Source organism: Streptomyces sp. AM25, assembly GCF_058146165.1.
Window position 1 is genome coordinate 111,353 of record NZ_JBKIWN010000138.1, and the last position, 57,414, is coordinate 168,766.

Genomic DNA, 57,414 nt, shown 5'->3' on the forward strand with positions numbered 1-57,414 from the left:
GCAGCCCGGCGCGCATCGCCGACCTGGGCTGCGGCCCGGGGAACGCGACGGCGCTGCTGGCGGAGCGCTGGCCCGACGCGCACATCACGGGCTACGACAACTCGGCCGCGATGCTGGAGGAGGCGCAGGCGTACGCCGGGAAGACGCTGCGGGGCGGTCGCATCGACTTCGCGTACGGCGACCTGACGCACTGGTCCGCGCCGGGGGCGCGGCACGACCTGATCGTCTCGAACGCGGCGTTCCAGTGGGTGCCGGGCCATGCGGAGGCGTTCCCGGCGCTGCTGGAGGACGTGGTGCCGGGCGGCACGTTCGCCTTCCAGGTCCCGGGGAACGGGGATGCGCCGAGCCACGCGCTGCTGCGCGAGCTGTGCGGTGCGCCGCGGTGGCGGGACCGGCTGGGGGAGACGGGGCGGCGTACGGTCGATGTCCGTACGCCTGAGGAGTACGTGGAGCGGCTGGCCGCCCTCGGCTGCGAGGTGGACGCGTGGGAGACCACGTACCTCCACCTCCTGGAGGGCGAGGACCCGGTCCTGGAGTGGCTCAAGGGGACGGGCCTGCGGCCCGTGCTGACGGCGCTCGCGGACACCCCCGAGGAACGCGAGGCGTTCCTTTCCGAGTACCGGGGTCTGCTGCGCAAGGCGTATCCGGCGGGGCCGGCCGGAACCGTCTTCCCCTTCCGGCGGATCTTCGTGGTGGCCCGGAAGGCGGGCTGAGGCGGGGCGGGGGGGGCAAGGGTCCGGCGGTGCCGAACCGGCCCCGCCCCCGACGCGCCGTCAGGCGCGCCGGTGCCCCACCAGCCGCGGCTTCGGCTCAAGGCCGTCCAGCCCGTGCCACGCCAGGTTCACCAAGTGGGCCGCCACTTCCGCCTTCTTCGGCTTGCGGACGTCCAGCCACCACTGGCCCGTGAGCGCCACCATGCCGACCAGCGCCTGCGCGTACAGCGGCGCCAGCTTCGGGTCGAAGCCGCGGGCCTTGAACTCCAGGCCCAGGATGTCCTCGACCTGTGTCGCGATGTCGCTGATGAGCGAGGCGAACGTGCCCGTCGACTGCGCCACCGGCGAATCCCGCACCAGGATGCGGAAGCCGTCCGTGTACGTCTCGATGTAGTCGAGAAGGGCGAACGCCGCCTGCTCCAGCAGCTCCCGCGGGTGGCCCGCGGTCAGCGCGCCCGTCACCATGTCGAGCAGCTGCCGCATCTCCCGGTCGACGACGACCGCGTACAGCCCCTCCTTGCCGCCGAAGTGCTCGTACACCACCGGCTTGGAGACCCCGGCCTTGGCGGCGATCTCCTCCACCGAGGTGCCCTCGAAGCCCCGCTCGGCGAACAGGGCGCGACCGATGTCCAGCAGCTGTTCCCGGCGCTCCGCGCCGGTCATCCGCACCCGGCGGGGCCGGGCGCGCCGGGGGGCCGGGGCCTTGGGGGAAGAGCTGGAAGAAGAGTCATTGCTGTCGATCGTCGCCACGCCGTCCATCATGCCGGGTGAGCGGCATCCTCTTCGCCCCGGTTTCCCGTGGGCGCCCGACGCGAGTCGATCCGGCTCGCGCTCGGCCAGCGCACGTCGTACGCCCAGCCGGCCTTCTCGAACCAGCGGATGAGGCGGGCGCTGGAGTCGAGCTGACCGCGCAGCACGCCGTGCCGGGCGGACGTCGGGTCGGCGTGGTGCAGGTTGTGCCAGGACTCGCCGCAGGACAGGACCGCCAGCCACCACACGTTGCCCGAGCGGTCGCGCGACTTGAACGGGCGCTTGCCGACGGCGTGGCAGATCGAGTTGATCGACCACGTCACGTGGTGCAGCAGCGCCACCCGCACCAGCGAGCCCCAGAAGAAGGCCGTCAGCGCGCCCTGCCACGACCAGGTGACCAGGCCGCCCACCAGCGGCGGGAACAGCAGGGAGACGACCGTCCAGAGGACGAACTGGCGGGAGACGGCGCGGACCGCCGGGTCCTTGATCAGATCCGGCGCGTATTTGTGCTGCGGCGTCTGCTCCTCGTCGAACATCCACCCGACGTGCGCCCACCACAGGCCCTTGAGGAGGGCCGGCACCGTCTCGCCGTACCGCCAGGGGGAGTGCGGGTCGCCCTCGGCGTCGGAGAACTTGTGGTGCTTGCGGTGGTCGGCGACCCAGCGCACCAGCGGCCCCTCGACCGCGAGCGAGCCCATGACCGCAAGGGCGATCCGCAGCGGGCGCTTCGCCTTGAAGGCGCCGTGGGTGAAGTAGCGGTGGAAGCCGATCGTGATGCCGTGGCAGCCGATGTAGTACATGGCCACCAGCAGGCCCAGATCCAGCCAGCTCACTCCCCACCCCCAGGCCAGCGGGACGGCGGCGAGCAGCGCGACGAACGGCACGGTGATGAACAGCAGAAGGGTGATCTGCTCGATCGAGCGCTTGCTGTCGCTGCCGAGAGTGGCGGACGGAATCGGGGTGTCCTGGGCCTTCGGCGCGTCTTCGAGCACGTCGGGGCTTGCAGTCATGGGTTCCCTCGAGGGAGTCGGGCATGGCTACGGTTCCGTAACCTACGGCATCGTAAGTATGGCAGGGCGGCAGCAGGGGGCAAGAGGGCTGCGGGTGACCGCGCGTCGGGCGGGGGCCGGGCGGAGACCTATGCTGGGGGCGTCGGACAGCGCGGTCCGCCACCCCTCCAGATGCTCAGAACTTCGCAAGGAGCCGCACCTGTGAGCAGTGCCGACCACACCAATGCCGCCCTGCGGGCCGATATCCGCCGTCTCGGCGATCTCCTCGGCGAGACGCTGGTCCGCCAGGAGGGTGACGAACTTCTCGACCTGGTCGAGCGGGTGCGGGCCCTGACCCGTACGGACGGGGAGGCCGCCGCCGAGCTGCTGGGCGCCACCGACCTGGAGACCGCCGCCCGGCTGGTGCGGGCCTTCTCCACGTACTTCCATCTGGCGAATGTCACCGAGCAGGTGCACCGCGGCCGCGAGCTGCGGGCCAAGCGCGATGCCGAGGGCTCGATCCTGGCCCGTACCGCGGACCAGCTGAAGGAGGCCGACCCCGAACACCTGGCGCAGACCGTGCAGCACCTGCAGGTGCGGCCGGTGTTCACGGCCCACCCCACCGAGGCCGCCCGCCGCAGCGTGCTCAACAAGCTGCGGCGCATCGCCGAGCTGCTGGACGCGACCGCCACGGGCGTCGGCGACAAGCGCCGCACGGACCTGCGGCTGGCCGAGACCATCGACCTGCTCTGGCAGACCGACGAGCTGCGCGTGGCCCGCCCGGAGCCCACCGACGAGGCCCGCAACGCGATCTACTACCTGGACGAGCTGCACACCAACGCGGTCGGCGACGTCCTGGAGGACCTGGCCGCCGAGCTCGACCGCGTGGGCGTGCAGCTGCCCGCCGGCACCCGCCCGCTGACCTTCGGCACCTGGATCGGCGGCGACCGCGACGGCAACCCCAACGTCACCCCCGAGGTGACCTGGGACGTCCTGATACTGCAGCACGAGCACGGCATCACCGACGCCCTGGAGCTGGTGGACGTGCTGCGCGCCGCGCTGTCGAACTCCATCCGCAACAGCGGCGCCACGGAGGAGCTGCTCACCTCGCTGCAGCGGGACCTGGAGCTGCTGCCCGAGATCAGCCCCCGCTACAAGCGGCTCAACGCCGAGGAGCCCTACCGGCTCAAGGCCACCTGCATCCGCCAGAAGCTCGTCAACACCCGCGAGCGGCTGGCCCGCAACATCCCGCACGAGGAGGGCCGCGACTACCTGGGCACCGGCGAGCTCCTCGCCGACCTCCTGCTCATCCAGGACTCGCTGCGCGCGCACCGCGGCCGGCTGATCGCCGACGGCCGGCTGGAGCGGGCCGTCCGCACCCTGGCCGCGTTCGGGCTGCACCTGGCCACCATGGACGTCCGCGAGCACGCGGACGCCCACCACCACGCGCTCGGCCAGCTCTTCGACCGCCTCGGCGAGGAGTCCTGGCGCTACGCCGACATGCCGCGCGACTACCGGCGCCGCCTGCTGGCCAAGGAGCTGCGCTCACGGCGCCCGCTGGCGCCGATCCCGGCGCCGCTGGACGCGGACGGGCAGAAGACGCTGGGCGTCTTCCACACCATCGGCGAGGCGCTGGAGCGGTTCGGCCCCGAGGTCGTCGAGTCGTACATCATCTCGATGTGCCAGGGCGCCGACGACGTCTTCGCGGCGGCCGTCCTGGCCCGCGAGGCCGGGCTGGTCGACCTGCACGCCGGCTGGGCGAAGATCGGCATCGTGCCGCTGCTGGAGACCACCGACGAGCTCAAGGAGGCCGACCGGCTGCTGGACGAGATGCTGGCCGACCCCTCCTACCGGCGGCTCGTCTCGCTGCGCGGCGACGTCCAGGAGGTCATGCTCGGCTACTCCGACTCGTCCAAGTTCGGCGGCATCACGACCTCGCAGTGGGAGATCCACCGCGCCCAGCGTCGGCTCCGCGACGTCGCCCATCGCTACGGCGTGCGGCTGCGGCTCTTCCACGGCCGCGGCGGCACGGTCGGCCGCGGCGGCGGCCCCACCCACGACGCGATCCTGGCGCAGCCGTGGGGCACGCTGGAGGGCGAGATCAAGGTGACCGAGCAGGGCGAGGTCATCTCGGACAAGTACCTCATCCCGTCCCTGGCCCGGGAGAACCTCGAACTCACCGTCGCCGCCACGCTGCAGGCCTCCGCCCTGCACACGGCGCCGCGCCAGTCGGACGAGGCGCTGGCGCGCTGGGACGCGGCCATGGACACGGTCTCGGACGCGGCGCACGCCGCGTACCGGCGCCTGGTCGAGGACCCGGACCTGCCCGCGTACTTCTTCGCCTCGACCCCGGTCGACCAGCTCGCGGAACTGCACCTGGGATCCCGCCCGTCCCGCCGCCCCGACTCCGGCGCGGGCCTCGACGGCCTGCGGGCCATCCCGTGGGTCTTCGGCTGGACGCAGTCGCGCCAGATCGTCCCCGGCTGGTTCGGCGTCGGCTCGGGCCTCAAGGCGGCCCGCGAGGCCGGCCTGGACACGGTGCTGGAGGAGATGCACGAGCACTGGCACTTCTTCCGCAACTTCCTCTCCAACGTGGAGATGACGCTGGCGAAGACGGACCTGCGCATCGCGCAGCACTACGTGGACACGCTGGTGCCGGACGAGCTGCGGCACGTGTTCGATGCGATCAAGGCGGAGCACGAGCTGACGGTCAAGGAAGTGCTGCGGGTCACGAGTGAGGGTGAACTGCTCGACGCGAGCCCGGTGTTGAGGCAGACGTTCCACATCCGGGATGCGTATCTGGACCCGATCTCGTATCTGCAGGTGAGCCTGCTGCACCGGCAGCGGGAGGCCGCTGCGCGGGGCGAGGGGGCGGATCCCTTGCTGGCGCGGGCGCTGCTGCTCACGGTGAACGGTGTGGCCGCGGGGCTCCGTAACACGGGCTGACGCCGGGCCGGTTCTTCGGCTGCGGGCCGGCTGTGGCTGATCGCGCCCACGCGGCGGAGCCGCTGGGGGCACCTCCCAGCGGTAGCTGGGGGAGTAACAGCCCCGCGCCCCTTACGGGGCGCGGGACCGGGGCGCGGGGAACGGGGGCGTACCCCCTACGAGTTGTACGTCCCCTGCGCCCGCTCCAGGCCGTCCACGATGAGTGACTCGACCGCGTCCGCGGCGCGGTCCACCTCGTAGGCCAGGTCCTTGCGCTCCGCCGACGAGAAGTCCTTCAGGACGAAGTCCGCCACCTGCATCCGGCCCGGCGGCCGGCCGATCCCGAACCGCACGCGGCAGTAGTCCGGACCCAGCGCCTTCGTGATCGACTTGAGGCCGTTGTGGCCGTTGTCGCCGCCGCCCAGCTTCAGGCGCAGCGTGCCGTAGTCGATGTCCAGTTCGTCGTGCACGGCGATCACGTGCTCCGCCGGCACCTTGTAGAAGTCGCGCAGCGCGGCCGTCGGGCCGCCCGACAGATTCATGAACGACATCGGCTTGGCGACCACCACGCGGCGGCTGGACACGCCGGGGGTGCCGAGCCGGCCCTCCACCACCTGGGCGCGCGTCTTGTGGGCCTTGAATTTGCCGCCCATCCGCTCCGCGAGCAGGTCCGCGACCATGAAGCCCACGTTGTGGCGGTTGCCCGCGTACTCGGGGCCGGGGTTGCCGAGGCCCACGATCAGCCAGGGGGCGCTGGAGTCGTCCGTCATCTGCATGTCTCCTTCATAGCGAACCGCCGCCCCGCTCCAGCGGAGCGGGGCGGCGGCAGCGGTGTGCTCGGGGCGAGGCTCAGGCCTCGGCGCCCTCGGCCTCGGCGGCCGGGGCGTCACCGGCGACGACGTGCAGCACGACGGCGTCGGCCTCGACGGCCAGCTCGACACCGGCCGGCAGGACGATGTCCTTGGCCAGGACGGAGGCGCCGGCGTCCAGGCCCGCGACGGAGGCGGTGACGGCCTCGGGGATGTGGGTGGCCTCGGCCTCGACCGGCAGGGCGGTCAGGGTGTGCTCGAGCAGGTTGCCGCCGGGGGCCAGCTCGCCCTCGGTGTGGACCGGAACCTCGACGGTGACCTTCTCGCCGCGCTTGACGACCAGCAGGTCGACGTGGACCAGGAAGCCCTTGAGCGCGTCACGCTGGACCTGCTTGGGGATGACCAGCTCGTTGCGGCCCTCGATGTCCAGGGAGAGCAGGACGTTCGGGGTCTTCAGGGCCATCATCAGGTCGTGGCCGGGCAGGTTCACGTGAACCGGCTCGGAGCCGTGGCCGTAGATGACGGCGGGGACCAGGTCGGCGCGGCGGTCGCGGCGGGCGGCGCCCTTGCCGAACTCGGAACGGACGGCAGCGGCGAGCGTGATCTCGGCCATGGTGCACTCCTCGGAGGCTTGATCTGTGCGGGGCGGTCACCCGGCCCACGACAGGCCTGCTACGAAGAGCGCGTCGATAACGGACCGCCGCACACCCAGAAATGGGGGCGGCCTCCCTCGCCGAGCAACTCGATGAGTCTACCCGGCGGGGAGGCCGTTCAGAAATCGATCAGCACACAGGTGCTACTGAATGATCGTTACGCCTGCTCGTCGAAGAGACTGGTGACCGAGCCGTCCTCGAACACCTCGCGCACGGCGCGCGCGATGGTCGGGGCGATCGACAGGACCGTGATCTTGTCGAGCTCCAGCTCGTTCGGCGTGGGCAGGGTGTTGGTGAAGACGAACTCGCTCACCTTGGAGTTCTTCAGGCGGTCCGCGGCCGGGCCGGAGAGCACGCCGTGCGTCGCGGTGACGATGACGTCCGCGGCGCCGTGGGCGAACAGGGCGTCCGCGGCGGCGCAGATGGTGCCACCGGTGTCGATCATGTCGTCGACGAGGACGCAGACGCGGCCCTCGACGTCACCGACCACCTCGTGGACGGTCACCTGGTTGGCGACGTCCTTGTCGCGGCGCTTGTGGACGATCGCCAGCGGCGCGCCCAGGCGGTCGCACCAGCGGTCGGCGACGCGCACGCGGCCGGCGTCGGGGGAGACGACGGTGAGCTTGTCGCGGTCGACCTTGGCGCCCACGTAGTCCGCGAGGATCGGCAGCGCGAACAGGTGGTCCACCGGGCCGTCGAAGAAGCCCTGGATCTGGTCGGTGTGCAGGTCGACCGTGAGGATCCGGTCCGCACCCGCGGTCTTGAACAGATCGGCGACCAGGCGGGCGGAGATGGGCTCACGGCCGCGGTGCTTCTTGTCCTGCCGGGCGTAGCCGTAGAACGGCACGATCACCGTGATGGAGCGGGCCGAGGCCCGCTTCAGCGCGTCGAGCATGATCAGCTGTTCCATGACCCACTTGTTGATGGGAGCCGTGTGGCTCTGCATCAGGAAGCAGTCGGCGCCGCGCGCGGACTCCTGGAAGCGGACATAGATCTCGCCGTTGGCGAAGTCGAATGCCTTGGTCGGGACCAGGCCGACGCCCAGCTGGTGCGCGACCTCCTCGGCAAGCTCGGGGTGGGCGCGGCCGGAGAAGAGCATGAGCTTCTTCTCGCCGGTCGTCTTGATCCCGGTCACAGCACAATCTCCTTGGATGTCGCTTTGTGTGCGCTTATCACGGTACGCCCCGCACGGCGTCCCGGTGTCACGGTCACTGCTCTCCGTCGGTGTTCCGGTGAGCTGCGGAAGCGGCGTCTGCGGCGGCGCTTCCCGGGCGCTTACGAGCCACCCAGCCCTCGATATTGCGCTGCTGGCCGCGGGCGACGGCCAGGGCGCCCGGGGGCACGTCCTTGGTGATGACCGAGCCGGCGGCCGTGTAGGCGCCGTCCCCGATCGTGACAGGAGCCACAAACATGTTGTCCGAACCGGTCCGGCAGTGCGAGCCGATCGTGGTGTGGTGCTTGTTCACCCCGTCGTAGTTCACGAACACGCTGGCGGCACCGATGTTGGTGTACTCGCCGATCGTGGCGTCGCCGACATACGACAGATGCGGGACCTTGGTGCCCTCGCCGATCTCGGCGTTCTTCATCTCGACGTAGGCCCCGGCCTTGGACTTCCGGCCCAGGTTCGTTCCCGGGCGGAGGTACGCGTACGGGCCGACGACGGCGCCCTCGCCGATCCGCGCCGAGTCGGCGACCGTGTTGTCGACGCGCGCGCCGGCGCCCACGGAGGTGTCCGTCAGGCGGGTGTTGGGGCCGACCTCGCCGCCCGCGGCCACGTGGGTGGCGCCGAGGAGCTGGGTGCCGGGGTGGACGAGCGCGTCGGGCTCGAAGGTGACGGTGACGTCTACCCAGGTGGTGGCCGGGTCCACGACGGTCACGCCGCTCATCATCGCGGCGTGCAGCAGGCGTTCGTTGAGCAGCTTGCGGGCCTCGGCCAGCTGGACGCGGTTGTTGATGCCCAGGATCTCCCGGTGGTCGCCGGCCACGGCCGCGCCCACCCGGTGCCCGGCCTCGCGCAGGATGCCCAGGACGTCCGTCAGGTACTCCTCGCCCTGGCTGTTGTCCGTACGGACCTTGCCGAGCGCGTCCGTCAGCAGCTGTGCGTCGAAGGCGAAGACACCGGAGTTGATCTCACGGATGGCGCGCTGCTCGTCGGTGGCGTCCTTGTGCTCGACGATCGCGGTCACGGCGCCGGTCGCGGCGTCGCGCACGATGCGGCCGTAGCCGGTGGAGTCCGGGACCTCGGCCGTGAGGACCGTGACCGCGTTGCCGTCGGCGGCGTGGGTGTCCGAGAGGCGCTTGAGCGTGTCACCCGTCAGCAGCGGGGTGTCGCCGCACACGACGACCACGGTGCCGTCGAGGGCGATGCCGCTGTCCGAGAGCTCCTCCAGGCCCATGCGCACGGCGTGGCCGGTGCCGTTCTGCTCGTGCTGCACGGCGGTGCGGACGCCCGGGTCGGTCTCGGCCAGGTGCGCGGAGACCTGCTCGCGGGCGTGGCCGACGATGACGACCAGGTGCTCGGGGTCCAGCTCGCGCGCGGCGGAGACGACGTGTCCGACGAGGGAGCGGCCGCAGAGGGTGTGCAGGACCTTGGGGGTCGCCGACTTCATGCGGGTGCCCTCACCCGCTGCGAGGACGACGACGGCTGCCGGGCGGTTGGCGCTCACGGGTGTGTCCTTTGGCTTCGAGTGGTGGACACCCGAAGGATACCGGTGAGACTTGCGGCCGAAACGCGCCCCGGGAGCAACTGCCTGGTCAGGGCGTCGTCAGAGGCTGCGAGGGGGACGGAAATCACGGGACGAACCCGGAGGGACCCGGAGAATACGGGCCGGAAAGCGAGCTCCCCCGCCAGGACTCGAACCTGGAAAGACGGCACCAAAAACCGTAGTGTTGCCAATTACACCACAGGGGATAGCAATCTCACCCGAATCGGACATTAGCCAAGACCTGTCCGCCGGGTACCCCACACTATGCCGTACCGCCGCCCTCCGACGCGACGGTATGTGCCCTTGTGCTGCTGCGCACCCCGGGAAAACCGGTGGCCCCCGCCCGTAGTCTGGGTGGTATGACCACAACGGGGGCAATCACGGACGCAGGCGCGCGGGGCGCGCCTGCGGGGCCGTGGTGGTGGGCGCGTCGGCGCAGTCTGGTGCTGGACGCGGTGCTGGCGCTGGTGTCGGCGCTCGAATGCATGCTGGAGGGCGTCTCCTTCGCCGACGAGGCCGGACTGCCGGCCGCGCTCGTCGGCCTGGCGGCGATACCCGTGGGGGCCACGCTGCTGCTGCGGCGGCGCTGGCCCGTCGCGGTGGTGCTCGTCTCCATCGCGATCACCCCTGCCGAGATGGGTCTACTGCTCGGCATCGTCGGCCTCTACACCCTCGCGGCCTCGGACGTCCCGCGCCGCATCACCGTCGTCCTGTCCGGCGCCTCCTTCGCCGGGACGCTGATCGTCACCCTCGCGCGCTTCCACCGCGACATGCCGCAGGACGCCTACCGCCCCGGATTCTGGGCGACGCTGATCTTCTCCCTGGTGATGGCCCTCGGCCTGACGGCGCCGCCGGTGCTCCTGGGCCTGTACGTCGGCGCCCGCCGCCGCCTGGTGGAGAGCCTGCGCGAGCGCGCCGACGGCCTGGAGCGCGAACTGTCGCTGCTCGCCGACCGCGCGGAGGAGCGGGCCGAATGGGCCCGCAACGAGGAGCGCACCCGGATCGCGCGCGAGATGCACGACGTGGTGGCCCACCGGGTGTCCCTCATGGTCGTGCACGCGGCGGCCCTGCAGGCGGTGGCCCTCAAGGACCCAGAGAAGGCCTCCCGCAACGCGGCCCTGGTCGGCGACATGGGCCGGCAGGCGCTGACGGAGCTGCGCTCGATGCTGGGCGTCCTGCGGACGGCTTCGGACCCGGCGCCGGCCGCGCCGGAGCCCGAGCGGCTGGCAGCCGTGGCGGCCGCGGCGTCCGCGCGCGTCAAGGCCGCGGAGGACGCGGGGGCCGGGCCCTCGCTGGAGGAGCTCGGCGAACTGGTCGAGCAGTCACGGGCGGCCGGCATGGCCGTCGAGCTGTGCCTGGAGGGCGAGGAGCGGCCGTACGCGGCGCCGGTCGAGAGCGCGGCGTACCGCGTGGTGCAGGAGGCGTTGACGAACGTGCACAAGCACGCGCCGGGCGCGAAGGCGGTGGTGCGCGTGGCGCACCGGGAGGCGGAGGTCGCCCTCCAGGTCGAGAACGGCCCGTCCGACGGCCCCGGGCCCGGCCTGCCGAGCGGCGGCAACGGCCTGATCGGGATGCGGGAGCGCGTGGCCGCGCTGGGCGGGGTGTTCGTGTCGGGTCCGACCGATGCGGGGGGCTTTCGCGTTTCGGCGGTGATACCGGCCCCGTAAGGGGCGCGGGGACCGCACCCGCAGGGCTACCCCTGGCGCGCCCCCGCCGACAGACGCGACGGCCGCGTGCCCGTCACCAGCGTCCCGATCGCGCGGTCGATGTCCGACCCCAGGTACCAGTCGCCCGCGTGGTCCAGGCCGTAGACGCGCCCATGCGCGTCTACGGCCAGCAGCGCCTGTCCGTCCAGCTCCTGACCCAGCGGGCAGACGTCCGCCCCCAGCGCCCGGCCCAGGTCGGCGACGGTCCGGGCCAGGTGCAGCCCGTGCATCGGGTCGATCTCGAACGGCGTCGGCGCGATGTGCCGCCCCGGCCCGGACGATGCGATGCGCAGTCCGCCGAACTCCGCCCAGGCCTCCACGGCCGCGGGGAAGACGGTGTGCCGGTGCCCGGCGGGCGACACGTGGGCGCGCAGGGCGTCGGCCCACTGCTCGGCGGCCTTGATGTCCCAGCGCCCGGGCTGCCACCCGGCCTCGCGCAGGGCCGCGTCGACGGCGACGGGGAAACGGGTGGCAGCGGTGCGGTCGAAAGCGCGCATGGTGTGGTGGTCAGTTCCTGCCATGGGTCGAAGGGGCCGGGTCGACGGAGCGTACGCCGAAGTGGGCCAGCAGCGCGGTACAGGAGCGGCAGGGCGGGGCGTAGCCGCCGTGCAGCGGGTCGCCGTCCTCGCGGATGTGCCGGGCCGTCAGCTTGGCCTGCTTGAGGGCCCGCCGGGCCTCGCCGTGGGTGAGGGGTTTGCGGGAGGCGCGTTTGCTCCGGCCGGCCTCGAAGCCGGTGAGGAAGCGGGTCAGCAGGACCGCCTCCGGGCAGCGGCCGGTGAAACGCTCGCGGCGGTCGCTGGTGAGCGTGTCCAGAAAGTCCTGGACGAGAGGGTGCAGCCGGGGCGGCTGATCGGCCTTGCCGCCGGTGCAGGTGAGGGTCTCACCGCGGACGGAGAGCGCGGCGGCGACCGCGGGCAGGATCCCGTCGCGGCGGTGCAGCAGCGCGGGCGGCCGGTCCGCGTCCTCGGTGGAACTCCAGGTGAGCCGGGGGTCGCCGGGCGTACCGCCCTCGGTCTGGCGGTCCTGAGTCGTGTGCATGGTGGTACTTCCCTCCCGTGCAATCCCCCTGTTGCGGGGATCAGACTGCCAAATGGGATGCCGGGTGCGGAAGGCAGGTCGGTGTTGCGTGCGCCTGGTGTGCCACGAGAAGGCTGAGGGGGCGCGAGTTGTCGCCGTTGGTGTAGGGGTGCGGCGGGGTCATGTCCGTATCCACGCCGCGCCGGAGTACGCGGTTGCAAGCGCCGGCCGGATGTCGGCGGCATAGGCGCGGGGCAGCGGCGCGATCCCTCCTTGCGACACCGCATAGGCTTGGCGGTCACGCAGGGCATTCAGCACGGCAGTCAGTAGGGGGCTTCCGCCATGACTTCAGGTCGGCTCGGGCAGCAGGCCGCGCCACCGAACGCGGCCTATGCGGGGCAGGTCGTGCACTTCCCGGACCCGGTCCGGCACGCCCGTCATCCCAAGGGCGTCCGGATGGACGAGAACGGCTTTCCGGACTTCTCGCCGTACGCCCGGGCCGCCGCCGAGATCGAGGAGCCCCCGGAGGGCTTCGGCGTCGACGAGCTGCGGCTGACCGACTACGTGTCGGCCAACGCCGCGCTCTGCGCCGCCGGTCACGAGCTGTGGGCGAGCCTGCCGCCGGTGGCCACCCCGCACGGCTGGACCTGGCACCACGTCGCCGGCACCCGGCGCCTGGAGCTGGTCCCCGTCGAGGTCAAGGCGCTGCTGCGGCACCACGGCGGCCTGGCGACGGCCCGGGTGGACCAGGACAAGCGCGGCACCCGCCCGCTGCAGGAGACCCGTCCCGTGCACTTCGCGCTCCCGCAGCGGGAGCTCGCGGTGACGGAGGAACAGGTCCAGGGCGTCGAGGAGGACCTCGGCTACCGCCTGCCGGACGCGTACCGCTCGTTCCTCAAGGCGGCGGGCGGCAGCGCGCCCGTGGGCGCGGCGCTGGACGCGGAGCTGGGCCTGCTGATCGACCAGCCGTTCTTCACGGTGCGCGACGAGGCGGCGGTCAACGACCTCGTCTACATCAACAAGTGCCTGCGGGACCACGTCACCAAGGACTACCTGGGCGTGGCCTTCGTCCAGGGCGGGGTCCTCACCGTCAAGGTGAAGGGCGAGGCGGTCGGTTCGGTGTGGTTCTGCGCGTACGACGACGCCCGGGACCGCGACGGCTGGACGGTGCAGGAGCGGGTGGAGCACCTCCTCCTGCCCTGCGGTGACGACTTCGACGCCTTCCTGATGCGGCTGGCCGGCGGACCGCCGGAGCTGGAGACGGTGGCGAACCTGATGGTGGACGGCGGCTTCGCGTACGCCGTGCCGGTGGAGGGGTGAGCGGCGCATGGTGACGTTCGCACAGGCGCAGGAGCGGGCGGAGCGCTGGGTCAACGGCGACGTGCCCGGTTACCTCCACCGCGAGGTGCAGGTACGGGAGTTCGACCTGGGCTTCGTGGCCTGGGCCGACGGCCCTGCGGGCGGGGGTGCCCGTCTGGTGATCGCCCGGGACAGCGGCGAGACGACGCTGTGGCCGGCGCTGCCGGTGGGCGAGGTGATCCGCCGCTACGAGGAGGAGTACGGAACGGTGCCCGTGGACGAACCGGCCCCGGACGCGGCACCGCCGCGCCGGGTGGACCTGGAGGCGACGTCGTTCCTGCTGTCGCCGCCGCAGTGGCTGCAGGACGCGGCGGACGCGATGGGCATCCCGGACCGCCGCACCCCGCCCTCGCCTCCGGCGGGGGACGGCACCGGGGCGGCCACGTCCTGGGAGGACGTGGACAAGTCCGCCACGGGTGCAGCCTCTTGGGCATCCTCCGACGAGGACGACGACCGCTCGGTGGGCCTGCCGGCGACGGTGCTGACACCGGCACTGTCGGGCTCGGACACCGACGACACCCCGCCGCCGGGTGTCCGTCCGGACGCGAAGACGGAACTGATGCCGCGGGGCAGCGCACTGCCGGCCACGGCGATCGCTCCGGCTTTGCCGGGTGCTCCGCAGGTTCCGGGGGCGCCGGGTGCGGTGCAGGGGCATGCTGTGCCAGGTGCTCCCGGCGCCCCCGCCGGCCACGGGGGTGGCCCGGGTGCGGTCGGTGGCTCCGGGAGCGCGGGCGTTCCGGGCGGGGCCGGTGGCCCGTCGGCCTCCGGCGTTCCGGGGGCCTTGCAGGGTGTCGGTGAGTCGGTGGGCGTCGGCATGCCCAATGCCCCGCAGGGGGTGGGTGTTTCGGCCGGCTCGCAGAGCAGCGGTGGTCCGGCGGTTCCCGGTGCCCCGGGTATCCCCGGTGGCCCGGCAAGTGGTGACTTGGGTGCTTCCGGCGACCCGCAGGGCGTTGGCGGTCCGGTGACTCCTGGCATGCCCGGCGCTCTGCCGGTTCCGGGTGCCCCGGGCACCCCTGGCGGTTCGCAGGACATCGGTGGTCCGCCGGCCTCCGGCTTGGCCGGTGGTCCGGCAGCCTCTGGCGTTCCTGGGGCCTCGCAGGGTGTCGGCGACGCGGTGGGTGTTGGCATGCCGGATGCTCCGCAGGGCGTGGGTGGCCCGTCGGTCCCCGGCGCGCCCAACGCTCCGCAGGCCCCCGGTGGCCCGGCGGGCGCTGGTATGCCGAACGCCCCGCAGGGCGTGGGTGGCCCGTTGGCCTCAAATGCGTCCGGTGCGCCGCAGGCGCCTGGCGTTCCGGCGGTCCCGGGCATCCCTGGCGTCCCGCCGGTCACTTCCGGCGTGCCGGGTGGCCCGGCAGGCCTTGGCGCGTCCGATGGCCCGCAGGACATCGATGGTCCCGTGCCCCCGGGTGCCCCGCAGGCACCTGGCATCCCTGGTGGCCCGGTGGTTCCGGGTGCTCCCGGCGCACCGCAGAGCCTCGGTGGCCCCTCGGCCCCTGGCATGCCCAACCCCCCGCAGCCGCCCGGCGTCCCGGGCAGCCCTCAGGGCACCGGCACCCCGCAGGGCACCGGCGTCCCCGGACCCCCGCCGGTACCCGGCATCCCCAATGCCCCGCAGGGCACAGCCGCGCCCGGTACCCCCAACGCCCCGCAGCCCCCCGGCGCCCCCGGAGGGAACCGGCACTACGCCGCCACCATGCTGGCCGACCCCGGTGCCATGGCGGGCGCCCCCGCGCGTCCCGGTGGCAACCCGCCCGCGCCGCCCGGCGCGCCCGGTGTCCCCGGCGGCGCCCCGCCCGCGCCCCCCGGCACCCCCGGAGGGAACCGGCACCACGCCGCCACCATGCTCGCCGGCCCGAACGGCCCGCAGGCGCCGTCCGCACCTCAGCCTCCCGGTATCCCCGGCGCCCCCGCAGGGGTACCCGCACCCCAGCCTCCCGGCGCCCCGCAGGGGTACGGCTACCCCCAGCCCCCCGCCGGCCCGCCCACCGTCGGGCCCGGCTACATGGCCGTCGTCCGTTACCGTGCCCAGGACGGGTCCGAGCAGCAGATCATCCGGCGCAGTGCGCCGGGCACCCCGCACCCGGAGTGGCAGATCCTGCACGAGCTGCGCGGCATGAACGTGCCCCCGCAGTCCGTCGTCGAGCTGCACACCGAGCTCGAGTCCTGTGATCTGCCGGGCGGTTACTGCGCCCGCATGGTGCGCGAGACCTGGCCGCAGGTGCGGATCAGTCACACCGCCGCCTACGGGCGCGACCACGCGACCCGCCAGCAGGGCGTGCGTCATCTCGTCGCGCACCAGGGCGAGTTGCACCAGGTCGCCGACGGCCCGGCGCGCCCCGCGCCGAACCGGGCGCCGCTGCCGCACCCGAGCCAGGTGCGTCCGGCCCCGCCCGCGGCGCCGGACGCCATCGGGCGGGAGCTCGCCGAGTCCTTCGGCCCGCAGGGCGTTTTCCGCTTCGACCAGCGCGCCGTGTCGCGCCAGGGCGTGCCGGACGTCGTCGCGCAGACCCTCGTCCAGGCGGGCGTGCCCGTCGACTTCGGCCCGTTCTTCTGGGGGCAGGCCCAGCCGGGCCGCCCGGTGCCGACGCTCGCCGAGCTCGCCGTCGAGCGCGGGGTGCAGCCGGCGGCGGACGCCGGTTCGTACCTCGTGATGGGCAGCGACTACGGCCGCCAGCTGTGCGTGCAGTACGGTACGGCACACATCGTGGCCGTCCCCCTGGAGGCCGCGCCCGACGGGCGTGCCGCCGCGCCGCAGTTCGTCAACACGAGTCTTCCTCAGTTCGTACGCTCTTTGGCGCTGCTCGGCAAAATGTGGCGCTGGCGCTACGGGCTGACGCCGGAGCAGGCCGGGCGCTGGACCGTGGACTTCCAGGAACAACTGGCCGCACTGGACCCGGTGGCCCTCTCGTCGCCGGAGAACTGGTGGGCCGTGCTGCTGGAGCAGATGTGGGACGGTCTCTTCTAGCGGCCGGCCGAGGCGTGGACGGCGCAGGGCGCTCGACCCGTGGACGGCGGGACGGGCGCCCTGCGCACAGGCAGGGCGGAGTGTCGTGTCAAGAGCGCCTCTCCCGTCCAGGAATGATGGGACGCCGGACCGCGTCGCATACCGGATTTCCGGATATAAGGGGCTACAGGGATGAGTTCATCGGTGTCTCCTGACGGATTCGCTGTCGTACGGGGTCGCGGCTATCGGCCCGAGCAGGTCGACCGCGCCCTCACGGAGTTGGCGCGCCAGCGCGACTCCGCATGGGAGCGGGCCGCGCGACTGACCGTCCTCGGGCGGGAGATGGAGGACGAGGTCCGGCGGCTCGCCGAGATCGTCGCCAAGCTCCCGCCGCAGACGTACGACACCCTGGGCCCGCGCGCCCAGGGCCTGCTGACCACCGCCGAGCTGGAGGCCACGGGCCTGCGCGAGCGCGCCGAGGCGGCCGTCGTGGACCTCCAGGAAGCCGTCCAGACGCACGCCCGCGACGTCCGCGACGCGTCGCACGAGTACGGCGTGGCGGTGCGGGCGGAGGCGGAGGAATGGGCCCGGCAGGCCCGCCTCGCCGCCGAGTCCGTCTCCGACGACCTGCGCACGAAGGTGCGCCACGAGGTGACCCAGCGCCGCGAGGAGTCCCTCGCGGCCCTGAAGGAGATGCGCCGGCGCACCGCGCAGGCGCTCGCCGAACAGGAGAAGGACCACGCGGAGCGCTGGGACGTGGCCGGCCGCGAGATCGCCGAGCGCGAGGCGGCGATGGACGCCCGGGTGGCGGCGATGGAGGAGTACGGCCGCACGGCCCTGAACGATGCGCAGCGCCACTACGCGGATGCGGAGGAGGCCGCCCGGCACGGCCAGGAGGACGCCGAGGCGCAGGCCGCCGCGGTGCTCGCGCAGGCGCGGGTGCGGGAGGAGCGGATCGCCCGGGAGACCGAGCGGGTGCTGCGGGAGCACGAGGAGCGGCGCGAGGAGTTGCGGTCGCACATGGCGCATGTGCGGCACAGCCTGGCGGCTTTGACCGGCAAGCCCGTTGCGGAGGATGTGGGGGAAAGCTGAGGCCGTTCCCCGCGCCCCTGCGGGGCGCGGGGAAACGCGGGCCTACTTCGCCTTCACCTCCAGCTGGACCGTCACCACCAGGCCGTCCTCCGTGGTGAGGCGGAGCACGTAACTGCCCTGCTGGCCGCCGGTGAACAGCTCCGGCACCTCGGCCACCCCGTCCTTGCCGGTCGGGGCGAGGGCCAAGGTGTGGACCGGCCTGCCGTTCTTGTCCTTGAAGAACGGGCCCGTCGTCTTGGCCGGCTTGTTGTCCGCGTAGACCGTGGCCGTCACCACTGTGCCGGCGACCGGCTTGCCCTTGCCCAGGGACTCGACCTTGACGCGCTCGGTGAAGGAGCCCATCGGGGCCGCCGTCAGGATGCCCTCGCCGACGCGGGCGAGCGCGTCGGCCTTGCGCGCCTCGACGTTGGCGTCGAAAACGGTCGGCTTGATGTCCTTCACCGTGGCGCGAACCGTGAACTTGCCCGTCACGTCGCCCGCGGTGATCTGCGGCGCGGTGGCCGTGCCGTCCTCGCCCGCGGTGACGGTGACAGTAACCGTGCGCTCGTCCTTCTCGCGCTCGCGCGGGAAGCTCGCCCCGGTGGCCCCGATGATCTCGAAGTCGACCTTGGTCCCCGGCACCGGCTTGCCGTTCTTGTCCAGGACCTTGACGCCCGGCCGGGCGTCGAACGTCTCGCCCGCCGTGGCCGTCAACGTGCCGTCGTCGCCGAGCTTTTCGAGGTGGTCGGCCACCGGCTTGGCCGGGGTCGGCGGGGTGGGCTTGTCGCCGCCGTGGTCCCCGCCCTGGTCGCCCCCGCCGCCCGGCTTGGACGGGTCGGACGGCTGCGAGGGCTTGGACGGCTGGGACGGCTCGGAGGGCTTCGACGGCTCGCTCGGCCTGCTCGGCCGCGACGGTGAGCTCGGCGTACTCGGCGCCGAGGGCCGCTCCGGCTTGCGCGCCGGCGGCACGGTCACGGGCGGCGGCGTACCGGTCGGGCCCGAACCGTGCCCGGTGTCCGGCAGCGAAACGGCCTCGCCGCTCTGGTACGTGCGCATCCAGGCCTCGACCGCGTTCACGTAGTCGCGGGAGTTGTTGTAGCTGAGGATCGCCCTGTCGAGGTCTGCGGGGTTGCTGAGGTCCTTGTTGCCGGCGCACAGGTAACGGGCGGTGCCCGCAGCCGCGTCGAAGATGTTGTTGGGGTCCTTGATGCCCAGGCCGCGGCCGTCCGCGCCGTAGCTCTCCCATGTGGACGGGATGAACTGCATGGGCCCGACGGCGTGGTCGTAGACCGGGTCGCCGTCCCACTTGCCGCCGTCGGTGTCCTTCACGAGCGCGAACTTGTCGCCGGTCAGGGCGGGACCGATGATCGGCTTCTCGGTCGAGCCGTCGGAGCGCAGGCCGTAGCCGCTCGCGTGCTCGGACTCGACCTTGCCGATGCCGGCGATCAGCTGCCACGGGATGTGGCAGCCGGGATAGAGGTCCTTGGCGAGGTCCTCGGCGTGCTTGTACGCGGCGAGGGCGGTCGCGGGGATGCCCGTCGCACCGTCCGGAGCGTCACCGGGCGTGCTGGTGCCGGGTCTTCCGCTGGCGCCGGGCCGCGGGACGAGGTCGGGGAGCGAGAGGTTGGGGGAGCCGTGCGGCCGGCTCTGCGGGTTGTCGGGCCCCGGTGACGGATCGCCACCGTCCGCGGTGTTGTGCGGCGGGCTGGCGCCCACGGCCGCGGTGGTGAGGCTGGCGACGAGCAGAGCAGTGCACAGTCCCTGGCGGGAGACGCTGGCAGCGCGATTACCACGTATCTTCACGGAGGCTGCTTCCTTGGGAGACCGGCGGCCGTACGAAGGGGGTCGCACGAGCCCCCCTCGGCCATAAACCCGAACACTAATTCCCGCAAGCACCAATTGTCTTGTCCGGGGACAGGATTCACAGATTCTGCGCGGCCCGTTTCTCCGCGCGTCCCTTCCCGCCCCGAGGACGCGAACGGGCACCATCGTCGATGGTCGTGCTGTGCGGTGGGGGCGGGAAGCTGTAAACCCGTCACATCGGGTGACAAACGGACCGTCGGAAGTCGGAGGGGGGTGCCCGGTTGCCGTACCGTGAACCGGGGGACTCCCGGGAGGACAGATGACCACGCAGCCGGTGCACGACGGGGGAGCGCTGATCCCCAGACCCGAGAAGACGTTTCCCGCACTGCGGGCGGCGCTGGCGCAGGTTGCGCCGTCCCGGCTGGCGGAGATGACGTCGGAGCGGGACACGGTCTTCACGATGGCCACACAGGCCAACAGCTTCGGGCCGATCGCGATGTTCCAGCTGAAGTGGGCCACCGTGATCGAGATCGAGCGGTTCCCCGACACCGCCCGCCGCCTTCACGCGGCCGAGCACGCCGCCCAGTCCCTCGGCCGGGAGGACCCGGCCTGGCGGGCCGCGATGGACGAGATCCGGGAGATCCTCGACCGTGCCCGGGCGGCGGTCAAGGGTGGGTGACTGGGGCTGGGAGTACGACCCGGATCCACGCCATGTGATCGGGGGACGCCGAATCTCGCCTTCGTCGCGCAGGTGGAGGAGCGAGCCGACGAGCTGGTCCGGGCCGCGGCCGCCCTCTACCTCGGCGGCAGCACCTACGAAGGGCAGTCGCCCGGCGTGCAGGAGGAGGTGCTGCCCTGCGGGATGTTCCATTACCTGACGGTCGTGCGGCAGCAGCGCCTCTACATCGTCCAGGTCACCCCCTGGCCCCTCTGACAGGGGGCCTTCGCGGCCCGGCCGCGGCTGTCGGCGCCCCGTCGTAGTCTGGAAGCACCCCGGCCCGTACGCACGCGTCGGGCGATTCGCGTTGTCCGCTTGTCCACCCCCGGGACGGGAAGCCCTCCATGAGCCTGCACGGTCTGCTCGACGCCGTCGTCAACGATCCGGCGCTCGCCGAAGCGGTCAAGGCCGCGGGCGACGGCAACCGGCCGCACATCGACCTGGTCGGGCCGCCCGCCGCGCGGCCCTTCGCCATCGCCGCGCTGGCGCGGGACGCACAGCGGCCCGTGCTCGCCGTCACGGCGACGGGCCGGGAGGCCGAGGATCTTGCGGCCGCGCTGCGCTCGTTCCTGCCCGGGGAAGCGGTCGTGGAGTACCCGTCCTGGGAGACGCTGCCGCACGAGCGGCTCTCCCCGCGCTCCGACACCGTCGGCCGCCGCCTCGCCGTGCTGCGCCGGCTCGCGCACCCGAGCGAGGACGACCCGGCCGCGGGGCCGGTCGGCGTGGTCGTCGCGCCGATCCGCTCGGTGCTGCAGCCGCAGGTGAAGGGGCTCGGCGACCTGGAGCCCGTCAGCCTGCGCAGCGGGCAGAGCGCCGACCTCGAAGGGATCGTGGACGCGCTCGCCGCGGCCGCCTACGCGCGCGTCGAACTGGTCGAGAAGCGCGGCGAGTTCGCGGTCCGCGGCGGCATCCTCGACGTCTTCCCGCCGACCGAGGAGCACCCGCTCCGGATCGAGTTCTGGGGCGACGACGTCGAGGAGATCCGCTACTTCAAGGTCGCCGACCAGCGCTCCCTGGAGGTCGCCGAGCACGGCCTGTGGGCCCCGCCCTGCCGGGAGCTGCTGCTGACGGACGCCGTCCGGGAGCGGGCCGCGGCCCTCGCCGAGGAGCACCCCGAGCTCGGCGAGCTGCTCGGCAAGATCGCCGAGGGCATTGCAGTGGACGGCATGGAGTCCCTCGCGCCCGTCCTGGTGGACGACATGGAGCTGCTGCTGGACGTCCTGCCGGCCGGCAGCATGGCGGTCGTGTGCGACCCGGAGCGGGTGCGCACGCGCGCGGCGGACCTCGTGGCGACGAGCCAGGAGTTCCTGCAGGCCTCCTGGGCCGCCACCGCGGGCGGCGGCGAGGCCCCGATCGACGTGGACGCGGCCTCCCTGTGGAGCATCGCCGACGTCCGCGACCGGGCCCGCGAGCTCGGCATGATGTGGTGGTCGGTCAGCCCCTTCGCCGCCGGCGAGGACGAGGGGGACGGCGACACCCTCAAGCTCGGCATGCACGCCCCCGAGACCTACCGCGGCGACACCGCCCGCGCCCTGGCCGACACCAAGGGCTGGCTGGCCGACGGCTGGCGCACGGTCTTCCTCACCGAGGGTCACGGCCCGGCCGCCCGCACCGTCGAGGTGCTCGGCGGCGAGGGCATCGCCGCCCGCCTCGACGCCGACCTGGAGACGGTCACCCCGTCCGTCGTGCACGTCTCCTGCGCGGGCATCGACACCGGCTTCGTCGACCCCGGGCTGAAGATCGCCGTCCTGACGGAGACGGACCTCTCCGGCCAGAAGTCCGCCAGCAAGGACCTGGGCCGGATGCCGGTCCGCCGCCGCAAGACGATCGACCCGCTGACCCTCCAGGCCGGCGACTACATCGTCCACGAGCAGCACGGCGTCGGCCGCTACATCGAGATGGTCCAGCGCACGGTCCAGGGCGCCACCCGCGAGTACCTGCTCGTCGAGTACGCCCCCGCCAAGCGCGGCCAGCCGGGCGACCGCCTCTACATCCCCACGGACCAGCTGGAGCAGGTCACCAAGTACGTCGGCGGCGAGGCCCCCACGCTGCACCGGCTCGGCGGCGCCGACTGGACCAAGACCAAGGCGCGCGCCAAGAAGGCCGTCAAGGAGATCGCCGCCGACCTGATCAAGCTCTACTCGGCCCGGATGGCCGCCCCCGGCCACTCCTTCGGCGCGGACACCCCCTGGCAGCGCGAGCTGGAGGACGCCTTCCCCTACGCCGAGACGCCCGATCAGCTCACCACCATCGCCGAGGTCAAGGAGGACATGGAGAAGTCCGTCCCCATGGACCGCCTGGTCTGCGGCGACGTCGGCTACGGCAAGACCGAGATCGCGGTCCGCGCGGCCTTCAAGGCGGTGCAGGACGGCAAGCAGGTCGCGGTGCTGGTGCCGACGACCCTGCTGGTGCAGCAGCACTTCGGCACGTTCTCCGAGCGCTACTCCCAATTCCCGGTCGTGGTCAGGGCGTTGTCCCGGTTCCAGACGGACGCCGAGGCGAAGGCCGTCCTGGAGGGCCTGCGCGAGGGCTCGGTCGACATCGTCATCGGCACGCACCGGCTCTTCTCCTCCGAGACCAAGTTCAAGGATCTCGGCCTGGTCATCGTCGACGAGGAGCAGCGCTTCGGCGTCGAGCACAAGGAGCAGCTGAAGAAGCTCCGGGCGAACGTGGACGTGCTGACGATGTCCGCGACGCCGATCCCGCGCACGCTGGAGATGGCAGTCACCGGCATCCGCGAGATGTCGACGATCACCACCCCGCCGGAGGAGCGCCACCCGGTGCTCACCTTCGTCGGCCCGTACGACCAGAAGCAGATCGGCGCCGCCATCCGCCGCGAACTGCTCCGCGAGGGACAGGTCTTCTACATCCACAACCGCGTCGAGTCCATCGACCGGGCGGCCGCGAAGCTGCGCGAGATCGTGCCCGAGGCGCGGATCGCCACGGCGCACGGGCAGATGGGCGAGAGCGCGCTGGAGCAGGTCGTCGTCGACTTCTGGGAGAAGAAGTTCGACGTGCTCGTCTCGACGACGATCGTCGAGTCCGGCATCGACATCTCCAACGCCAACACGCTGATCGTCGAGCGCGGCGACAACTTCGGCCTCTCGCAGCTGCACCAGCTGCGCGGCCGCGTGGGCCGCAGCCGCGAGCGCGGCTACGCGTACTTCCTCTACCCGCCGGAGAAGCCGCTCACCGAGACGGCGCACGAGCGCCTGGCCACCATCGCCCAGCACACGGAGATGGGCGCGGGCATGTACGTCGCGATGAAGGACCTGGAGATCCGCGGCGCGGGCAACCTGCTCGGCGGCGAGCAGTCCGGCCACATCGCGGGCGTCGGCTTCGACCTCTACATCCGCATGGTCGGCGAGGCGGTCGCGGATTACCGCGCCTCGCTGGAGGGCGGCGTGGAGGAGGAGCCGCCGCTGGAGGTCAAGATCGAGCTCCCGGTGGACGCGCACGTCCCGCACGACTACGCGCCCGGCGAGCGGCTGCGCCTCCAGGCGTACCGGGCCATCGCCTCCGCGAACTCCGAGGAGGACATCAAGGCGGTCCGCGAGGAACTGACCGACCGCTACGGCAAGTTGCCGGAACCCGTGGAGAACCTGCTGCTGGTGGCCGGCCTGCGGATGCTGGCGCGGGCGTGCGGGGTCTCGGACATCACCCTGCAGGGCTCGAACGTGCGCTTCGGCCCGGTGGAACTGCGGGAGTCGCAGGAGCTGCGGCTGAAGCGCCTGTACCCGCGGACGGTGATGAAGCCGGCGACCCAGCAGATCCTGGTACCCCGCCCGGCGACCCGCCAGATCGGCGGCAAACCGCTTGTCGGGCGGGAGCTGCTGGCGTGGACGGGCGAGTTCCTGACGACGATCCTGGGGTGAGGGCTGTCCCCTATATATAGGGGACAGCGCATGCCCGTACGCGCCCCGTCATCCGCGCCCCGTAAGGGGCGCGGGGAACTGCGCGATCAGCCACAGACGGCCCGCACCTAACCGACGTGCTGCAGCACCACGTATCCCCCCGCATCGCCGAACAGATCGAACCGCTGCCCGGGGTGCAGCCTCTGCACCTCGGCCAGCAGATCCTTGGCGGACCGCCCGTCCCCGACCCGCAGCGTGACGTAATCGGGGGTGATCCCCCGGGTGTCCCCTATCCACAGCACCCGGCACCGGTTCACCAGCCGGCTGATCGGCCCGACGTCGGACTCGACGACGGACCCGTCGGGGATGCGGTCCAGCAGCCCCTCCGCCGCCTTCACGCTCGCCGGTATCCGGTAACTGTCCGGCAGCGTCAGGCTGTACAGCGGCAGCGAGGCCGTGAGCGCCAGCGCCGCCGCGAGCACGGCGGCGGGCAGGTGCTGCGCGTACGTCCGCAGCCAGGCGCGGCCCGCGCGCGGTGCGCCCGCCAGCGCATCCGCCAGCGCGATGAAGACGACCGGCATCAGGACCGCGCTGTAGTGCCAGTCGGTGCCCCAGTAGTGGTCGTCGTGGGAGAGGAGGCGCCACCCCAGCGTCGGCAGGGCGACGATCAGTACGGGCGAGCGCAGTGCGAACAGGCCCGTCGTGGGCAGCACGATCCACAGCAGCGTGCGGATCGCGGTGTCGAGCGGGATGACGGGGGCGGGCCCGGGGGCCCCGCTGCCGTCGAGCTTGGTCCAGTAGTCGTACGAGCCGCCGTGGTTGAAGCTCGGAATGACCACGCCGAGGGCCACGGCCGTGGCCGCGAGCCCGAAGCCCACGAGCCCGAGGGCCCACGCGGCCGCCCGCGGATCGCTGCGGACGCCGCGCAGTCGTATCAGCACCAGCGCGCCGATCACGGCGGCGGTGACCCCCAGGTCCTCCTTGACCAGCACCAGCGGTGCCGCCCAGAGCACCGCGGCCCGCCACCGCCGCCGCACCACGGCCTCCAGGGAGAAGGCCAGCAGCGGCATGGCGAAGGCGATCTCGTGGAAGTCGAAGTCGACCGCCCGCTGCACGCCCCACGACAGCCCGTACGCCACCCCGATCGCGAGGCCGCGCCCGCGGCCCAGCAGGTGCGCGGCGAGCCGGGTCACCGGAACCGTGGACAGGGCGAACAGCAGGGCCTGGACGACCAGGAGGGTCACGGGGCTCGGGAAGACCCGGTAGAAGGGGGCGATCAGCGCGGTGACGGGGCTGAAGTGGTCGCCGAGGATGTTGGTGCCGGGCCCCTTGAGGTCGGCTATCGGTGCGCCGAGGCGGGCGTATCCCTGTATCGCCTGCTCGAAGATGCCCAGGTCCCAGGACATGGTGAGCATGCGGAGGTGCCGGCTCAGCGACAGCACGGTGTAGAGGACGAAGAAGACGCCGCCGACCCAGTGCGGGTCGAGCCGGGGGGCGCGCAGGGCGGTACGGGCCGCGGATGTGCCGCGCTGCCGTGCCGGGGCCGTGGCCGCTGCCGGTTCCATGGGGGGCTTGTCCTCTCTGTACCGCTGCACCGTGAATGTCGAAAAGATACGCGAAACGGCTCTCCCGGTTCTCCTGCGGAGACGGCCCACGGACCGGGCCGGTTCGCCTACCATCGATCAACGCCCGATCGTTGTGCCCGCCCGTACCCCTTCCCGGGAGGCTTCATGATCCGCCGCAGGACCGCGCTGGCCGTCTCCGCCGCCGCGCTGCTCACCGCGTCCCCTCTGCTCACCGCCTGCGGCTCGGCCCCGCATCCGGGTGCCGCGGCCGTCGTGGGCAAGGACAGGATCACCGTCTCGCAGCTGCAGAGCCAGGTGAACGACGTACGGGACGCGCAGCAGTCCTCCCCGCAGGGCCGGCAGATGCTGGCGGACAGCGCCCGCCTCGGCCAGGACACCCTGGTCCGGCTCATCCAGTACCGGATCATCGAGCAGGCCGGCGAGGACAACGGCGTGCAGGTCACCCGTGCCGAGGTCCAGGAGCAGCGCGCCAAGGTCGAGAAGGCCAACGGCGGTGCGGACGCGGTCGAGAGCAGGTTCCTCGCGCTCGGCATCGCCCCCGGCCAGATCGACCAGGCGCTGACCATGGACCTGGTCCGCAGCAAGCTGGACGCCAAGCTGGGGGCCGCGCGGACCAACGACGTCCTGATGCGGACCTCCGACTCCCTGCACGTCGACGTCAATCCGCGCTACGGCGCCTGGGACGCGAAGCGCGGCACCGCGCGGCCCGCCCAGGAACCCTGGCTGCGGCCCACCACGACCGCGCCCGAACAGCCGGCCTGAGCCCGGGCGGCCGGTACGGCATAGGCTCGTCCGTGTGAACGCCTCCACGGACTCCGCCGGCCGCATCGTCCTCCTCACCACCAGCCACCGGGTCGCCCCGGGGCTGCTGTCCTGGCCCGCGTGGCAGGCGCTGCGCGAGGCCGGGCGGGTGCTGTGCGCCGACCCCGCCCACCCGCAGCTGCCGTATCTGCGGGAGGCCGGGGTCGAGATCGAACAGGCCGAGGCCGATGCCCGCGAGCTCGTCGACCACTGCGTGCGCGAGCGGTGCACCGCCGTCGTGATCACCTCGGCCGAGGGCGAGTCCGCCCTCACCGACGGCCTCGCCCGGCTGGCCGGCTCCGGGCGCGAGACCATGCCCGCCCTGGAGCTGCTCCCCGGCTCCTACGACCTGCCGGGCGCCCGGCTGCTGGACCTGGTCCAGGTCATGGACCGGATCCGGGCCGCCTGCCCGTGGAGCGGCATACGGACCCACGAGGACCTGGCCAAGTACGGGCTGGAGGAGATGTACGAGCTCCTGGAGGCGATCGAGACCGGGGACCGGGAGGCGCTGCGCGAGGAACTCGGCGACGTCCTGCTCCAGGTGGTCTTCCACGCCCGCATCGCCCAGGACGACCCGGACGAGCCGTTCTCCGTCGACGACGTCGCGGGCACGATCGTCGACAAGCTCATCCACCGCCACCCGCACGTCTTCGGCGAGGAGACCGCCGAGACGCCGGAGGAGGTCAAGGCGCACTGGATGCGGACGAAGGCGGCGGAGAAGCGCCGGGAGTCCGTCACCGAGGGCGTGCCGCTGGACCAGCCGGCGCTGGCGCTGGCCGCGAAGCTGGCGTCGCGGGTGCGGCACGAGGGTCTGGACGTCGCCCTTCCGGTGGGCGACGGCATCGGGTACGAACTGCTGGCCCTTGCGGTGCGGGCCGAGTCCGAGGGCGTCGAGCCGGAGACGGCGCTGCGGGCTGCGGCCCGGACCTATCGGGATGCGGTACTTGCCGCGGAGCGGGACGCCGAGCGGCGCTAGCGCGGTACGCACCGCCCCGTCAGGGGCGCGGGGAACTGCGCGAGCAACCGAGGACGGCCCGCAGCCGACGAACGACCCGTTCATCCGTTCGGCCCAGCCATGGTCATGGCCGGACGGCCAGGGGGTACTCCGGTTCCATGGAACTCGCTCTCCCCGCCTACCTCGGCGGCATCGCCCCCTTCGTCGTAGGGCTCATCGTCGTCATCCTGCTGATCGTCGCGGTGGCGTACGGAATGCGGAAGCGCGACGAGGAGCCGCCACCGCCGTCGGCGCCCCAGCGGCGCATGGGGGCCTGGACGACGCCGGAGGAACGGGATCACCCCAGGACCCCCGAGCACGGCCCGGGCCATGACGACGACGCGGACGCGGTCGGCTACGTCCGCGAGCACCGCGAGCCGGACCGGCTGCAGACGGAGGCCGACGGCGAGCGCGTGCTGCCGCACGAGATCCGCAACCCGGGCAGCCACCCGGAGGAGCCCTCCGAGGAGGACAAGAAGTGGCGCCCGGGCGGCAGCGGCTCCTTCGGCAGCGGGGGCGCCGGCGCCCGCTGACGGCCCCGGTACGGTCGGGACCGTGCACCAGAACGACACGCCCCTCGCCCCCGACCTCTTCACCTGGGAGTTCGCCGCCGACCCCTACCCGGCGTACGCCTGGCTCCGCGACCACTCCCCGGTCCACCGCACCACCCTCCCCAGCGGGGTGGAGGCCTGGCTCGTCACCCGGTACGCCGACGCCCGCCAGGCCCTCGCCGACCAGCGGCTCTCGAAGAACCCGGTGCACCACTCCGAGCAGGCCGCCCACGGCAAGGGCAAGACCGGCATCCCGGGCGAGCGCAGTGCCAACCTCATGACGCACCTGCTCAACATCGACCCCCCGGACCACACCCGGCTCCGCCGTCTCGTCTCCAAGGCGTTCACACCCCGGCGCGTGGCGGAGTTCGCCCCGCGCGTGCAGGAGCTCACCGACCGCCTCATCGACGCCATGCTCGATAAACACGGCGCAAAGAGGGGGGAGGCCGACCTCATCCACGAGTTCGCCTTCCCGCTCCCCATCTACGCGATCTGCGACATGCTCGGCGTCCCGCCCGAGGACCAGGACGACTTCCGCGACTGGGCGGGCATGATGATTCGCCACGGCGGCGGCCCGCGCGGCGGGGTGGCCCGCTCCGTGAAGAAAATGCGGGGCTATCTCGCGGAGTTGATCCACCGTAAGCGCAACGAACCGGGTGAAGACCTCATTTCTGGACTGATCCGGGCAAGCGACCACGGCGAGCACCTCACCGAGAACGAGGCCGCCGCCATGGCCTTCATCCTGTTGTTTGCCGGTTTCGAAACAACTGTGAACCTGATCGGTAACGGAACCTACGCCCTGCTGCGCAACCCGGATCAGCGCGAACGCCTGCAAATCGCCCTCGCGGAGGGCGACGAGAGCCTGCTCGCCACCGGGGTCGAGGAACTCCTGCGCTACGACGGCCCGGTGGAGCTGGCCACCTGGCGCTTCGCCACCGAAGCGCTGACGCTGGGCGGGCAGCGCATCGCGGAGGGCGACCCGGTGCTGGTCGTGCTGGCCGCCGCCGACCGTGACCCGGAGCGGTTCGCCGACCCGGACACCCTCGACCTCGCGCGGCGCGACAACCAGCACCTCGGGTACGGGCACGGGATCCACTACTGCCTGGGGGCGCCGCTGGCGCGGCTGGAGGGGCAGACGGCGCTCGCGACGCTGCTGCGCCGCCTGCCCGACCTGCGGCTGGCCGCCGATCCGGAGGACCTGCGCTGGCGCGGCGGGCTCATCATGCGCGGACTGCGCACACTGCCCGTGGAGTTCACCCCGGAGGCGCCGTCCGGCACGGGATGACGCTCGGTCAACTGGCGTGACCCCGGCGTGACCTCGGATACACCGGCTTGTGACTGCCGGAGGGCGTCGCTATGTTCGACGACCAATCAGCCCCGAGACGAGAGGCCCACGCATGCGCGCAGGCAACGGAAGACATCGCCGCCCCCGTCAGGCACCCGCGATCGTGGTCGCAGCGGGGGTGACGGGCTCGGCGCTCGCCATGCCGCTGCTGGCCGCCACCGGCGCATCCGCGGCCGACGCCGGCACATGGGACCAGGTCGCCCAGTGCGAGAGCGGCGGGACCTGGAGCGCGGCCGGCGGGGGCGGACTCGGGATCTCGCAGGACGCGTGGGAGCAGAACGGCGGCCGTGCGTACGCCCCGCGCCCCGATCTCGCCAGCCGCTCCCAGCAGATAGCCGTCGCCGAGAGCATGCTCGACGGCCAGGGCCCCGGCGCGTGGGGCGGCTGCGGCGCGGGCGCGGGCCTGTCCCGCGGGAGCAAGGTGCCGCAGGTGGACCCGGGCGCCACCCAGACCCCGGCCCCCAAGGCGCCCGCGCCGGAGCGCACGACTCCGCCGGTGCACGAGCCGACGCCCTCAGCGTCGTCCGACGGCGCGTCCGGGGACGCGAAGCCGGCGCCCGGCACGGCCACGCCCGGTGGTTCCGCTTCCACGAGCCCGGCGACCCCGTCGCCCTCGCCCTCCGACGACACCGCGTCGCACGGCAGGCACCGCAAGGACGACCCCGCCCCGGCCCCGTCGACGGGCTCCACGGCGCCCTCCGGCAAGCCCTCGGACACCCCGTCCGGCACGCCGTCCACGGATCCCGCGCACCCGCACCCGTCCCTGCCCGGCACCCCGTCGGACGCCCCGTCCGGCATCCCCTCGGACGCCCCCGGCAACACGGACACCACCACCCCCGGCGGCGGCAAGCACCGTGCGCAGCCGCCCCGCTCCGACGACGGCGGGCGTGTTTCGCGCGGCAGTTCGGATGCCCGCACCGGCGGCCCCACCGACCACGACTACACCGTGCGTCCCGGTGACAACCTGTCAGCCATCGCGGAAGACCATTCGGTGAAGGGCGGTTGGCACTCGTTGTACGAGAACAATCAAAAGGTTGTCGGAAGCGATCCCGACCTCATTCAGCCTGGTCAGCGCCTCGATCTGGGGCAGTAGTGCGGCAGTTCGGGTCGAATGTCCGTTCACGCGGGAAAATGAGACAAGGGTCTCGTTGACTTCCGGCTGGACGGCCTCGGTCCGTTCTTCACGTACCGCCTCCCACCTGCGGAAACATTGGGTTCCCAGGGGTAACTGCAGTCAGTGGTGGCTGAAAAGAGGGGTTTGAACCCGTCGGCCGCCTGTGTTTACCGTCATCACCGCTCGCCACCGCGAGCACCACGGCCGTCACGCCGAATCCTGCCGACGGCCGCGGGAACCGTCGCGCAAGCGCCGTAGGCAGGAGCGGGGGAACCAAGGTAGGTCGCCGCAACGGCCGCCGGTGCAGACCGGAAGCCGGAGCGGCTTGGGGTGAAGCCTGGTGCGCGCAAGCCACTGGGCCGGGCAAACTCACAGCCCGAACCCGACAGCTCACCTCGTAGGCGCCGGTGAGGAAACGACTCATGTCCAAGGGCAAGCATCGCCGTCCGTCCAAGGCCGTCCGCATCGTCACGCTCGCCGGGGTCACCGGCGTCGCCGTTGCCGCCCCGCTGATGGTCGCAACCTCCGCCAACGCCGCTTCGGTGTCCACCTGGGACAAGGTCGCCCAGTGCGAGTCCGGTGGCGACTGGTCGATCAACACCGGTAACGGTTACTACGGCGGCCTGCAGTTCTCGAACTCCTCCTGGGCAGCCGCGGGCGGCACCAAGTACGCCGCGCGCGCCGACCTCGCCTCCAAGAGCCAGCAGATCGCCGTCGCCGAGAAGCTGCTCGCCATGCAGGGCCCGGGCGCCTGGGGCTGCGCCGGCGCCGGCAACCTGAGCTCGGGCGGCGCCAAGGCCGACGTCGACCCCTCGGACTCCGGCTCCTCGTCGAAGTCCTCGAAGTCCTCGAAGTCCGAGCGCAACACCTGGTCGGGCAAGAGCCACGCCGACCGCAGCGAGCGCCAGGCCGCCCCGAAGCACGCCAAGCCGCAGACCTCCGACGACGACTCGTCCGACGAGACCCCGGCGAAGCAGTACGCGCCGAAGCACGCCGCCCCGAAGGAGATCAAGACGGGCGACGGCGAGTACACCGTCAAGGAAGGCGACACCCTCGGCACGATCGCCGACACCCAGAAGGTCAAGGGCGGCTGGGAGAAGCTCTTCGAGCGCAACAAGGACGTCGTCGACAACGCCGACCTGATCTTCCCGGGCCAGAAGCTGCACCTCAGCTGAGCAGCCTCGTAGCCCAGCGGACCGCCCCGCTCCGATGCGTCCTCCCCCCGAGCCGCATCGGAGCGGGGCTCCGCCGTTCCGGAGTCCTGCAGGATCACGACCTGCAAGATCACGTCCCCGCTGGGCGAACGCACCGGCCATTCGCCCCGTGATCTCGGCTTTTGTGCCAATTTTCGGTTCGGGTCGCGGGCCGAGGGCAGGCGCAGCCTCCGGGGCCCGTTAGGCTCGTGCTGCAGAACTCCAGCACACACGAAGGAGACCCTCGTGCCGTCCATCGACGTCGTCGTAGCTCGCGAGATCCTCGACTCGCGAGGCAACCCCACGGTCGAGGTCGAGGTCGGCCTCGACGACGGCTCCACGGGCCGTGCCGCCGTGCCGTCCGGCGCCTCCACCGGTGCCTTCGAGGCCATCGAGCTCCGTGACGGCGACCCCAAGCGCTACATGGGCAAGGGCGTCGAGAAGGCCGTCCTGGCCGTCATCGAGCAGATCGGCCCGGAGCTCGTCGGCTACGACGCCACCGAGCAGCGCCTGATCGACCAGGCCATGTTCGACCTGGACGCCACCGACAACAAGGGCTCCCTGGGCGCCAACGCCATCCTGGGCGTCTCCCTGGCCGTCGCGCACGCCGCCTCCGAGGCGTCCGACCTGCCGCTCTTCCGCTACCTCGGCGGCCCGAACGCGCACCTGCTGCCCGTTCCGATGATGAACATCCTGAACGGCGGCTCGCACGCCGACTCCAACGTGGACATCCAGGAGTTCATGATCGCGCCGATCGGCGCCGAGTCCTTCTCCGAGGCCCTGCGCTGGGGCACCGAGGTCTACCACACCCTCAAGAAGGTGCTGAAGGCCAAGGGCCTGGCCACCGGCCTCGGCGACGAGGGCGGCTTCGCCCCCAACCTGGGCTCCAACCGCGAGGCCCTCGACCTCATCCTCGAGGCCGTCAAGGAGGCCGGCTACACCCCCGGCCAGGACATCGCGCTCGCGCTCGACGTGGCCGCCTCCGAGTTCTACAAGGACGGCGTCTACAAGTTCGAGGGCAAGGACCGTACCGCGGCCGAGATGACCGAGTACTACGCCGAGCTCGTCGAGGCGTACCCGCTCGTCTCCATCGAGGACCCGCTGTTCGAGGACGACTGGGCCGGCTGGAAGACCATCACCGACAAGCTCGGCACCAAGGTCCAGCTCGTCGGCGACGACCTGTTCGTCACCAACCCCGAGCGCCTCGCCCGCGGCATCGAGGAGGGCAGCGCCAACGCCCTGCTGGTCAAGGTCAACCAGATCGGTTCGCTGACCGAGACCCTCGACGCGGTCGAGATGGCCCAGCGCAACGGCTTCAAGTGCATGATGTCCCACCGCTCCGGCGAGACCGAGGACGTCACCATCGCCGACCTGGCCGTCGCCACCAACTGCGGCCAGATCAAGACCGGTGCCCCGGCCCGCTCCGAGCGCGTCGCCAAGTACAACCAGCTGCTGCGCATCGAGGAGATCCTCGACGACGCCGCGGTGTACGCGGGTCGCAGCGCCTTTCCGCGGTTTCGCTCTGCGAACCAGTAGGCACAGCGCTCTGCGAACCAGTAGGCACAGCAAGGGCTGACACTCAAAGCCTCTAGCCTCACCCCGTCCTCGGCCACGGTCCCGTACCGTGGCCGGGGACGGCTTTGCGTAACCAGACCATGGGGAGGCTTACGTGGCGGCGGAACGGTCCTCCACCGCGACCAGGCTCAGGGCGCTCGGCACCGCGCTCGTACAGGGGCCGACCGCCGCCCGGGTCAACCGCGCGCGGACGCCCCGGCGCAGCCGGCTCACCGGGCGGGCGGCGCTCCTGGCGCTCGTCGTCTGCTCCCTCGTCGTCGCGCTCGCGTACCCCATGCGGCAGTGGGTCACCCAGCGCACCGAGATCGCCGACCAGCGGCGGCAGTCGGAGCGGGCCCGGCAGCAGGTCAAACAGCTGACCGAGGAGAAGGCCCGGCTGGAGGACCCGGCGTACGTGGAGCAGCAGGCGCGCGAGCACCTGCACTACGTGCGCCCCGGGGAGACCGGCTTCACCGTGCTGGACGGCGGCGGTGCCACGAAGCGGCCCAAGGACCAGGGCGCCGCCGACCGCCCCTGGTACAGCAACCTCTGGGACGGGGTCGACTCGGCGGACGCCACGCGCTGACGCCGCCCCGTATCCTCGGCCCCTGGCCTTCCCTTCCGAGAACCCCGAGCACGAGCGAGCACATGGACACCCCTCCTCCCCAGACCGAGCCCACCGAGCCGAACGCCGCGGACATCGAGGCGTTCCAGCAGCAGCTCGGCCGCCCGCCGCGCGGCCTGCGGGCCATCGCCCACCGCTGCCCCTGCGGCAACCCGGACGTCGTCGAGACCGCACCGCGGCTGGAGGACGGCACGCCGTTCCCGACGCTCTACTACCTGACGTGCCCGAAGGCGGCCTCCGCCATCGGCACGCTGGAGGCGGGGGGAGTCATGAAGGAGATGACCGCACGCCTGCAGAGCGACCCGGAGCTCGCGGCCGCGTACCGTGCGGCGCACGAGGACTACATCGCGCGGCGCGACGCCATCGAGGTGCTGGAGGGCTTCCCGAGCGCGGGCGGCATGCCGGACCGCGTCAAGTGCCTGCACGTCCTCGTCGGCCACTCCCTGGCCGCCGGCCCCGGCGTGAACCCCCTGGGCGACGAGGCCATCGCCATGCTCCCGGAGTGGTGGCGCAAGGGGCCGTGTGTGACGCCGTGCGCTGACTAGTCCCCCCGGGGTTTGTGGGCAGGCGTTCCTCCCCCAGCTACCGCTGGGAGGTGCCCCCAGCGGAACGGGTGGGCACAAACCGGCCCACCGGGCAGCAACCACCCCGCGGCGCCCCCGGTGCGGGGCACCCAACTCTCAGGAGCACCCATGCGCGTCGCCGCTGTCGACTGCGGTACCAACTCCATCCGTCTCCTCGTCGCGGACGCGAACCCGCAAACCGGTGAACTCACCGAGCTCGACCGCCGGATGACCATCGTCCGCCTCGGCCAGGGCGTCGACCGCACCGGCCGCCTCGCCCCCGAGGCGCTCGAGCGCACCTTCGCGGCGTGCCGCGAATACGCCGGCGTCATCAAGGAGTACGGGGCCGAGCGCGTCCGGTTCGTCGCCACCTCCGCCTCCCGCGACGCGGAGAACCGCGAGGACTTCGTGCGCGGCGTCGTGGAGATCCTCGGCGTCGAGCCCGAGGTGATCAGCGGCGACCAGGAGGCCGAGTTCTCCTTCACCGGTGCCACCAAGGAGCTCGCCGGGCGGGCGGACCTCGCCAAGCCGTACCTCGTCGTCGACCTCGGCGGCGGTTCGACCGAGTTCGTCGTCGGGGACGACCACGTCCGCGCGGCCCGCAGCGTGGACATCGGCTGTGTGCGGATGACGGAGCGTCACCTCGTCGTGGACGGCGAGGTCACCGATCCGCCGACGCCCGGTCAGATCGCCGCGATACGTGCCGACGTGGAGGCCGCGCTGGACCTCGTCGAGCGGACGGTGCCGATCACCGAGGCGCACACCCTGGTGGGACTGGCCGGTTCGGTCACCACGGTCGCCGCGATCGCGCTGGGGCTGAAGGAGTACGACTGGGAGGTCATCCACCACTCCCGCATCTCCGTCGGGCGCGTCCGGGAGATCACGCACGAACTGCTCGCCGCCACGCACGAACAGCGCGCCGCGATCCCCGTGATGCACCCGGGCCGCGTCGACGTGATCACCGCCGGGGCGCTCGTCCTGCTCTGCATCATGGAGCGGACCGGGGCCGCGGAGGTCGTCGTCAGCGAGCACGACATCCTCGACGGGATCGCCTGGAGCGTCGCCTGAGGCGGTCCGGAATGGGACGTTCCGCGGATCGCGGAAAATTGTTCGTGAAATCCTTCACATGAAATGGCGGTCCCGGAGCCGCGGAAGGGGCCCTTCAGACCCTCTTCCGGGGCCCATCGGCCCCTTCTCGTCCGCCGGGCGGACGGAACGGGATGGTTTCGGGCGGGTTAAAGAAACGCTTATCCGGTGCCGGATCGTGAAGTGGTCTAGTCCTCGTGAAGGCCCCAAGGCCAGTTCAGCGGGGGTCGTCAACGCCCGTACGGCCACAGTGGTTCCCCGCAGCGGCTATGGCGTCGGTCACGGGGGCCGCGGAGTGTAGCAGACGCCCCCCGGCGCCTTGTGAAGGGGCTCACGAGCACCCCTGTGGGGAGTGCTGGATACTCGAAACATGAGCACCACGGAGCGTCCACGGATCCTCGTTGTAGGCGGTGGGTACGTCGGTTTGTATGCGGCGCGCCGCATCCTGAAGAAGCTGCGGTCCCAAGAGGCGATCGTCACGGTCGTCGACCCGCGCTCGTACATGACGTACCAGCCCTTCCTTCCCGAAGCAGCTGCCGGCAGCATCTCTCCCCGCCACGTCGTGGTGCCTCTGCGACGTGTGCTCCCCGGGGCCGAGGTGCTCACCGGCCGCGTCACCACGATCGACCAGGACCGCAAGGTCGCCACCGTCGCGCCGATCGTCGGCGAGGCGTACGAGCTGCCCTTCGACTACCTGGTGATCGCGCTCGGCGCCGTCTCGCGCACCTTCCCGATCCCCGGCCTCGCCGAGAACGGCATCGGCATGAAGGGCATCGAGGAGGCCATCGGCCTGCGCAACCACGTCCTCGAGCAGCTCGACAAGGCCGACTCGACGACCGACGAGGAGATCCGCCGCAAGGCGCTCACCTTCGTCTTCGTCGGTGGCGGCTTCGCCGGTGCGGAGACCATCGGCGAGGTCGAGGACATGGCGCGCGACGCCGCCAAGTACTACACCAACGTGAAGCGCGAGGACATGCGCTTCGTCCTGGTCGACGTGGCCGACCGGGTCCTCCCCGAGGTGGGCCCGAAGCTCGGCGAGTACGGCCGGAAGCACCTCGAGAGCCGCGGCATCGAGGTGATCCTCAAGGAGTCGATGAAGTCCTGCGTCGACGGCCACGTCGTGCTGTCGAACGGTCTCGAGGTCGACGCCAACACGATCGTGTGGACCGCCGGCGTCAAGCCGAACCCGGTGCTGTCCCGCTACGGTCTGCCGCTCGGCCCCCGCGGCCACGTCGACACCCTGCCGACCCTCCAGGTCAAGGGCACCGACTACATCTGGGCCGCGGGCGACAACGCCCAGGTCCCGGACCTCGTCGGCCGCGCCGCGGGCAACGAGAACGCCTGGTGCCCGCCGAACGCCCAGCACGCGCTGCGCCAGGCCAAGGTCCTCGGCGACAACGTGGTCTCCGCCCTGCGCGACTTCGGTGCCGCGCAGAAGGAGTACAAGCACGCCAACAAGGGTGCGGTGGCGGGCCTCGGCCTCCACAAGGGCGTGGCGATGATCGTCATGGGCAAGATGAAGATCAAGCTCAAGGGCCGTCTCGCCTGGTACATGCACCGTGGCTACCACGGCATGGCCATGCCGACCTTCAACCGCAAGATCCGCGTCTTCGCGGACTGGACCCTGGGCATGTTCCTCAAGCGCGAGGTCGTCTCGCTCGGCGCCATGGAGAACCCCCGCGAGGAGTTCTACGAGGCCGCCAAGCCGGCCCCGCAGGCCGCCGACGCGGCCCCGGCCCAGAAGGCCAAGGCCTGACACCTGGTCAGACCCGCAGGACAAGTGCCGGAAGGCGTCCACCCGATCCGTGGGGGTGGGCGCCTTTCGGCCTATATGGGTGGTGGGTTGACCTAATCTGGTCGCACGGGGCAGGACTACAGCACGGCTTGCTGGTGTTTTAAGTGTCAGATGAATCCATCGTCTGACGCTTCATCACGGAGGTGTGCGACATGGCCGAGGCCGCTCGACGGCTCACCGCTCTCGCGGAACAGGTACTGGGGGTTCCCCTTCCGGTACGGCTCCGCGCCTGGGACCGCAGTGAGTCCGGCCCGCCCGGCACCCCCGTCCTTGTCGTCCGCCGCCGCCGGGCCCTGCGCCGCCTGCTGTGGAAGCCGGGCGAGCTCGGCCTCGCCCGCGCCTGGGTCGCCGGCGACCTCGACGTCGAAGGCGACCTCTACGAGGCCCTGGACCTGCTCGCCGGCACCCTCTGGGAGCGCGGCGAGCAGACCGGCGCCGAGTCCCGGCGGTCGGGCCTCGCCGGCCTCCTGACGGCTCTGCGCGACCCCCGGCTGCGCGCCGCGGGCGGCGAACTGCTGAAGCTCGCCGGCCCCTGGACGCCGCCCGCCCCGCCCGTCGAGGAGGTCCGCCGGACCGGTGGCCCGCTGCACACGCTGCGCCGCGACAAACAGGCCATCAGCCACCACTACGACGCGGGGAACGCCTTCTACGAGAAGGTCCTCGGCCCGTCCATGGTCTACTCGTGCGCCTACTGGGACGCGGACTTCACGCTGGAGGACGCCCAGCGGGCCAAGCTCGACCTGGTGTGCCGCAAGCTCGGCCTCGCGCCCGGGCAGCGCCTGCTGGACGTCGGCTGCGGCTGGGGCTCCATGGTGCTGCACGCCGCCCGCGAGTACGGGGTCTCCGCCGTCGGCATCACGCTCTCCGAGGAGCAGGCCGCGTACGCCCGCAAGCGGGTCGCCGAGGCCGGTCTGACGGACCGTGTGGAGATCAGGGTCCAGGACTACCGGGAGATCTCCGACGGCCCCTTCGACGCGATCTCCTCCATCGGCATGGCCGAGCACGTCGGCTCCACGCAGTACGCCGCGTACGCGGCCGACCTGTACGCCCTCCTCAAGCCGGGCGGCAAGCTGCTCAACCACCAGATCGCGCGGCGCCCGCTGCAGCAGGAAGAGGGCTACGAGGTCGACGAGTTCATCGACCGCTACGTCTTCCCGGACGGCGAACTGGCCCCCGTCGGCCGGACCGTCGCCCAGCTGGAGGAGGCCGGCTTCGAGGTCCGGGACGTCGAAGCGCTGCGTGAGCACTACGCGTTGACGCTGCGGCGCTGGGTGGCGAACCTCGAGGCCCACTGGGCGGACGCGGTGCGTCTGACGTCGCCGGGCCGGGCCAGGGTCTGGCGTCTCTACATGGCCGCCTGTGCGCTGTCGTTCGAGCGCAACCGGATCGGGGTGAACCAGGTGCTGGCGGTGCGCACCCCGGTATCCGGCGAGCCGGGGCTGTCGCTGCGGACGCGGGAGTGGCGGGGATAAGGAACGCCGCCCCGGTTCCCCGCACCCCGTAGGGGGGGGCGGGGAACTGCGTGACCGGCCACAGGCGGCCCGCAGTTTCCGGAGCGGCGTTCGAGGGGGGCCTCGGGGGCGAAGCCCCGGGCCGTTACTCGGCCTTGATCGCGGCGAGCATGTTCAGCTTCGCCGCCCGGCGAGCCGGCCACAGCGCGGCCAGCACGCCCACCACGGCGCTCAGCAGCAGGAACACCGCCATGCTGCCCCACGGCAGCACCAGCTCGTACGTCGAGAGGCTCTTGCCGATCAGCTGGCCCGCGGCCCAGCCGAGGAAGACGCCGAGGCCGACGCCGAGCACTCCGCCGAAGAGGGAGATGACCAGGGACTCCAGGCGGACCATCCGCTTGATGCCCTTGCGGTCCAGGCCGATGGCGCGCAGCATGCCGATCTCCTGGGACCGTTCGAAGACGGACATGGCCAGGGTGTTGACGACACCGAGCACCGCGACGATCACGGCCATGGCGAGCAGCCCGTAGAGCATGTTCAGCAGCAGGCTGATCACCTTGGCGATGCCGTTGGAGATGTCCTTCTTGTCCTGGATCTGGATCGCCGGGTTGTCACCGAGCGCCTTGCGCAGCGAGTCCTTGGTGGAGTCGCTCACGCCGGCCGACGTCTTGACCATGACCTGCTGGTCGGTGATCTGGCTCTGGTGCGGGGCGACGGTCCTGAGGTCGACCATCATCCCGTTCATCAGGGCGTTGCCCTTGTAGATGCCCGAGACCGTCAGCGTGCCCTTCTTGCCGTCCTCGAAGGTGGCGTCGAGGGTCGAACCGAGCTTCCAGCCGTGGTTCTTGGCGGCGGTGTCGTCGACGACCACCTTGTCGGCGGACAGGTTCGCGAAGGAGCCGGAGACGAAGTCGAGCTTGGTGAGCTTGTTGATGGTGGAGCCGTCGACGCCGGTCAGGTTCGTGAAGTCGCCGTCGATCCGGGACGGGGCCTCGCGCAGCGGGCTGCTCGCCTCGACCCCGGGAAGGCCCGAGATCTTCTTGGCGACGTCCGGGGAGAGCGGGGTGTGGCTCGCCATGGAGACGATGTAGTCGGCCCGGATGGCGTCCGTGGCCATCTTGTCGATGGCCTTCTGCACGCTGCCGGCGATGACCGTGAGGCCGGTGATCAGGGTGAGGCCGATCATCAGGGCCGAGGCGGTCGCGGCGGTGCGGCGCGGGTTGCGGACGGCGTTCTGCCGGGCGAGCTTGCCGGAGATGCCGAACAGTCGCATGACGGGCGTCGCGGCGGCGATGACCGGGCGGGACAGCAGCGGGGTGAGGACGAAGACGCCGATGAGCAGCAGGCCCGCGCCCAGGCCCATGACGGCCTTGTCGCTCGTGGCCACGGCGAGGGCCGCACCGGAACCGGCCAGCAGCGCGCCGATGGTGTTGCGGACGACCAGCGAGCGGGTGGTGGCGACGGCGTGCACGCTGTTCATGGCGGCGACCGGCGGGATCTTCGCGGCGCGGCGGCCGGGCAGCCAGGCGGCGAGCACGGTGATCACGATGCCGACGGCCAGCGAGGCGACGACCGTGCCCGGCGAGACGACGAGCGGGCCGTCCGGGATCTCGGCCCCGGTGCTGCCGATCAGGGAGCGCAGCCCGGCGCCGATGCCGATGCCCGCGAGCAGGCCGGTCACGCCGGCGACCGCGCCGACGACGAACGCCTCGATGAGCACCGAGCGGGTGACCTGGCGGCGGCTGGCGCCGACCGCGCGCAGCAGCGCGAGCTCCTTGGTGCGCTGGGCGACCAGCATGGTGAAGGTGTTGGCGATGATGAAGATGCCGACGAAGAGGGAGATGCCGGCGAAGGCCAGCAGGGCGGTCTTCATGCCGTCCATGCTCTGGGCGATGACCTTGGCCTGGTCGTCGGCGAGCTGCTGGGCGGTGGTGGTCTCGGCGGTCTTCGGCAGGACCTTGTCGAGCTCGGTCTTGAGTGCGTCCTGCGAGGTGCCGGCCGCGGCCTTGACGTCGATCTCGTTGAACTCGCCCGGCTTGGCGTAGAACTGCTGGGCGGTGGCGGTGTCGAAGAGCGCGAGGCTGCCGCCCGCGGAGACGTTGCCGTCCCGGGTGGTGAAGATGCCGGTGAGCTTCCGCTCCAGGACCGGGCCGTTCACGGACATCCGGACGGTGTCGCCGACCTTGTAGCCGGCGCGGTCGGCGGTCTTGGCGTCCAGCGCGACCTCGCCCGCACCCTTCGGCGCGCGGCCGTCCTTGAGCGGGTAGCGGGAGTCCTTGCCGTCGGTCCCGGGGTAGTAGTTGGAGCCGGAGGAGCCGAAGCCCTCGCCTATGAGCTTGCCGTTCTTGTCGGCGATGGCGGCGAAGCCGGTGACCGTGCCGGTGGCGGAGGCGGCGCCGGGCACCTTGGCGGCCTGGTCGAGCATCCGCTGGGTGAGCTTGGGGGCGGCGCCCGGGTGCTCCTTGTCGTCGGCCTGCCGGTGCGGCTGGACGGCGACGTCGACGTGGTCGAAGCCCTTCTGGGAGCTCTTCTGGTACGCCTCGGAGATGGTCGAGGTGAAGACCAGGGTGCCGGAGACGAACGCCACGCCGAGCAGTACGGCGAGCACGGTCATCAGCAGCCTGGCCTTGTGCGCGAGCACATTGCGCAAAGCGGTACGGAACATGGGGAGGTCAGTCCTGGAGATCGTGTCCGGCGATGGTCAGCTCGTACGGCCCTTGGCGTCGAACCGCTTCATGCGGTCCAGGACGGCGTCGGCGGTGGGGTCGCGCATCTCGTCGACGATGCGGCCGTCGGCGAGGAAGACGACGCGGTCGGCGTAGGAGGCGGCGACGGGGTCGTGCGTGACCATGACGACGGTCTGGCCGAGTTCGCGCACGGAGTTGCGCAGGAAGCCCAGGACCTCGGCGCCGGAGCGGGAGTCGAGGTTTCCGGTGGGCTCGTCGGCGAACATGATCTCGGGGCGTCCGGCGAGGGCGCGGGCGACGGCGACGCGCTGCTGCTGGCCGCCGGAGAGCTGGTTGGGGCGGTGCTTGAGCCGGCCCGACAGGCCGACGGTGTCGACGACCATGTCCAGCCACTTCTGGTCGGGCTTGCGGCCGGCGATGTCCATGGGGAGCGTGATGTTCTCCAGGGCCGTCAGCGTGGGCAGCAGGTTGAAGGCCTGGAAGATGAAGCCGATCTTGTCGCGGCGCAGCCGGGTCAGCTTCTTGTCGTTCAGCCCGGTCAGTTCGACCTCGCCGATGCGGGCCGAGCCGCGGGAGATGGCGTCGAGCCCGGCCATGCAGTGCATGAGGGTCGACTTGCCGGAGCCGGAGGGGCCCATGATCGCGGTGAACTCGGCCTGGTGGAACTCCACGGAGACGGCGTCCAGGGCGACCACCTGGGTCTCGCCCTGCCCGTAGACCTTGGTGAGATCCGTGGCGCGGGCCGCGACCGCGGCGGTGCGGACGGCGGTCTGGGCGCCGAGGGGGCTGGTGGTCACAGGAGCGCTCCTGTCGGGACGTGGTGCAAGGGACCCCTCCATGCTCCCCGGCGGTTCGGGCTCCGGGATCAGCCGAAGCTCCCGTTCCTGGCCCTACCTCCGGAGGTATGCGGAGGGCGTCCTGTCATCCCTGGGTAGGAGGCCGACCCTTACCGAGAGCGACGAGATTGCGACAATTCCGCTTCCCGGCGGGGGTGGGGTGGTGAACGGCGGGGATCGGCCGCTGGCATGTGCCCTTGGCGTCTTCCCTGTACTGATGGGCCCTCAGTTGCCAATAAAATAAGACAACCTCCGGTCACCGTTCCGCTGTTTGGGGGGCGCTCCCCGGCTAGGCTCGTCCTGCTCTCTCAGGGGGGAGGGGTTGGTGCCTCCCTCTGCTGTGCGGCCCGAGAGAACCAGCCCGGATGGTGGAATGCAGACACGGCGAGCTTAAACCTCGCTGGCCCCTACGGGCCGTGCCGGTTCAAGTCCGGCTCCGGGCACAGCCGAGGCATTCTCCGTAATCGCTCGCGCTTCTTTGACACCCGCTTCACGGGCCTTCCCGGAACCGGGCACCCTGGCATCGCGTTGTCAGTAGGTGGGAACGCGAGGAAAAGATCGTCCCGTAGCAGGAGAGGCATTCTTTTGCCTACCCATTACGCTTGACGCCAAGGCCGCGCAGGGTGGCCACGGAGGAGTGAGATGAGGAGCAGCAACCCGGTCTTCTCGCGACGGGGGTTCAGCCGCGGCGGTGGCTACGCGGGCTTCGACCCGGGGCCGCAGGCCGGGGCCGCGACCCAGGGCAACCCTTACGCGAGCAACCAGGGCCACGCGGGCAACCCGTACGCGCAGCCGACCAACCCGTACGCACAGGGCGGCCCCGATCTCCAGCAGGGGTACCCGCAGGCGCCGGCGCAGTCCGGCCGGATGACGATCGACGACGTCGTCTCCCGCACCGGGATCACCCTGGGCCTGCTGATCATCGCGGCCGGTGCCGCGTGGGCGCTGGAGCTGCCCGTCGGCGTCGGCTTCGGCGCCGGTCTCGTGGCGATGGTGCTCGGTCTGATCCAGGCCTTCAAGGCCCGTCCGACCCCCGCGCTGATCCTGGCCTACGCCGTCTTCGAGGGCCTGTTCCTCGGCGTCATCAGCCAGGTCTACAACTCCATCGCGCGCGGCGCGCCCATGCAGGCCGTGCTCGGCACGATGGTCGTCTTCGTCGGCGTGCTGATCGCCTACCGCACCCGGCTCATCCGGGTCGACCAGCGCTTCATGCGCTTCGTGGTGGCGGCCGGCATCGGCTTCGTCCTGCTGATGGCGGTCAACCTGCTGTTCGCCGCGTTCGGCGGCGGCGACGGCCTGGGCTTCCGCACGGGCGGCCTGGGCATCGTCTTCGGCATCATCGGCGTGGTGCTCGGTGCGGCGTACCTGGCGCTGGACTTCAAGCAGATCGAGGACGGCGTCCGCTACGGGGCTCCTCGCGAGGAGTCGTGGCTGGCGGCGTTCGGCCTGACGATGTCGCTGGTGTGGATCTACACCGAGATCCTGCGGATCATTGCGATCCTGAACAACGACTGACGTTCGTTCTTCGGCTGCGGGCTCTTCGCGGCTGGTCGCGCAGTTCCCCGCGCCCCTTTGGGGCGCGGGGAACTTTCGTCTTATCCGCGCCTGCGAGCGGCCCGGCGGAGGTCGTACTCGTGGACGATTGCCTTGGCGTGGCCGTAGGCGAGCTGGTGCTCTCCCCGCAGCCACCTGACCTTCTCCTCGAAGCGGGAGAGGGCGGGACCCTCGTCGACCGTGCGAAGCCAGTCGGCCACTTCACGGCCGGTGCATTGGGGGATCCGGGAGAGCAGGTTCCGGTGGGTCTCGTCGGAGAAGACGTGGGACATCGGCGCCTCCGGACGCGTCGAATGATGGTCCTTCATGTCACCGTGCCTGAGTGTTCAGGCGTTGGCAACAGTCGGTCGACGGCGCATAGGCTCGGGACGTGGATGATGTGACGCCTCTCCTGGCCGCCGTGGACACCTTCGCCGACCGGCTGCGGGCCCTGCCGCAGTCCCGCCTGAGCCGGGGAGCGGCCGCGGAAGCGCTGGCGCTGGCGCGGGAATTGGCCGCGTGGACCCAGCGGATCGAGGAACCGCACGCCGCGGAGCGGCGTGAGATGCCGGAGGCCGGCATGTTCGCCGTCGCCGACCAGGTGGCCGTGGCCGGCCACGACCTGGCCGAGGCCCTGGTGCGCGGGGGCACACCCGTGCACACGGGGGTGGCGGAGGCGGTCGCGATGATCGAGGAGGCGGGGCGGCGCTGCGGGCTCTGAGAGCCGGGGCCTGCGGCGCCTACAGCGACGCGATGACGCGGTCCGCGAGGACGTACACGGTGCCCGACGCGCAGCTGAACGTCAGCGCGTAGGCGCCCGACACCCCGGAGCCGCCCAGCAGCACCGGCTCGTCACCGTCCCGGAGAGCCCCGGCGAGGCGCTCGGAGGTCTCCCGGTGTCCCGGGGTCATGCACAGCGTCGTGCCGTCCGCGAAGACGTAGACGTCCAGCGTGCCCAGCGGCCCGGGCCGGACGTCGGCCAGCGGCATGCGGGCCTGGGCGAGTTCGGCCAGGCGCTCGGCCGTGCGCTCGTGGTCGTCCGCGGACGGGACGGGGGAGAACTCGGGGTGCGAGGGGTGACGGCGCCGGGCGGCGGCCAGCTCGGGGGACTCGGCGGCCTCGGACTCGGCGTCCGGGAGCGCCTCCAGGCCCGGCAGCAGGGAGTGTGCGTCGGCGGGCCCGGCCAGATCCCTGGCCTCCTGCGCCGCCCAGAACGCACGCGCCTCGGCCAGTTCGCGCTCCCGCTCCTCGGCGAGGGCGTCGGCGACCGCGGCACGTATCTCGGAGAGTTCGGCGACCGGCGCGGTCCGGGCGGCGGGCACCGCGGCGCGCTCGGTGCGGTCCGCGGAGGCGGCCGCCAGGTCGGCGCGCAGCGCCGTGATCTGCCGGCGCAGACCGCGCGTGCTGTACAGGGCGGCGGCGCCTGCGGCGGTTGCGGTGCCGGCGGCCAGCAGCAGGGCAAGGGACAAGGCGCTCACTGACGTACTCCCGGTTGCATCGGATCCCCCGAATTCCTACCTCAGCTTGGCGCACGTCCACAGCGGCCCCCAGTGCAAAACGGACCGAAACGGATGGGACCAAAGGCCCTGCCGTTCTGGCTTCAATCATCTGACCTGGGAAAACAAAACTCCCCCGGGACTTTGGTCACATCCTGGGGGAGATTCGGTCACGATCGGGCAAGGTGACGGCACCTTGCGTTTGGCAGTTGCCGATCCGGGGGTTGGCCCGGACCTTTACTCAGCCGAGCCGCTCGATCACCATCGCCATGCCCTGGCCGCCGCCCACGCACATCGTCTCCAGGCCGAACTGCTTGTCGTGGAACTGCAGCGAGTTGATCAGCGTGCCCGTGATGCGGGCGCCCGTCATGCCGAAGGGGTGGCCCACCGCGATCGCGCCGCCGTTGACGTTCAGGCGGTCGAGGTCGATGCCCAGGTCCCGGTAGGAGGGGATGACCTGTGCGGCGAACGCCTCGTTGATCTCGACCAGGTCGATGTCGCCGATGCCCAGCCCGGCCCGGCGCAGCGCCTGCTTGCTGGCCTCCACCGGTCCGTAGCCCATGATCTCGGGGGACAGGGCCGAGACGCCCGTCGAGACGATCCGGGCGAGCGGGGTCAGGCCCAGCTCCCGCGCCTTGGTGTCGGACATGATCACCACGGCCGCCGCGCCGTCGTTGAGCGGGCAGCAGTTGGCCGCCGTGATCCGGCCGTCCGGGCGGAAGGCGGGCTTCAGGCCCTGGACGCCCTCCAGCGTGACGCCGGCGCGCGGGCCGTCGTCCTTCGCGACGACCGTGCCGTCGGGCAGCGTCACCGGGGTGATCTCGCGCTCCCAGAAGCCCTTGGCGAGGGCCTGCTCGGCGAGGTTCTGCGAGCGCACGCCGAACTCGTCCATCTCCTGGCGGGTGACGCCCTTGAGGCGTGCCAGGTTCTCGGCGGTCTGGCCCATCGCCATGTACGCGTCCGGGACCAGACCGTCCTCGCGCGGGTCGTGCCAGTCCTCCCCGCCCTGCTCGGCGCGGGCGGCCGTGCGGGCCTCGGCGTCGGCGAAGAGCGGGTTGTGCGTGCCCGGGATGCCGTCGGAGGAGCCGTTGACCGAGCGGGAGACCATCTCGACACCGGCCGAGACGAAGACGTCGCCCTCGCCCGCCTTGATCGCGTGCAGCGCCATCCGGGAGGTCTGCAGCGACGAGGCGCAGTAGCGGGTGACGGTCGTGGCGGGCAGGTGGTCCATGCCCATCTGCACGGCCACGATGCGGGCCAGGTTGTGGCCCTGCTCGCCGCCCGGCATGCCGCAGCCGAGCATCAGGTCGTCGATCTCGCGCGGGTCGAGCTGGGGCACCTTGGCCAGGGCGGCCTGGATGATGGTGGCGGTCAGGTCGTCCGGGCGCAGGTCCTTCAGCGAGCCCTTGAAGGCACGGCCGATGGGGGAGCGGGCGGTAGAGACGATCACGGCTTCGGGCATCACGGCTCCCAGGGTGCGCGAATAGAAGAGGCGGCGCGTAGCGCCTCGTCGAGGGGTGGTGGTCGGGCGACGGGTGGGCTGGACTCTCCGGGAAGTTACCCGTACGTAGCGGCGTGGTCACGGCCTCGCCGCTGTGATGCGGGCCTCTTTCGCGGTGGGTGCACGGGCCTCAATTGTCGCTCGGCCGGTACCCCGGCGTCGGCGGCTGCGGCGAGCGCATCCCGCGCACCGTCCGCGGCTGGGCCCGCCGCCGCGCCGCCGGTTCGGCGTGGCCGGGCAGCCGGCGCCGCTTGCGGTGCTTGAGCAGCGCCCAGCGGCCGCGGGCCACGGACACCTCGGTGCCGCCCTCGGCAGCCGCCTGGGCGGCGGCCCGGGCCACCGGCAGGATGCCCTCGCGGCGTGCCGCGTCCGGCCGCTCCTCGTCCTCGGGCCACAGGCCCAGCGCGGCGCACAGCGTCGGCAGGACGGCCATGGCCGCGGTGGCGTAGCCCTCGGCCGAGGGGTGGTAGTTGTCCGGCCCGAACAGCTCCCGAGGGTTCGACGCGAACTCCGGCCCCAGCAGGTCGCCCAGCGAGACCGTGCGCCCGCCCGCCTCCAGGGCCCCTATGGTCTGCGCGGCCGCCAGCTGGCGGCTCATCCGCCGGGCCAGCCAGCGCAGCGGCTGGTAGACGGGCTCGATGGTGCCCAGGTCCGGGCAGGTGCCCACGACGACCTCGCAGCCTGCCTCGCGCAGCCTGCGCACCGCCTCCGTCAGCAGCCGCACCGAGCGGGCGGCCGGCACCCGGTGGGTGACGTCGTTGGCCCCGATCATGATCACGCAGACGTCGGGGATCCGCTCCGGGTCGGCGAGCAGCAGCGTGACCTGCCGTTCCAGGTCGTACGACTGCGCGCCCGACAGCGCCACGCTGTGCAGCTCGACCGGGCACTCGGCCACCGCGGCGAGTCCGGTGGCCAGCAGGGCGCCCGGTGTCTGCCGCGGCCGGTGCACGCCCTTGCCGGCGGCCGTGGAGTCGCCCAGCATGCCCAGCAGCAGGGGCTGGTTCCCCAGCCTGTGGACGAAGGCCGAGCCGTAGCGCCCGTCCGCCTGCGGTGGGGTGTCCCCGCCGCCGCCGACCACGCGCTTCGCCAGCGCCACCTCGGTGAGCAGCACGCCGAACGCGGCGCCGCCCAGCAGTCCGACGCCCCCGCCCCCGTACGCCGCCGCCGCTGCGATCCGCCGTGCTGCCCTTGCCCTCGACCTGGACATCGGCCGGCCTCCTTCACCGTCTCCGCCGCACGGAAACCCGTGCCCGGAAGCCCGTTTCACAAAGGCTTCATGAAAGCTTCACGAATGTGGTGCACCCCTTTGCAGTGGCGCACTACCAGCAGGTTGCCCCGCCTGCAGTCGAACGCAACGCGCCACTAGTGCAGTCGGACGCGCAATAGGCTGGGCTTACGGGTACGCGACGACCGCTAGTGCCCCTGACCGCGGAGATCACCGTGCAGTATCACGATTCGATGATTGAGCTCGTCGGCAACACCCCGCTCGTCAAGCTCAACAGCGTGACCGATGGCATCGAGGCCACCGTGCTTGCCAAGGTCGAATACTTCAACCCGGGCGGTTCCGTGAAGGACCGCATCGCCGTCCGCATGATCGAGGCCGCCGAGAAGTCCGGCGAGCTGAAGCCGGGCGGCACGATCGTGGAGCCGACCTCCGGCAACACGGGCGTGGGTCTGGCGATCGTGGCCCAGCAGAAGGGCTACAAGTGCATCTTCGTCTGCCCGGACAAGGTCTCCACGGACAAGATCAACGTGCTCCGCGCCTACGGTGCCGAGGTGGTCGTCTGCCCGACCGCCGTCGACCCCGAGCACCCGGACTCCTACTACAACGTCTCCGACCGCCTCGTCCGTGAGACGCCCAACGCCTGGAAGCCCGACCAGTACAGCAACCCCAACAACCCCCTTTCCCACTACCACTCCACCGGTCCCGAGCTGTGGGAGCAGACCGGCGGCCGGATCACCCACTTCGTCGCGGGTGTGGGCACCGGCGGCACCATCAGCGGCACCGGCCGCTACCTGAAGGACGTCAGTGACGGCAAGGTCGCGGTCGTCGGCGCCGACCCCGAGGGCTCGGTCTACAGCGGCGGTTCGGGCCGGCCGTACCTGATCGAGGGCGTCGGCGAGGACTTCTGGCCGACCGCCTACGACCGGTCGGTGGCCGACGAGATCGTCGCGGTCTCCGACAAGGACGCCTTCCAGATGACCCGCCGCCTCGCCAAGGAGGAGGGCCTGCTCGTCGGCGGCTCCTGCGGCATGGCGGTCGTCGCCGCGCTGCGCGTCGCCGAGAAGCTCGGCCCGGACGACGTCGTGGTCGTGCTGCTGCCGGACAGCGGCCGCGGCTACCTGAGCAAGATCTTCAACGACGAGTGGATGGCGGACTACGGCTTCCTGGAGGAGGGCCCCGCCACCGCCCGCGTCGGCGACGTGCTGCGCCGCAAGGACGGCGGCCTGCCCTCGCTGGTGCACATGCACCCCGAGGAGACGGTCGGCGAGGCCATCGAGGTGCTCCGCGAGTACGGCGTCTCGCAGATGCCCATCGTCAAGCCGGGTGCGGGGCACCCCGACGTGATGGCCGCCGAGGTCGTCGGCTCGGTCGTCGAACGGGAGCTGCTGGACGCGCTGTTCGCCAGCCGGGCCTCGCTCTCCGACCCGCTGGAGAAGCACATGTGCCCGCCGCTGCCGCAGGTCGGCTCGGGCGAGCCGGTCGCCGACCTGATGGCCGTGCTGGGCAAGGCGGACGCGGCGGTCGTGCTGGTCGAGGGCAAGCCGTCCGGCGTGGTGAGCCGGCAGGACCTGCTGGCCTTCCTGGCCGAGGAGAACGGCACCAAGTAGCCGAGGGGCCCTGGGCGTTCGCCCGGCGCGCCATCTGCCGGTCCGTCAAAGGTACGTATGCGTCACGTGCTCGCAGCACGGGCTTAACAAGCGACCGGCATATTGAGGGAGTCGGCGGGGGCCGCACCGCCCCCGGCCGGCGCCCGAAGCGGCGGCAGGACCTCCGGAGCGGCTCCCGGACTCCGGCCGTCTCGGCGGGGGCCGCCGCCGTCCCGACCCCGGCCGGTCTTCCGGCCCGGGTGCGGCGGCCCTTGCGTGTCGGCTCCGTCAGGAGGGCGCCTCGCCCCCGTAAGGGGCGCGGGGCTGCTTTCGATATGCGGCTCCGCCGCGTGGGCGCGACCAGCCGCCGACGGCCTGCAGTCGGCGCACAACCCCGGGGTTCGGGGCGAAGCCCGGGGACGTCGGCTGCGAGCGCGTCGTGGCTGATCGCGCAGTTCCCCGCGCCCCTTGCTGGGCGCTCCGCCTGTACGGTCACAGGACCCGCACCTCTCGGAAGGAGCACCTGTGACCGTTCCCCTGCTGACGTCCCTGGCCCTGCCCGGCCAGGACGACCGCCCGGACGCCCTCACCATCGCCGGGCAGCCGTGTTCGCGGGAGCAACTCCTGGGAGCCGCAAGCGCGGTGGCGTCCCGCATCGCCGGTGCCAAGTCCGTCGCGGTCCGGGCGACGCCGAGCGTGGAGACCGTCGCCGCCGTCGTGGGCGGGCTGCTGGCCGGGGTGCCCGTGGTGCCGTTGCCGCCGGACGCCGGGCCCGCCGAGCGCGAGCACATCCTGCGCGACTCCGGCGCCGAGCTGGTCCTCGGGGCGGAGGTGCCCGTCGACATACGCGAGCAGGGCTCCTGGACGGGTGCGGAGCCCGCCCCCGCGTCCACCGCCTTCGTCCTCTACACCTCCGGCACGACCGGCGCACCCAAGGGCGCACTGATCCCCCGCGCGGCGATCGCCGCGTGCCTGGACGGGCTCGCGGACGCCTGGCAGTGGACGCCCGAGGACACCCTCGTGCACGGCCTGCCGCTGTTCCACGTCCACGGGCTGGCCCTGGGCGTGCTGGGCGCGCTGCGCACCGGCTGCCGGCTGGTGCACACCGGGCGGCCGACGCCGGAGGCGTACGCGGCCGCCGGCGGCAGCCTGTACTTCGGGGTGCCGACCGTCTGGTCCCGCGTCGTGCGCGACCCGTCCGCGGCGCGGGCGCTGAGCGGGGCGCGGCTGCTGGTGTCGGGCAGCGCGGCGCTGCCCGCGCCCGTCTTCCGGGGCCTGGAGGAGCTCACCCGGCAGCGGCCCGTGGAGCGCTACGGCATGACCGAGACCCTGATCACGATCTCCGCCCGCGCCGACGGCGAGCGCCGCCCGGGCGCGGTGGGGCTGCCGCTGCCGGGCGTCCGGACCCGGCTGGCGGCGACGGAGAGCGGCATCGGCGAGCTGGAGGTGAGCGGGCCGACGCTGTTCACCGGCTACCTGGGCCGCCCGGAGGCGACGGCCGCCGCGTACACCGCCGACGGCTGGTTCCGTACCGGCGACATCGCGGCCGTCGACGAGGACGGCACCCACCGCATCGTGGGCCGAGCCTCCACCGACCTGATCAAGTCCGGCGGTTACCGCATCGGCGCGGGCGAGGTGGAGAACGCGCTGCTGGACCACCCGGCGGTCAGCGAGGCGGCGGTGGTCGGGGTCGCGCACGAGGACCTCGGCCAGGAGGTCGTCGCGTACGTGGTGGCCGACGGGGTCGGCGAGCAGGAGCTGATCGACTTCGTGGCCGGGCACCTGTCCGTGCACAAGCGGCCCCGCCGCATCCGCTTCCTGGAGGCGCTGCCGCGCAACGCGATGGGCAAGCCGCAGAAGAAGCTGCTGCCGCCGCTGTGACGCACCCCTGCCGCCCTGCATAATTTCATGCAGGGAATGGCATTGCTGAATGGGTGAGGAGAGTCGATGGGCGACACCGGGGCCACGGCGCGGCTGCAGAAGCTCTTCGAGGGGCACCGGCTGACGCCGACGCAGCGCCGCATCGCCCACTGCATGGTGCGGCGCGCCGCCGACGCGCCGTTCCTGTCGAGCGTGGAGCTGGCCGAACTGGCCGGCGTCAGCCAGCCGTCGGTGACCCGCTTCGCGGTGGCCCTCGGCTTCGACGGCTACCCGGCGCTGCGCCGGCACCTGCGGGACGTCGTGCCCGCCGCCGCGGGCGCGGCGGCGGACTCGTACAACGAGTACCAGCAGGCGGTGCACGCGGAGATCGACAACCTCCGCCACCTGGCCTCGCTGCTCGCCGACCCGGAGCCGGTCGTCCGCGCGGGGCGGCTGCTGGCCGCGTCCCGGCCGCTGCCGGTGCTCGGGCTGCGCGCCGCCGGGGCCCAGGCGGGCGGCTTCGCCTACTTCGCGCGCAAGGTGCACCCGGACGTCCGGCTGCTCGACGAGGGCGGCACGCTGCTCGTCGACCGGATCGACGCGGCCGTGCGGGCGGGTGCGAGCGCGCTGCTGTGCTTCGCGCTGCCGCGGCATCCGCGGGAGGTCGTGGAGGCGCTCGCCTATGCGCAGGACGCGGGGCTGACGGTCGTCACCGTCGCGGACTCCACGTTCGCGCCCGTGGCGCGGTACAGCGAGCTGCTGCTGCCCGCTGCGGTGGGGACGGGGCTGGCCTTCGACACGGCGTGTGCGCCGATGCTGCTGGGGCGGGTGTTGCTGGAGGCGATGTGTGATGCGTTGCCTGATGCTCAGGCGCGCTTGGAGGAGTTCGATGCCGGGGCCGCTGCGCGGGGGTTGTTCGTCGAGTAGCGGTTCGTTGTGGCTGGTCGCGCAGTTCCCCGCGCCCCTTCGGGGCGCTCAGTGTTCGCGGTGCAGTTCCGGGAACCCCCTGAGCAAGTGGTCGTCCCGGCCCCGCAGGGCGCGGTCCAGGAACGACGTGACAGCCGCCCTCGTCGCGGCAACCGCCCGCTCCGGCCGCACCGTTCCCACATCCCTCCGGAGGATCTCGCGCGGGACCGCTCCCGGCAGCAGGGCCGCCGCGTCCGTGTACGCCCCGTGCTGCGAGCCGAGCAGCGTCAGGTCGCCGCGCCACCCGCGCGAGTGCCGCCACAGCGACGCCCACGACGGCCGGCGGCGGTACGGGCCCGAGTCGGAGGCCTCCGTCCCCATGAGGAGGAACGGGCGGTCGACCCCGTCCCGGGCCACGGTGCCCGGCTTGCCGTCCGGGAACGCCAGCGTCCCGTCCATGTCGACCGCGGCGCCGATCCGCCGGTCGTCGTGCATCGCCTGCAGTGCGGTGAAGCCGCCCGCGGAGTGGCCCGCCATGGCGATGCGCCGCAGGTCCATCGCGTCCGTCAGGGTGCGCGGCAACTCGGGCCGGGGGTGCGGCCGGTGGCCGTCGAGCACGTCGAGGACGAAGCGCGTGTCGTCCACCCGGGCCGTCATCGCCCTGCGCAGCACCGCACTCGGGTCGGTGCCGTGCTGCCGCGCCAGGGCGGGCAGCACGGACTCCACGAGCCGCCTGCCGCCCTGGCGGCCGGGACCCGTGCCGGTGAGGAGCACCTCGGACGAGTCGTAGGTGTGGTCGACCGTGACGACCACGTAGCCGCGTGAGGCGAGCTCCTCCACGAGCGAGGTGTTCCAGGTGCGCGGGTCGCCCAGCCCCGCGGAGTACAGCACGACCGGCCGCACCCGGGTGCCGCGCGCGACGGGTGCGTCCACGACGGCGTGCGTCCGGGTGGCGGCCCAGTCGACGCTCCCGGCGGGCACGCCGTAGTTGAGCGCCCCCGCGCCCCCGGCCGAGCCGAAGTGGGCGGCGGAGAGGGTGTCCATGTGCGGGGCGACGCGCTGCGCCGTGCGCCACTGCGCCCGCGCGGCCGGGTACCAGAAGCTGACCATCACCTGGCGGGGCCCCCGCTCCGGGTGCCAGGGGTCCGGCCGCGCGGTGTCGGTCAGGTGCCGGGTCGTCGTCCCGACGGGGTACGGGCCGGTGGGGGCGGGCAGCGGGGCGGCCACCGCCGTCGCCGCCGCTGCGTGGGCGGTGGGGGTGAAGGCGCTGACGAGGCCGGTCAGGGCCAGGATCCCGGCGGCGGCGAGTGCCCGCCGGCGCAGGGCGCGCTGCTGGTCGGTCACCGGCATGCGTGGCTCCTCGTGTTCGTCTGATACGACGAGAGTAAGGATCGGGCGGCCCCGGACTCGTCACACGACGGGGCCAAGTCCCGTGTGATACCGCGGTATGACTCCGAGTGGGCTAGGGCCTGTCCGATGGGTCAGTGCGGGCTCCGCGGCGTCTGGTGCTGGGGGCACCTCCTGGGGGCACCCCCAGCGGTAGCTGGGGGAGGTAGCTGGGGGAGCGTCGCGGGGCCTGTGCTGACCCATCGGGCAGGCCCTAGGGCCTGCCCGAAGGCGTGTACGACGGGTCGTCCCCCGCCACTCAGCCCGCTCTCAGAAACCCCCACTACCCTTCCGCACCGGAAACCCGATCCGGAACGAGGAGGTCCGAAGGTGACCGGCGGCAGCAAGTACGCACTGGCACGGGTGGCCGTGATCGTCCGGGCCCCCGCCGCCCGGCTCTGGTGGTCCGGGCTGCTCGGCGCCGGCATCGGCGCCTTCGTGCCGGGGTTCACCGGCCTCCGCATCGGCGCCCTCGCCGGCGCCGCGCTGTTCCTGATCACGGCCGCCGTCGTCTTCGCCGTGCGCCGCAAGCGCTACGCGGAGCTCGCGCGCGGCGCGTCCCGTGCCGGTCGGGCCGTCTTCCTGCAGGACCGCGCCGTCACCGCGCGGAACTGGTCCCGCGCGCACCGCTGGTGGCTCGTCCTGGGCTTTCTCGCCGCCGTGGGCTCCTCCTTCGCGCTCCCCTGCGCCGTCGGTCTCGGCCTGGCCGGGGCCGGTGCCGGGCTGTGGGCGAAGGCCCGGTGGCTGGGCGCCCTGGAGCACCGCGACGAGGCGCTGCTGTGGGTGCGTACCGAGTGGGCCCTGGCGAGCCCCGCCGCCCGGCGCGTGACCGGCTACCTGACCACCGGGCTCGCCGCGGGCGACGCCGCACCCGGCGGTGCGAAGGTCACCGCAGGGCGGTGAGATCCGCTGCGTGCGCGGCGCCGCCTTCGGCAACCAGTTCGGCGAGTGTCTGCGGCGAGCGGACGGTGACGAACCGAGCGTTCTCGCCTTCTGCGGCCGTGTAGCCGTAAACCCCCGGCCGGGGGAGCGAGTTGTACGCGTAGTGGTGCGCGAAGTAGTACGCGCCGGTGTCCAGCAGCGCGACGTGGTCGCCCGCCTCCAGCAGCGGCAGCGGCCGGTCCACGGCGACCAGGTCGCCGGCGAAGCAGCACGGCCCCGCCACGTCCTGGGCCACGGCCCCGCCCGTCCTGGGCAGCCCCTGCGCGTCGTACGCGGCCACCCGCAGCGGCCACGACTCCGGTGCGAACACCGTCCGCACGGCCAGCTGCGCCCCCGCGTGCGTCACCGCGATCCGGCGGCCGCCCGCCGACTTGGCGTACTCGACGCGGGCCAGCACCATGCCGCTCTTGGCGAGCAGCGAGCGGCCGAACTCCGTCACCAGGCCGTAGCGCCCGTCGAACAGGCCGGGGACGGTGTCGGCCAGCAGCCGGGCGTAGTCGCCGAAGGTGGGGGTGACCTCGTCGGAGGAGAAGTTGACGGGCAGTCCGCCGCCGATGTCGAGCGTCGTGATCTGCTGCCGTCCGGCGGCCGCGTTGACCTCCTCGGCCAGCTCGTACACGGCCCGTACGCCCTCGGCCATCAGCCCGGGCGGGCACCCCTGCGAGCCGACGTGGGCGTGCAGCCGTGTGAGCCAGGGGCGCTCCGCGCAGGCGCGGAGCAGCCATGCGCGCGCTCCTTCGTCGCGCAGTGCGATGCCGAACTTGGACGTGGCGGTGGCCGTGCTCAGCGCGCCGATGCTGCCGCCGCCGACCTGCGGGTTGATGCGCAGGCCGAGGGTGGAGGGGGTGGGGGCGGACTGCACGAGCGCGTCCAGCCGGGCGAGCTCCTCGCGGCTGTCGGCGTTGACCGCGATGCCGAGCGCGAGGGCCTCGCGCAGCTCGGCGCCCGTCTTGGCGGGGGAGTCGAGCACCGTACGGGCGGGCGGCGCCCCCGCGGCCCGGGCGAGGGCGAGTTCGCCGGGGCTGGCGACCTCGCAGCCGAGGCCCTCGTCGGAGAGGAGGCGGAGGACGGGGACGAGCGGGGCGGCCTTGACGGCGAAGGTGTGGAGAACGCGGGGCGCTCCCCCAGCTACCGCTGGGAGGTGCCCCCTGAACGCCGCGTGCAGCGAGGCGGCGGCGCCGCGGATGGCGTCCACGTCGAGGAGGCCGACGACGGGGTGGTGCGGGCCCACGATGCCCTGCCGCACGGCGTCCTCGACGGCACGGTCCCGTCGGGTTTGCGCGGGTGTCATGTCCCCCACTCCACCATCGGGAGGGCGGCTGTGCCATGGGACGGTGCGGTGCGCCCCGTCAGGGGCGCGGGGAACTGCGCGAGCGACCACGACGCGCCCGCAGCCGAGATCGCAGGGCTTCGCCCCGGACCCCCGCGGTGTTGACCCGCCCGCCGCGAGGCGGCTAGCTTCTCGGCGGTCCACAGGGAACGGCGGTGCGATTCGTGCGCGTTCTACGGCAGGACGTTCGTTCAGACGCTCGGCGCGAGCGCGAGGGCGCCGACGTCGTGGTCGTCGGTGCCGGCATCATCGGCGCGGCCTGCGCCGAGGCGCTCGGGCGGCGCGGGATCGGCGTGCTCGTCGTCGACCGGGGGCCGGCCGTCGGGGAGACCACCGCCCGCGGCGAGGGCAACCTGCTCGTCTCCGACAAGCCCCCCGGCCCCGAACTCGCCCTCGCCCAGGCCTCCTTGCGTCGCTGGCCCGCGCTGCTGGCCGCGCTGCGCGAGGAGCTCGGGCCGGGGCGCGCCGCGTGCGAGTACGAGCCCAAGGGCGGGCTCGTCGTCACCACCGACGAGGACGCCGCCGCCGCGCTCGGCGCCGCCGCCTCCGCCCAGCGCGCCGCGGGCGTCGAGGCGCACGGCCTCGCGCCCGGCGAGGCGGCCGCGTACGAACCGCACCTCACCCCGGACGTCCGGGCCGCCGTGCACTATCCGCAGGACGCCCAGCTGCATCCCGTGCTCGCCGCGACCGCGCTGCTCGCCGCCGTGCGGGCCCGGGGCGGCGGGGTGCGCACGGGGGTGCGGGCGCTCGGCGTCGAGACCGGGGCGGGCGGCAGGGTCACGGCCCTGTGCACCTCCGACGGGCGGGTGCCGTGCGGCGCGGTCGTCAACGCGTGCGGCCCGTGGGCCGGCCGCTTCGCCGAGGCGGCCGGTGCGCCGCTGCCCGTGCTGCCCCGGCGCGGCACGGTCCTGGTCACCGGCCCGCTGCCGCCGGGCACCGTGCGGCACAAGGTGTACGACGCGGGGTACGCGGGCGCGGTCGGCAGCGGGGACGCCGCGCTGCGCACGGCGGCCGTGATCGAGGCGACCCCGGCCGGGACGGTGCTGATCGGGTCCAGCCGGCAGCGCTGCGGCTTCGACGAGACCCTGCGCCTGGAGGTGATGAGCGCCCTGGCGCGCGGAGCGGTGCGGCTGTTCCCGGTGCTCGCGGACGTGCCGGTGGTGCGCGCGTACGGCGGCTTCCGCCCGTACACCCCCGACCACCTGCCCGTCATCGGCGAGGATCCGCGCCTGCCCGGCCTCTGGCACGCGACCGGCCACGAGGGCGCGGGCGTCGGCCTCGCCGCGGCGACCGGCGAGCTCCTCGCCCAGCTGCACACCGGCGAGTCCCCGCTCACCGACCCCCGGCCGTTCCGGGTGGCCCGCCCGGGCCTGGGCTTCACGGGCCTCACGGGCTTCACGAAGGAGAACCCATGCCCCTGACCGTTCACGTGGACGGTGCCCCGCACCCGGC

General features: G+C 72.4%; 47 protein-coding genes, 2 tRNA genes and 1 riboswitch (2 of these 50 only partly in view). Of the genes, 30 read left to right on the forward strand and 19 right to left on the reverse strand.

Annotated features, from left to right (window positions below):
• Positions 1-713: the 3' portion of a trans-aconitate 2-methyltransferase gene (locus ACLHRZ_RS40280; RefSeq protein WP_490423574.1), read on the forward strand. Its footprint begins 94 nt before the window's first position; the window shows 713 of its 807 coding nt (coding positions 95-807); its start codon lies off the left edge, out of view; it ends in the stop codon at positions 711-713.
• 60 nt (positions 714-773) lie between these two features.
• Here the strand turns inward: ACLHRZ_RS40280 and ACLHRZ_RS40285 are convergent, their stop codons facing one another.
• Positions 774-1,475 carry a TetR/AcrR family transcriptional regulator gene (locus ACLHRZ_RS40285; protein WP_451420409.1) on the reverse strand — a complete coding sequence of 234 codons (702 nt, stop codon included), beginning with the start codon at positions 1,473-1,475 and terminating at the stop codon, positions 774-776.
• Positions 1,472-2,473: an acyl-CoA desaturase gene (locus tag ACLHRZ_RS40290; RefSeq protein ID WP_490423575.1), complete on the reverse strand. Its 1,002-nt coding sequence runs from the start codon at positions 2,471-2,473 to the stop codon at positions 1,472-1,474. Before ACLHRZ_RS40290 ends, ACLHRZ_RS40285 begins: the two co-directional genes overlap by 4 nt.
• 201 nt (positions 2,474-2,674) lie before the next feature.
• Between ACLHRZ_RS40290 and ppc the strand changes: the two genes are divergently transcribed.
• A complete protein-coding gene (ppc, locus tag ACLHRZ_RS40295; protein WP_490423576.1) occupies positions 2,675-5,398 on the forward strand; it encodes a phosphoenolpyruvate carboxylase in 2,724 nt (907 codons plus the stop codon).
• Positions 5,399-5,553: 155 nt separating this feature from the next.
• On the opposite strand, the gene pth is transcribed toward ppc, so the two are convergent.
• From pth to ACLHRZ_RS40320, 5 genes are all read right to left on the reverse strand, one after another.
• A complete protein-coding gene (gene pth / locus ACLHRZ_RS40300) occupies positions 5,554-6,147 on the reverse strand; it encodes an aminoacyl-tRNA hydrolase (protein WP_490423577.1) in 594 nt (197 codons plus the stop codon).
• Between the two features lie 79 nt (positions 6,148-6,226).
• Positions 6,227-6,799: a 50S ribosomal protein L25/general stress protein Ctc gene (locus tag ACLHRZ_RS40305; protein WP_490423578.1), complete on the reverse strand. Its 573-nt coding sequence runs from the start codon at positions 6,797-6,799 to the stop codon at positions 6,227-6,229.
• Positions 6,800-6,996: 197 nt separating this feature from the next.
• Entirely contained in the window at positions 6,997-7,974 is a 978-nt protein-coding gene (locus ACLHRZ_RS40310) for a ribose-phosphate diphosphokinase (protein WP_490423579.1), read from the reverse strand.
• 73 nt (positions 7,975-8,047) lie between these two features.
• Positions 8,048-9,505 carry a bifunctional UDP-N-acetylglucosamine diphosphorylase/glucosamine-1-phosphate N-acetyltransferase GlmU gene (glmU, locus tag ACLHRZ_RS40315; protein WP_490423580.1) on the reverse strand — a complete coding sequence of 486 codons (1,458 nt, stop codon included), beginning with the start codon at positions 9,503-9,505 and terminating at the stop codon, positions 8,048-8,050.
• 173 nt (positions 9,506-9,678) lie between these two features.
• Positions 9,679-9,750: transfer RNA gene (locus ACLHRZ_RS40320), tRNA-Gln, on the reverse strand.
• Between the two features lie 153 nt (positions 9,751-9,903).
• Between ACLHRZ_RS40320 and ACLHRZ_RS40325 the strand changes: the two genes are divergently transcribed.
• On the forward strand, positions 9,904-11,211 hold the full coding sequence (locus ACLHRZ_RS40325; RefSeq protein WP_490423581.1) for a sensor histidine kinase: 1,308 nt from the start codon (positions 9,904-9,906) through the stop codon (positions 11,209-11,211).
• A gap of 26 nt (positions 11,212-11,237) precedes the next feature.
• On the opposite strand, the gene ACLHRZ_RS40330 is transcribed toward ACLHRZ_RS40325, so the two are convergent.
• Complete coding sequence (locus tag ACLHRZ_RS40330) at positions 11,238-11,747, reverse strand: SUKH-3 domain-containing protein (protein WP_490423582.1); 510 nt, start codon at positions 11,745-11,747, stop codon at positions 11,238-11,240.
• A 10-nt stretch (positions 11,748-11,757) separates the two neighbouring features.
• The gene (locus ACLHRZ_RS40335; protein WP_490423583.1) at positions 11,758-12,288 is read right to left on the reverse strand and encodes a YwqJ-related putative deaminase; all 531 of its coding nucleotides are present in this window, start codon (positions 12,286-12,288) and stop codon (positions 11,758-11,760) included.
• A 321-nt stretch (positions 12,289-12,609) separates the two neighbouring features.
• Here ACLHRZ_RS40335 and ACLHRZ_RS40340 point away from each other — a divergent pair, with 321 nt between their 5' ends.
• The 3 genes from ACLHRZ_RS40340 to ACLHRZ_RS40350 all read left to right on the forward strand — a co-directional run bounded on the left by ACLHRZ_RS40340 (position 12,610) and on the right by ACLHRZ_RS40350 (position 17,662).
• Positions 12,610-13,587, forward strand: a complete 978-nt coding sequence (locus tag ACLHRZ_RS40340; RefSeq protein ID WP_490423584.1) for an SMI1/KNR4 family protein — start codon at positions 12,610-12,612, stop codon at positions 13,585-13,587.
• Positions 13,588-13,594: 7 nt separating this feature from the next.
• The gene (locus ACLHRZ_RS40345; protein WP_490423585.1) at positions 13,595-16,591 is read left to right on the forward strand and encodes an SUKH-4 family immunity protein; all 2,997 of its coding nucleotides are present in this window, start codon (positions 13,595-13,597) and stop codon (positions 16,589-16,591) included.
• A gap of 171 nt (positions 16,592-16,762) precedes the next feature.
• A complete protein-coding gene (locus tag ACLHRZ_RS40350) occupies positions 16,763-17,662 on the forward strand; it encodes a cellulose-binding protein (protein ID WP_490423586.1) in 900 nt (299 codons plus the stop codon).
• A gap of 42 nt (positions 17,663-17,704) precedes the next feature.
• On the opposite strand, the gene ACLHRZ_RS40355 is transcribed toward ACLHRZ_RS40350, so the two are convergent.
• Positions 17,705-19,444, reverse strand: a complete 1,740-nt coding sequence (locus ACLHRZ_RS40355) for a hypothetical protein (protein ID WP_490423587.1) — start codon at positions 19,442-19,444, stop codon at positions 17,705-17,707.
• Between the two features lie 319 nt (positions 19,445-19,763).
• Between ACLHRZ_RS40355 and ACLHRZ_RS40360 the strand changes: the two genes are divergently transcribed.
• The 3 genes from ACLHRZ_RS40360 (at position 19,764) to mfd (ending at position 24,037) form a co-directional block, all read left to right on the forward strand.
• The gene (locus ACLHRZ_RS40360; protein ID WP_490423588.1) at positions 19,764-20,123 is read left to right on the forward strand and encodes a hypothetical protein; all 360 of its coding nucleotides are present in this window, start codon (positions 19,764-19,766) and stop codon (positions 20,121-20,123) included.
• Positions 20,124-20,195: 72 nt separating this feature from the next.
• Positions 20,196-20,378, forward strand: a complete 183-nt coding sequence (locus tag ACLHRZ_RS40365) for a hypothetical protein (RefSeq protein WP_490423589.1) — start codon at positions 20,196-20,198, stop codon at positions 20,376-20,378.
• A gap of 128 nt (positions 20,379-20,506) precedes the next feature.
• Entirely contained in the window at positions 20,507-24,037 is a 3,531-nt protein-coding gene (gene mfd / locus ACLHRZ_RS40370; RefSeq protein ID WP_490423590.1) for a transcription-repair coupling factor, read from the forward strand.
• Between the two features lie 107 nt (positions 24,038-24,144).
• Here the strand turns inward: mfd and ACLHRZ_RS40375 are convergent, their stop codons facing one another.
• Complete coding sequence (locus tag ACLHRZ_RS40375; protein ID WP_490423591.1) at positions 24,145-25,581, reverse strand: DUF2079 domain-containing protein; 1,437 nt, start codon at positions 25,579-25,581, stop codon at positions 24,145-24,147.
• A gap of 165 nt (positions 25,582-25,746) precedes the next feature.
• Between ACLHRZ_RS40375 and ACLHRZ_RS40380 the strand changes: the two genes are divergently transcribed.
• The 12 genes from ACLHRZ_RS40380 (at position 25,747) to ACLHRZ_RS40435 (ending at position 38,695) form a co-directional block, all read left to right on the forward strand.
• Positions 25,747-26,364, forward strand: coding sequence for a SurA N-terminal domain-containing protein (locus ACLHRZ_RS40380; protein WP_490423592.1), 618 nt, complete (start codon positions 25,747-25,749; stop codon positions 26,362-26,364).
• A gap of 34 nt (positions 26,365-26,398) precedes the next feature.
• A complete protein-coding gene (locus tag ACLHRZ_RS40385; RefSeq protein ID WP_490423593.1) occupies positions 26,399-27,379 on the forward strand; it encodes a nucleoside triphosphate pyrophosphohydrolase in 981 nt (326 codons plus the stop codon).
• Positions 27,380-27,516: 137 nt separating this feature from the next.
• Positions 27,517-27,930, forward strand: coding sequence for a DUF6479 family protein (locus tag ACLHRZ_RS40390; RefSeq protein WP_490423594.1), 414 nt, complete (start codon positions 27,517-27,519; stop codon positions 27,928-27,930).
• A 22-nt stretch (positions 27,931-27,952) separates the two neighbouring features.
• Positions 27,953-29,233, forward strand: a complete 1,281-nt coding sequence (locus ACLHRZ_RS40395) for a cytochrome P450 family protein (protein WP_490423595.1) — start codon at positions 27,953-27,955, stop codon at positions 29,231-29,233.
• Positions 29,234-29,345: 112 nt separating this feature from the next.
• On the forward strand, positions 29,346-30,386 hold the full coding sequence (locus ACLHRZ_RS40400) for a LysM peptidoglycan-binding domain-containing protein (RefSeq protein WP_490423596.1): 1,041 nt from the start codon (positions 29,346-29,348) through the stop codon (positions 30,384-30,386).
• A gap of 261 nt (positions 30,387-30,647) precedes the next feature.
• A riboswitch (cyclic di-AMP (ydaO/yuaA leader) is annotated at positions 30,648-30,826 on the forward strand.
• Between the two features lie 3 nt (positions 30,827-30,829).
• On the forward strand, positions 30,830-31,582 hold the full coding sequence (locus ACLHRZ_RS40405; RefSeq protein WP_490423597.1) for a transglycosylase family protein: 753 nt from the start codon (positions 30,830-30,832) through the stop codon (positions 31,580-31,582).
• 264 nt (positions 31,583-31,846) lie between these two features.
• On the forward strand, positions 31,847-33,136 hold the full coding sequence (gene eno / locus ACLHRZ_RS40410; RefSeq protein ID WP_490423598.1) for a phosphopyruvate hydratase: 1,290 nt from the start codon (positions 31,847-31,849) through the stop codon (positions 33,134-33,136).
• A 133-nt stretch (positions 33,137-33,269) separates the two neighbouring features.
• A complete protein-coding gene (locus ACLHRZ_RS40415) occupies positions 33,270-33,740 on the forward strand; it encodes an FtsB family cell division protein (protein WP_490423599.1) in 471 nt (156 codons plus the stop codon).
• A 62-nt stretch (positions 33,741-33,802) separates the two neighbouring features.
• Positions 33,803-34,324: a DUF501 domain-containing protein gene (locus tag ACLHRZ_RS40420; protein ID WP_490423600.1), complete on the forward strand. Its 522-nt coding sequence runs from the start codon at positions 33,803-33,805 to the stop codon at positions 34,322-34,324.
• A gap of 147 nt (positions 34,325-34,471) precedes the next feature.
• The gene (locus ACLHRZ_RS40425; RefSeq protein ID WP_490423601.1) at positions 34,472-35,410 is read left to right on the forward strand and encodes a Ppx/GppA phosphatase family protein; all 939 of its coding nucleotides are present in this window, start codon (positions 34,472-34,474) and stop codon (positions 35,408-35,410) included.
• A gap of 388 nt (positions 35,411-35,798) precedes the next feature.
• Complete coding sequence (locus ACLHRZ_RS40430) at positions 35,799-37,184, forward strand: NAD(P)/FAD-dependent oxidoreductase (RefSeq protein WP_490423602.1); 1,386 nt, start codon at positions 35,799-35,801, stop codon at positions 37,182-37,184.
• A 191-nt stretch (positions 37,185-37,375) separates the two neighbouring features.
• Positions 37,376-38,695, forward strand: coding sequence for a class I SAM-dependent methyltransferase (locus tag ACLHRZ_RS40435; RefSeq protein ID WP_490423603.1), 1,320 nt, complete (start codon positions 37,376-37,378; stop codon positions 38,693-38,695).
• Positions 38,696-38,819: 124 nt separating this feature from the next.
• On the opposite strand, the gene ACLHRZ_RS40440 is transcribed toward ACLHRZ_RS40435, so the two are convergent.
• Both ACLHRZ_RS40440 and ACLHRZ_RS40445 read right to left on the reverse strand, forming a co-directional pair.
• On the reverse strand, positions 38,820-41,339 hold the full coding sequence (locus ACLHRZ_RS40440; RefSeq protein WP_490423604.1) for an ABC transporter permease: 2,520 nt from the start codon (positions 41,337-41,339) through the stop codon (positions 38,820-38,822).
• Between the two features lie 36 nt (positions 41,340-41,375).
• Positions 41,376-42,200, reverse strand: a complete 825-nt coding sequence (locus ACLHRZ_RS40445) for an ABC transporter ATP-binding protein (protein WP_490423605.1) — start codon at positions 42,198-42,200, stop codon at positions 41,376-41,378.
• A gap of 356 nt (positions 42,201-42,556) precedes the next feature.
• On the opposite strand from ACLHRZ_RS40445, the gene ACLHRZ_RS40450 reads away from it, so the two are divergent.
• Both ACLHRZ_RS40450 and ACLHRZ_RS40455 read left to right on the forward strand, forming a co-directional pair.
• Positions 42,557-42,640: transfer RNA gene (locus ACLHRZ_RS40450), tRNA-Leu, on the forward strand.
• A gap of 199 nt (positions 42,641-42,839) precedes the next feature.
• On the forward strand, positions 42,840-43,712 hold the full coding sequence (locus ACLHRZ_RS40455) for a Bax inhibitor-1/YccA family protein (protein ID WP_490423606.1): 873 nt from the start codon (positions 42,840-42,842) through the stop codon (positions 43,710-43,712).
• Between the two features lie 80 nt (positions 43,713-43,792).
• On the opposite strand, the gene ACLHRZ_RS40460 is transcribed toward ACLHRZ_RS40455, so the two are convergent.
• Positions 43,793-44,023, reverse strand: coding sequence for a DUF4287 domain-containing protein (locus ACLHRZ_RS40460; protein WP_490423658.1), 231 nt, complete (start codon positions 44,021-44,023; stop codon positions 43,793-43,795).
• Positions 44,024-44,121: 98 nt separating this feature from the next.
• Here ACLHRZ_RS40460 and ACLHRZ_RS40465 point away from each other — a divergent pair, with 98 nt between their 5' ends.
• The gene (locus ACLHRZ_RS40465) at positions 44,122-44,451 is read left to right on the forward strand and encodes a hypothetical protein (RefSeq protein ID WP_490423607.1); all 330 of its coding nucleotides are present in this window, start codon (positions 44,122-44,124) and stop codon (positions 44,449-44,451) included.
• Positions 44,452-44,470: 19 nt separating this feature from the next.
• Here ACLHRZ_RS40465 and ACLHRZ_RS40470 read toward each other — a convergent pair whose 3' ends face one another.
• The 3 genes from ACLHRZ_RS40470 to ACLHRZ_RS40480 all read right to left on the reverse strand — a co-directional run bounded on the left by ACLHRZ_RS40470 (position 44,471) and on the right by ACLHRZ_RS40480 (position 47,934).
• Positions 44,471-45,208, reverse strand: a complete 738-nt coding sequence (locus ACLHRZ_RS40470; protein ID WP_490423608.1) for a hypothetical protein — start codon at positions 45,206-45,208, stop codon at positions 44,471-44,473.
• 259 nt (positions 45,209-45,467) lie between these two features.
• Positions 45,468-46,688, reverse strand: a complete 1,221-nt coding sequence (locus tag ACLHRZ_RS40475) for an acetyl-CoA C-acetyltransferase (RefSeq protein ID WP_490423659.1) — start codon at positions 46,686-46,688, stop codon at positions 45,468-45,470.
• Positions 46,689-46,857: 169 nt separating this feature from the next.
• Positions 46,858-47,934: an SGNH/GDSL hydrolase family protein gene (locus ACLHRZ_RS40480; protein ID WP_490423609.1), complete on the reverse strand. Its 1,077-nt coding sequence runs from the start codon at positions 47,932-47,934 to the stop codon at positions 46,858-46,860.
• Between the two features lie 233 nt (positions 47,935-48,167).
• Between ACLHRZ_RS40480 and ACLHRZ_RS40485 the strand changes: the two genes are divergently transcribed.
• From ACLHRZ_RS40485 to ACLHRZ_RS40495, 3 genes are all read left to right on the forward strand, one after another.
• Positions 48,168-49,559 (forward strand): cystathionine beta-synthase, encoded by a 1,392-nt coding sequence (locus ACLHRZ_RS40485; RefSeq protein WP_490423610.1) that lies wholly within the window; start codon positions 48,168-48,170, stop codon positions 49,557-49,559.
• 504 nt (positions 49,560-50,063) lie between these two features.
• Positions 50,064-51,419: an acyl-CoA synthetase gene (locus ACLHRZ_RS40490; protein ID WP_490423611.1), complete on the forward strand. Its 1,356-nt coding sequence runs from the start codon at positions 50,064-50,066 to the stop codon at positions 51,417-51,419.
• Positions 51,420-51,485: 66 nt separating this feature from the next.
• Positions 51,486-52,325, forward strand: coding sequence for a MurR/RpiR family transcriptional regulator (locus ACLHRZ_RS40495; protein ID WP_490423612.1), 840 nt, complete (start codon positions 51,486-51,488; stop codon positions 52,323-52,325).
• Positions 52,326-52,373: 48 nt separating this feature from the next.
• Here ACLHRZ_RS40495 and ACLHRZ_RS40500 read toward each other — a convergent pair whose 3' ends face one another.
• Positions 52,374-53,654, reverse strand: coding sequence for an alpha/beta hydrolase (locus ACLHRZ_RS40500; RefSeq protein WP_490423613.1), 1,281 nt, complete (start codon positions 53,652-53,654; stop codon positions 52,374-52,376).
• A gap of 399 nt (positions 53,655-54,053) precedes the next feature.
• Here ACLHRZ_RS40500 and ACLHRZ_RS40505 point away from each other — a divergent pair, with 399 nt between their 5' ends.
• Positions 54,054-54,593, forward strand: coding sequence for a hypothetical protein (locus tag ACLHRZ_RS40505; protein WP_490423660.1), 540 nt, complete (start codon positions 54,054-54,056; stop codon positions 54,591-54,593).
• On the opposite strand, the gene ACLHRZ_RS40510 is transcribed toward ACLHRZ_RS40505, so the two are convergent.
• On the reverse strand, positions 54,577-55,923 hold the full coding sequence (locus ACLHRZ_RS40510; protein WP_490423614.1) for a type III PLP-dependent enzyme domain-containing protein: 1,347 nt from the start codon (positions 55,921-55,923) through the stop codon (positions 54,577-54,579). The genes ACLHRZ_RS40505 and ACLHRZ_RS40510 overlap by 17 nt on opposite strands.
• Positions 55,924-56,126: 203 nt before the next feature.
• Between ACLHRZ_RS40510 and ACLHRZ_RS40515 the strand changes: the two genes are divergently transcribed.
• Entirely contained in the window at positions 56,127-57,383 is a 1,257-nt protein-coding gene (locus tag ACLHRZ_RS40515) for an NAD(P)/FAD-dependent oxidoreductase (protein WP_490423615.1), read from the forward strand.
• Positions 57,374-57,414 carry the 5' end (the start) of a (2Fe-2S)-binding protein gene (locus ACLHRZ_RS40520; RefSeq protein ID WP_490423616.1) on the forward strand. Its footprint extends 301 nt past the window's final position, so only the first 41 of its 342 coding nucleotides appear in the window; it begins with the start codon at positions 57,374-57,376; the stop codon falls past the right edge of the window. The genes ACLHRZ_RS40515 and ACLHRZ_RS40520 overlap by 10 nt, the downstream gene beginning before the upstream one ends.

Coding starts and splice junctions, on each gene's coding strand:
- ACLHRZ_RS40285 (WP_451420409.1), bottom strand. CDS start 1,475: ATGATGGACGGCGTGGCGACGATCGACAGCAATGACTCTTCTTCCAGC.
- ACLHRZ_RS40290 (WP_490423575.1), bottom strand. CDS start 2,473: ATGACTGCAAGCCCCGACGTGCTCGAAGACGCGCCGAAGGCCCAGGAC.
- pth (WP_490423577.1), bottom strand. CDS start 6,147: ATGACGGACGACTCCAGCGCCCCCTGGCTGATCGTGGGCCTCGGCAAC.
- ACLHRZ_RS40305 (WP_490423578.1), bottom strand. CDS start 6,799: ATGGCCGAGATCACGCTCGCCGCTGCCGTCCGTTCCGAGTTCGGCAAG.
- ACLHRZ_RS40325 (WP_490423581.1), top strand. CDS start 9,904: ATGACCACAACGGGGGCAATCACGGACGCAGGCGCGCGGGGCGCGCCT.
- ACLHRZ_RS40330 (WP_490423582.1), bottom strand. CDS start 11,747: ATGCGCGCTTTCGACCGCACCGCTGCCACCCGTTTCCCCGTCGCCGTC.
- ACLHRZ_RS40335 (WP_490423583.1), bottom strand. CDS start 12,288: ATGCACACGACTCAGGACCGCCAGACCGAGGGCGGTACGCCCGGCGAC.
- ACLHRZ_RS40340 (WP_490423584.1), top strand. CDS start 12,610: ATGACTTCAGGTCGGCTCGGGCAGCAGGCCGCGCCACCGAACGCGGCC.
- ACLHRZ_RS40345 (WP_490423585.1), top strand. CDS start 13,595: ATGGTGACGTTCGCACAGGCGCAGGAGCGGGCGGAGCGCTGGGTCAAC.
- ACLHRZ_RS40350 (WP_490423586.1), top strand. CDS start 16,763: ATGAGTTCATCGGTGTCTCCTGACGGATTCGCTGTCGTACGGGGTCGC.
- ACLHRZ_RS40360 (WP_490423588.1), top strand. CDS start 19,764: ATGACCACGCAGCCGGTGCACGACGGGGGAGCGCTGATCCCCAGACCC.
- mfd (WP_490423590.1), top strand. CDS start 20,507: ATGAGCCTGCACGGTCTGCTCGACGCCGTCGTCAACGATCCGGCGCTC.
- ACLHRZ_RS40375 (WP_490423591.1), bottom strand. CDS start 25,581: ATGGAACCGGCAGCGGCCACGGCCCCGGCACGGCAGCGCGGCACATCC.
- ACLHRZ_RS40380 (WP_490423592.1), top strand. CDS start 25,747: ATGATCCGCCGCAGGACCGCGCTGGCCGTCTCCGCCGCCGCGCTGCTC.
- ACLHRZ_RS40390 (WP_490423594.1), top strand. CDS start 27,517: ATGGAACTCGCTCTCCCCGCCTACCTCGGCGGCATCGCCCCCTTCGTC.
- ACLHRZ_RS40400 (WP_490423596.1), top strand. CDS start 29,346: ATGCGCGCAGGCAACGGAAGACATCGCCGCCCCCGTCAGGCACCCGCG.
- ACLHRZ_RS40405 (WP_490423597.1), top strand. CDS start 30,830: ATGTCCAAGGGCAAGCATCGCCGTCCGTCCAAGGCCGTCCGCATCGTC.
- ACLHRZ_RS40420 (WP_490423600.1), top strand. CDS start 33,803: ATGGACACCCCTCCTCCCCAGACCGAGCCCACCGAGCCGAACGCCGCG.
- ACLHRZ_RS40425 (WP_490423601.1), top strand. CDS start 34,472: ATGCGCGTCGCCGCTGTCGACTGCGGTACCAACTCCATCCGTCTCCTC.
- ACLHRZ_RS40430 (WP_490423602.1), top strand. CDS start 35,799: ATGAGCACCACGGAGCGTCCACGGATCCTCGTTGTAGGCGGTGGGTAC.
- ACLHRZ_RS40435 (WP_490423603.1), top strand. CDS start 37,376: ATGGCCGAGGCCGCTCGACGGCTCACCGCTCTCGCGGAACAGGTACTG.
- ACLHRZ_RS40440 (WP_490423604.1), bottom strand. CDS start 41,339: ATGTTCCGTACCGCTTTGCGCAATGTGCTCGCGCACAAGGCCAGGCTG.
- ACLHRZ_RS40445 (WP_490423605.1), bottom strand. CDS start 42,200: ATGGAGGGGTCCCTTGCACCACGTCCCGACAGGAGCGCTCCTGTGACC.
- ACLHRZ_RS40455 (WP_490423606.1), top strand. CDS start 42,840: ATGAGGAGCAGCAACCCGGTCTTCTCGCGACGGGGGTTCAGCCGCGGC.
- ACLHRZ_RS40460 (WP_490423658.1), bottom strand. CDS start 44,023: ATGTCCCACGTCTTCTCCGACGAGACCCACCGGAACCTGCTCTCCCGG.
- ACLHRZ_RS40475 (WP_490423659.1), bottom strand. CDS start 46,688: ATGCCCGAAGCCGTGATCGTCTCTACCGCCCGCTCCCCCATCGGCCGT.
- ACLHRZ_RS40480 (WP_490423609.1), bottom strand. CDS start 47,934: ATGTCCAGGTCGAGGGCAAGGGCAGCACGGCGGATCGCAGCGGCGGCG.
- ACLHRZ_RS40495 (WP_490423612.1), top strand. CDS start 51,486: ATGGGCGACACCGGGGCCACGGCGCGGCTGCAGAAGCTCTTCGAGGGG.
- ACLHRZ_RS40500 (WP_490423613.1), bottom strand. CDS start 53,654: ATGCCGGTGACCGACCAGCAGCGCGCCCTGCGCCGGCGGGCACTCGCC.
- ACLHRZ_RS40510 (WP_490423614.1), bottom strand. CDS start 55,923: ATGACACCCGCGCAAACCCGACGGGACCGTGCCGTCGAGGACGCCGTG.